We start from the raw sequence: 42,814 nt of genomic DNA on the forward strand, positions 1-42,814 counted from the left end.
TTGTCTTCGTCATGTCGTTCTCCTTGCGTGGATTGAATCACACGGCAAGGGATACGTTTCTCGCGGGCAAGGTCATAATTATGAGTCCTTCACCTGCGGCTTCGCCCAACAACTGGACCCTAACTCCGAGCGGCCAGCGTTGTGCGTTGCCTTCCGTATCTGCGCTCACATTTATACCCTCGTTCAATTCTATAAACCTTTCGTCCATACCTGTACTTTAGCGGCATCCCTACAATCGTTGGCTCCTGATCAATCACCGCGTGTCTATCGTGTTCTCATCGTAGGTCCGCGAGAAGCTTTTTATGTGGGGCCGCCTCAAACTCCACGTGCAACACCATGCCATATCTGACATAGGCTGTTGCGATGAGAACGTACAACGAACTGACGCTGGAAGAGCGGGTGGAGATCCAGCAGCGGCTGGAATCGGGCGACACCTTGCGTGGCATTGGACGATCGCTGGGTCGCGCGGCGAGCACGATCAGCCGCGAGTGCCGTCGGGCGAGTGTCGACCCCGCCAGCTACAAGGCACAGGCAGCGCAACAGCGTAGTCAACGATGCCGCAGCAAGCCACGTGTGACACGGAAACTCGATGATCCCGCGCTGTGGGAGACGGTGCAGGCGATGCTGCGTGCGCGCTGGTCGCCGGAGCAGATCGCCGGGATACTGGCGCGAGGTTTTCCTGACGCAGCGAGCTACCGGGTGTCTCACGAAACGATCTACACCGCCGTGTATCTGGTGCCTCGCGGGGAGCTGCGCAAAGAGCTGATCGCGTGCTTGCGCCAAGGCCGCAGCACACGCAAACCGCGGACGCGAGGGACGGATCGACGCGGCCAGATCCCGGACATGCAGAGCATCCACGTGTGCCCGCCGGAGATCGAGGATCGGCTGATCCCGGGGCACTGGGAAGGCGACCTGATCAAAGGTGCGGGCAACCGCTCCTCGGTGGGCACGCTGGTCGAACGAACCAGTGGCTTCGTGGTGCTGGCCAAGATGAGCAGCGCCAACGCTGCTGACGCGCTGGAGAGTTTTGGCAAAGCCTTGAAGGGTATTCCCGAAGCGTTGCGCAAGACGCTCACGTACGACCAGGGCAAGGAAATGAGTTACCACGCGGCACTGACCCTGCGTACCGGTGTGCAGGTGTACTTCGCCGACCCGCACAGCCCGTGGCAACGCGGCAGCAACGAGAACACCAACGGCTTGCTGCGCCAATACCTGCTCAAGGGCACCGACCTGTCCGTCTACAGCCAGGTCGAGCTCAACCAGATCGCGCTGAGCCTCAATACGCGGCCGCGAAAGCGCCATCAATTCCGCACGCCATTGGAGGTCTACAACGACCATCTTCGACTCACGGAGGCGAGCGCAGGAACGATTCACTGATCATGTTGCGCGTGGATCTTGAAACCGCCTGGGTAAAAAATCGTCGCGGCCACAATCGTGACCGGCGAGAGCCTCATATCGTGAGCGTGCAGAGGCCAGTTCACACGACACCAATTAGTGGCTCATGGACTGCCCCGTAAACGCGGACACTCCCCAGAAGGCTGCAAGGTGAAATTACATCCCTGCGAACGGCAGCTCCTGGCCGATGTCTGCCAGTCGGCTAACATGGTCAGCGTCCTTGGCGAGCTTGGCCAATTCCGTTGGCGATGGTGGGCAGGCTCGACACCGGGCATGGGCAACGATCCCGCAACCATGGGCAGCATGGTCGCTGGCGAAGCTGGTCAGTCGCTGTGGCGATGGTGGGCAGGTGGCTGGCATTTTGCGCTAAGGTCGCGCGGCTGGGCATCACACGTGCAGCGAACCGGATCTGTGGAGCCTGGAATTGAGCCCCCGTCGTCGGTTCCACCTGACGTTCCGTGCCGGCTGGCTTACGCCTGGCAGCTTGGTTGGATCATCTGTAATGACCCAGTAGTGATTCCGGCAAGTGGACCAACTCGGCCACGGCAGCCCGAAACCGACGCTCTTCCAAGGATTTAACATCGCCTCATGGCCATGTGTAAAATGTGGCTTGAACGTGGTTGAAATCTGTGCATGACGCTCCAGGTTAGGTGTAGTCTGGCAGCCCCATGGAGAACAATGTGATGTCCGCAGCAGCCCTCTTCAGCAATCTCCCCAAGGGAGACCCCCTCGGTTTCGGTATGGGTGGGCGGTTCCATCCGGAAAAGGTGAGAGACTTCCTTCAGCTCAAGAAGGATGAGGTGTCGCGCTTGGCCGATGTGTCAATCAACTCGGTGCGCTTTGACGCCGCAATCCCGGCCGCCGTGCTTGAGCGCTTCGAGGAAATTGCCGTGACCTGCAACATGGTCGCGGAGGCGTTCGGTGGTGACGCGGACAAGACCGCCCTATGGTTCAGGACCAAGAACCCCATGCTGGGTGACGTCTCTCCGCGGGACATGATCCGCCTGCGTCGCTTCGATCGCCTGCGTCGATTCATCATCGGAGCCATGGCCGACAGGGCGCCGATTGCACAAAAGGAGTCCGATTTTGCCGAAGTGGCGCAAAAGGAGTCCGATTCTGCCGAGATGACAGGCTGAGTGTCCAGGCACCGCAGACCCCAGGCGCCGCCGCCTCGCCTTCCGGTGCGGCGCCACTCCACGACGGATGGGATGCCTGGCCTTCTGGAACTGGACCGCTTCTCGCAGGCGGACCTCGACCGATGGAACAGCCTGTCCCAAGACCTGGATGAACTACACGCTATCCTGTACTCAGGTGTCGAGCCGCAACGGCAGAGGCATCACGCCGAGCTGATCGCGGCCCTTCGATCGGTGCCATGCGCGCCGATGAATTTCGCCGGCTGGGTTCGCATGGTGACGTTGCGTTACGCGGACGCGCCGCTTTCGGCCGCAGGCAGCCTGAAAAACTTTGGCGGGCGGTTCAATATCGGCGCGGACGTCGACAACGCAATCCGCTCGCCCTGGCCCGCCCTGTATATCGCCTCCGATCAGGAGACCGCCTACCGAGAAAAGTTCGGTATGGCCAAAGATGATCGTATCGACGGATTGAGCGCCGAGGAGTTGACGCTCACGCCCGGCGGCAGTTACTCGGCCGTCCGTCTAGACGGTCACTTGGAACTGGTGTTCGATCTGGCCCAGAAGGGAGCGTTGGAGCCGTTCTGCAAGGTGCTGCGCAAGATCAGCCTGCCCGTGGAAGCCATCAGACTGCAAAAGCGCCTGAAGATACCTGGTCCGCCCGCCATGATTCGATCGGCGGCTCGCTTGATTCAGGAGACCCTGGTCGTGAACTGGCGCATCTTGCCCGCCCAGTTCGGAAATCCAGCAGTCAGCCAGATTCTGGCCGGACTGATCCTCGATGCGGGTTACGAAGCGATCCGTTATCCGTCAACAAAGAGCGACGGCGAGTGCGTGGCCGTGTTCCCTCATCGATTGGCAAGCGATGCATCATTCGTGATGATGGCTGATGACGCGCCGGCGAGCGTGCGTCACACGCGCCTTGACCTGAGCACCACCGATGATCTCTGCGGCTGGGGAGTGCTCCCCAGCTATCTGCGACCAGCGACGGCCTGATGGCCTTTCTCTGCGAGCAGTGAATTGCGGGACACGGCTAGGTCCCGCGGGCGATTCCCGTCCACGAATAGCTTTCTACGGCTAAGGTACGAGCCCGGCCCCCGAGCCGATTCGCGACGGCGGGCAAGCCGGCCAAGGAACTTGGCGTTCCGTTGACCTACCTGTCGGCAACGCAACCTGGGCATCAAGGCGGACGCGCGCCACAAAGGGGGCGAGGCAATCATGCCGACTTAATTCCCGCCGGAGCGGTCCCCTCGTAGGAAACTCAAGTCGACACGGTTGCACTTGGTGCCAATCGTTTCAAAGCTATGCCCAATGCTCGGTCGTCGAACAATCTATCCTTCCGCGTCGCTGCACCTGGGCCACCGCGCCAGTGGCGTAGCCCCTCGCGCACGGCGGGAACCCTCGGGGCCACGCCTTCCTTCGTCAGCAACCAGTCCACGGTAGCCAGCAGTTCGATGCCGTAGGGCGATTCGAAGCCATCGATCAAGGCCGCCGTGGCTTCCAGCGCAGGAACGTAGTCCTTGGCTTCGCTCTTGAGGTAGGTCTGGACGAAGGTTTTGCGTCCGTCGTCGAACCAAATCACATCCAGCGGGCCGGCATCGCCGATGCGCTTGTCACAGTGCAGGTAGCTACCGTCCAGCCCTTCCAGCAGATGCCGTAGACGCTCGGCGTAGGGACCGTACTTGTGCGGCGCGAAGCGTAAATCCAGCGGTGCCAGACCCGCGCTCTCTATGTTGCGCTCAAGGAACCAAGCCAGCTTCTGGATCTCCAGCAAGCTGCATTCCATGCCCAGCACCCAGTAACGGCGCACCAGCTCGGCAATCAGGGCTCGCGCCGGAGTCAGCTTCTCCACGCCGGTGCGCTTGGCGACGTTCTGGTATTCCCCGGTCGGCTCAAACACGAGAATTTCGGTATCAAGACCCGCCAGCGCCTCCTCGATCTGTAGGCGAACCTCGGCCCAGTCCAATCCGCCGTTGCCCGCGCCCAGCGGCGGGATGGCAATGGATTTAACCTTGTTCTCGATTAGGAAGCGGCGCAGATCTTGTAGCCCTTCGATGATCCATTCGATCTTCGAAGCGCCGCGCCAGTGCTGCTTGGTCGGAAAGTTGACGATCCAGCGTGGGCCATCCAGTTCGTTCACTTCGGTGACGAACATCTTGCCGGTGCGCACTTCCTTGGCTTTGCAGGCGGTGGCGTAGTGGCGGAAGTTTTCGGCAAAACGCTCCTTGAACATCAGCGCGATGCCCTTGCCCATCACACCCACGGTATTGACGGTGTTGACCAGCGCCTCGGCGCGGGCCTCAAGAAGGTTGCCTTGGGTGAACGTGATCATCAGAAATACCAACCAGTGCGAGCATAAACCGGCAGGTTCAGGTTGCCGCAGTGCAACCCGTTGTCCAGAATCCACGGCAGGTTGTCGCGGTGGACGATGCGCCAGATCAGCGCCTTTTCAGGGTTGAGGCTGGAATAGAGCATCGTGCCCATGCTACTAGTCGCCCCTGAATTCTTCGCGCTTACCCCCACGAAATCGGCATGATGCCGGTGGCCGCGCAAGGCATCCCGTACGGCATCGCCGAAGGACGACGTTTTGTCGCCCTTTTCCTTATTTCAGGGTCGAGCGTAGTGCATTCAACCGCACTTCGAATACCCGCAATTCAAGCAAGTCTGGCAGTTGTCCATCAGCACCAGCGCCCTGGTGTTGCACTTGTCGCACATCATCGAGCCGGGCGGAAACGTGAGCGCCTCGGATGCCGCGGCATTGGCGCCCGGGGCAGACGACGCCCCGCTCACTTCAGAGTTTTTTTTTGCGCCCAGCGCCTCGTACGCCGCGCGCTTCTCGGCGATCAGCTTCCGTGTGGCGTCATCCATCTCCGGATCATGGATCAGCCCGATGTTCTTCATGTGCTGTTCGATCACGCCGCCGATCTCGGCGACGATGCTGGGCATGTAGACGCCGCCGGCCTTGAAGTAGCCGCCGCGGGGGTCGAACACGGCCTTCAGCTCCTCCACGATGAAGGTGACGTCGCCGCCCTTGCGGAACACGGCGGAGAGGATGCGGGTGAGCGCCACGATCCACTGGAAGTGGTCCATGTTCTTCGAGTTGATGAAGATCTCGAACGGGCGGCGCTGCTCGTGCTTGGTGCCGGCGTTGAGCACGATGTCGTTGATGGTGACGTACAGCGCGTGCTCGAACAGCGGCGACTTGATCTTGAAGGTGGAGCCGACCAGGGTCTCGGGGCGCTCCACGCTTTCGTGCATCTGGATCACTTCGGCCGACGGCGCCTCTTTCGGCGCGGCGGCGGCGACCGGGGCGGCGGCAACCTTGTCTTCGGGTTTGACCACGTTGTAGCCGGTGATCTTCTTGTCGATCTTGATCGCCATGGTGTTCGCTTCTTTGGGTGTTGGTGCCGGAGTGGACGCGGCGCGGTGCTGGATCATCCGGCCCGGCACTGCGGCCGGGCCGGATGCGGTGCTGCTTACTTCTTCTTGCCGGCGGCCTTCTTGGCGGCGGGCTTGCGCGCGGCCGACTTGACGCTCGCCTTCTTGCTGGCAGTGGACCTCTTGGCCGTCTTGGCGACGGCTTTCCTGCTGGCGGACTTCTTCGCTGCCGCCTTTTTCGGTGCGGCCTTCTTGCCGGCCGTCTTCTTGCTGCTGACCTTCCTTGTGGCCTTGGCGGCTTTCTTCTTCACCACCTTGGCGACTTTCCTGGCGGCCTTCTTCACCGCCTTCTTGGCGGCGCCGGCCTTCTTGACGACTTTTTTTGCTGCCTTCTTGACGGCCTTCTTCGCGGCGGTCTTCTTCACCGCCGCTTTCTTCGCAACCTTCCTGGCCACTTTCTTCGCCGCCTTCTTCACGGCTTTCTTGGCGGCGGCTTTCTTCGGCGCCGCCTTTTTCGCCGCAGCCTTCTTGGGCGCGGCCTTCTTCTTGGCCGCGGCCTTCTTAGGCGCAGCCTTCTTGGCCGCCGCCTTCTTCGGGGCGACCTTCTTCTTCGCTGCCGGCTTCTTCGCCGGCGCGGCAGCGGCCGGCGCGGCCGGCGCGACTTCCGGCAATACCGGCAGGACGACCGCGGGCGCCTCGGCGGCGGCCGGCGTGGTGATGGCGTTCACTTCGATTTCGTTGTCGATGGACATGCTGGTGTTCCCCTCCGGTGGACCGCTTGAGTGCCGCACGCAGGTGGCGTGCGGCGGTTCAGAACTTGCCGTAATAGCCTTCCTTCAAGGCATCGAAGAGGTTGGCGGCGGAGTGCATTTCGCCGTCGTATTCCACCTGCTCATTGCCTTTCAGTTCGACAACACTACCGTCCTCCAGCTCGAAGCGGTAGAGGGTGCTTTCAAGGTCCGCTTCCTTGACCAGCACGCCCTGGAACGCGGCGGGGTTGAAGCGGAAGGTGGTGCATCCCTTCAGGCCCTGCTTGTAGGCGTAGAAGTAGATGTCCTTGAAGTCCTCGTAGGGGTAGTCGGTGGGCACGTTGGCGGTCTTGGAGATCGACGAGTCGATCCACAGCTGCGAGGCGGCCTGGATGTCGACATGCTCCTTCGGGCCGATGTCGTCGGCGGCGACGAAGTAGTCCGGCAGCCGGTTGGCGGGCTCGTCGGTGGACACCTTGGCGTCGGCATTGATCAGGGCGCGGTAGGCCAGCAGCTCGAAGCTGAGCACCTCGATCTTTTCCTTCGACTTCTTGCCCTCGCGGATCACGTTGCGCGAATAGCTGTGGGCGAAGCTGGGCTCGATGCCGTTGCTGGCGTTGTTGGCCAAGCTGAGCGAGATGGTGCCGGTAGGCGCGATCGAGGTGTGGTGGGTGAAGCGCGCGCCGGTCTCGGCCAGCTGCTCGACCAGGTTCGGCGCCACGGTGGCGATGCGCTGCATGTAGCGGCTGTACTTGGCGTGCAGCACGCGGCCGGGGATGGCGTCGCCGACCTTGTAGCCGTCGGCAACCATTTCCGGGCGCTTGCGCAGCATGTCGCCGGTGACGGTGTAGTCGCGCAGCAGGATCGGCGCGGCGCCCTTCTCCTTGGCCAGGTCCAGCGCCACTTCCCAGCCGGCCACGGCCATCTCGCGGGAGACGTCCTCGGTGAAACTCACCGCGTCGGCGCTGCCGTAGCGCATCTTCAGCATGGTCAGCGTGGAGCCCAGGCCGAGGAAGCCCATGCCGTGGCGGCGCTTGCCCAGGATCTCGTTGCGCTGCTGCTCCAGCGGCAGGCCGTTGATCTCGACCACGTTGTCGAGCATGCGGGTGAACACCTTGACCACCTCACGGTATTCGTCCCAGTCGAAGCGCGCCTTGGGGCCGAACGGGTCGCGCACGAAGGTGGTCAGGTTGACCGAGCCGAGCAGGCACGAGCCGTACGGCGGCAGCGGCTGCTCGCCGCAGTTGTGCGCGTGCAGGCCGTTGCCGTCGAAGGTGTTGATGCCGGGCACCTGCACGTCGTAGACGTCCTCGACGCCATCGGCCTGCAGCGAAGCCACGGTGGCGACGAAACGTGCGCGGTTCAGCGTGCGCTTGTAACCGGACAGGGCCGCCTTGAGGCGGGTCGCCTTGTCGCTGTCGGCAAAGCCGATCAGCTCGGCGAAACGCTGCAGCGGCTCGCCGGCGATGACCAGCTCGTGCTGGGCCTGGGTGGCGTAGGCACGCGTGCCGCCGCGGCCGTCCGGCAGCCGGCTTTCGCCGGCGTCGCGGCGATCGCGGTAGATGCGCGACGGCACGCCCAGGCGCAGCAGCATGCGCTGCACCGCTTCCAGCCGCGGCAGGTCCGACTGCGCCAGGCGCACGGACACGCCCTTGGCCTGGCTGCCCTGCACCGAGCCGTCGGCGTCGAAGAAGCCGCGCAGGAAGCCGCGGTAGGCCTCGCTCGATGCCTGTTCCAGCGCCGGGGTGATCGCCTTGTCGCCGACGCCCATGCCGAACTCGAAGGCGAGGTCGCGCAGGGCGGCGGACTTCATGCGGAACTCGCCGCGGCCGGCCACTTCCGACCAGCCGGCGAAGTCGGCGCGGTGCGGCAGCGTCTGCGCGCAGCGCAGGGCTTCGGCCATCAGGGCACGGGCGCCGCCATTCACCGAGCCGTTCACGACGGCGGCCTGCGGCCACACCGACAACACGGCGACCTCATGCTTGAGCGTGCCGTCACCGACCAGCAGGCCGAGCAGGTAGCCCTGTTCCGCGGTCAGCGCGCCGGGCCACTGCGCATTGGCGCGGTGGTCGTTGAGCAGCACGCGGTCGCCCGGCCGCAGCGCGCCGGCGGCGCACCACTCGGTGTCCACGCTCCAGCGGGTCAGGCGCGAGACGCGGCGCACGCGATGGTCTTCGGTCAGGCGCAGGCGGTGGCCTTCCTCGGTCTGCAGGGCCAGCACCGGCTTGGTCGCGGTGCGGAAGAAACCCTCGGCGCCGGTGGCGTGATCCTGGCCATCCACCCGCGCCATGAAGCCGTGGCCGAGCAGGTCGGCGACCTGGCGCGGGCCTTCGGCGGTCTGCACCCAGGTGTCGGCAGTGACACAGGGGTTGGTGGCGCGGATGTGCTCGCACCACCAGTTGTTGTTCATCTCGTTGACCTTGTCGATCAGGATGAAGCCGGGCTCGGCGTAGTCGTACGTCGAGACCATGATCATGTCCCACAGGTGCCGCGCGCGGACGGTGCCGTAGACCTTGCAGGCGACCAGGCCGTCCTCGCGGTCGACGTAGTTCTGGTGGGTGGGCCATTCGCGCCACACCACCTTCGACGGGTCGGCGAGGTCGATCTCGTCCTGTTCCTTCACGTGCACCGGGAACACCAGCGGCCAGTCCCGGTCGTGCTCGACCGCTTCCATGAAGCCGTCGGTGATCAGCAGGCTGAGGTTGAACTGGCGCAGGCGGCCGTCCTCGCGCTTGGCGCGGATGAACTCCTTGGCGTCCGGATGGCAGATGTCGAACGTGCCCATCTGCGCGCCGCGGCGGCCGCCGGCGGAGGAGACGGTGAAGCACATCTTGTCGTAGATATCCATGAACGACAGCGGGCCCGAGGTGTACGCGCCGGCGCCCGACACGTAGGCACCGCGCGGGCGCAGCGTGGAGAACTCGTAGCCGATGCCGCAGCCGGCCTTCAGGGTGAGGCCGGCCTCGTGCACCTTCTCCAGGATGTCGTCCATCGAGTCGTGGATGGTGCCGGAGACGGTGCAGTTGATGGTGGAGGTGGCCGGCTTGTGCGCCAGCGCGCCGGCGTTGGAGGTGATCCGCCCGGCCGGGATCGCGCCGCGGCGCAGCGCCCACAGGAAACGCTCGTACCAGTGGCCGCGCAGCTCGTCGCTGGCCTCCACGTCGGACAGCGCGCGCGCCACGCGCTGGTAGGTCTCGTCGATGCTGGCGTCGACCGGCTCGCCGGACTTCGCCTTCAGGCGGTACTTCTTGTCCCAGATGTCGTAGGACGCGGGCTGCAGCGGGATTTCCACGACGGCGTCGCGATTCATGCTGGCGTTCTGGGCCGGGCTCATGCTCGTACCCGGGGTTGAACCTGTGGCTGGCGCACGCACTGTGCTCATCGGCTTCCTGACCTCTCGCAACGGCCTCGCGGCCGGCGTTGTTTTCTGTTTGGTACGACTAGGTCGACCATGCTATGTCCGTGGCAGGCCACAAGGCCGTGAGGATTGCCCTCCAGCCCTTGTGCCGGCTGTTCCCGACGACAACGACTCCCCCTCAAGAGTGCGATAGTCGACACCAGCACTTGTCTCGATGCTGGCACTTGAACACAAGATGTTGTGGTTGCTGTCGGATAGGCAAATTAACCCTCGCGTCGTCCGATGTAAAGTCCCCGCGGCATCCTTCAGACCCGAGGAACCGCGGCGCGGCGATCCGGTCGAAGCAGCGCCGCTTTCAACGCCTGAGGAGAACTCCATGTCGCAGCCACCCTCCCGCCTCCTGCACCGGCTGGCCGGCCTGTTCGCCGCGACGGTCCTTGCGGTCGGCGTCGCGCCGGACAGCGTCCGTGCCGCCGCCCTGCCGGCCGCGATCGGCGGCCAGCCGATGCCGTCGCTGGCGCCGATGCTGACGCGGGTGACCCCGGCGGTGGTGAACATCTCCACCACCACCCGGGTGCAGGTGCGCGATGCGTATTTCGACGACCCGATGGTGCGCCAGTTCTTCGGCCTGCCCGCGGTGCCGCGCGAGCGGGTCGAGCAAAGTCTCGGCTCGGGCGTGATCGTCGACGCGGCGAAGGGCTACGTGCTGACCAACAACCATGTGGTCGGCGGCGCCGACGACATCCAGGTGACGCTGCAGGACGGGCGCAGCTTCAAGGCCAAACTGATCGGCACCGACCCGGAAACCGACGTGGCCGTGGTGCAGATCCCGGCGCAAAACCTCCGGGCGCTGCCGCTGGCCGACTCGTCCGGCCTGCAGGTGGGCGACTATGTGGTCGCGGTGGGCGACCCGTTCGGGCTGGGCCAGACGGTCACCGCCGGCATCGTCTCCGCGCTGGGCCGCTCCGGCCTGGGCCAGAACTCATCGGGCTCGGGGGGCTACCAGAACTTCATCCAGACCGATGCCTCGATCAATCCCGGCAATTCCGGCGGCGCGCTGGTCAACCTGCGCGGCGAGCTGGTCGGCATCAACACGATGATCTTCTCGCCGTCCGGCGGCAACGTGGGCATCGGCTTCGCGATCCCCAGCAACCTCACCAGCGAGGTGATGGCGCAGCTGCTGGCGCACGGCAAGGTGCAGCGCGGCAGCCTGGGCGTGCAGACCCAGGCGATCACCCCGCGCATCGCCAAGCTGCTGGGGCTGAAGGACAGCAACGGCGTGGTGGTCACCGGCGTGGGCAACGGCTCGGCCGGCGAGCACGCCGGCCTGCAGCCCGGCGACGTGCTGACCACGCTGAACGGCAAGCCGTTGCGCGACGTGCAGGAGCTGCACAACGCCGAGGGCCTGCTGCCGCTGGGCAGCACCCTGCGCCTGGGCGTGCTGCGCGACGGCAAGGCGCGCGAGGTCAACGCCACGCTCACCGCGGAGAAACTGGCCAGCATCGACGGTGGCCAGCTCGACCCGCGTCTGGCCGGCGTGCGCTTCAGCGAGCTGAGCCAGAACCTGCGCAGCCAGGGCTGGTACGGCGTGGCGGTCAGCGCGGTGCAGCCGGGCAGCCGCGCCGCCCGCGCCGGGCTCGGCACCGACGACGTGGTGATCGGCGTGGGCAGCCAGCGCATCACCAGCGTGGCCATGCTGCGCGGGCTGGCCGGGGTGAAGCCGCGCCAGCTGGTGCTGGTGGTCACCGACGGCAGCGACACGCGCTACGTGGTGGTGAACTGATCCGCCCGGGGCGCCTCGAACGATCCGCGCTGCGCCGGTCATCCCGTGGCATGCCGGCGCGGCACGCCGGAATGACCGGCGTGGGAGGCGTTTCGAGGCCCCATTCAGGCAAAAGCGTGGCCGCCATCGCCACCGGCCCGTGTCCCGGCGCACAACCCGGGCCATTGTCTCCGCGCAAATGCATGAAAGTGCTTGATGTTCCGCATTCGGGCCGATGAAATACCGTTACACGTTCACCGCCCGTGCGTCTGCCGGGCGGCATACTTTCGCCTCCACACCACTTTTCCGGGGCTCTCCATCGCCATGTCCGTCCGTCTTGCCCACCTGCTGTCCGTCGCCCTGATCGGGGCATGCCTCGCCACTCCCGCGCTTGCCAAGAGCCATCACCCCAAGGCCAAGGCCGGCGCCAGCACGGTCGCCAAAAGCAGCCTGATCTGGCGCGGCGACGTCGCCACCGCGAACGGCGTGGTCGACGAGGTGGCGAAGGCGTGGGAGAAGGCCGGCCACGGCCGCATCGAGCTGCAGCCGTTCAACACCGCCTCGGGCATCGACGCGGTCGCCAACGGCACCGCCGACCTGGCCGGCAGCGCGCGCGCCGCCGACGACAGCGCGCAGAACGCGCAGCTCACCTTCACGCCGGTGGCGTGGGATGGCCTGGTGATCATCACCCAGTCGTCCAACCCGATCGGCAACCTCACGCTGAAACAGGCGCACGACATCTACTACGGCAGGATCCACAACTGGAGCGAGGTTGGCGGCCGCAATGCGCCGATCGACGTCTACGCGGTGGCCAGCCCCGGCGACGGCGTGGAATACAGCCTGCGCAGCCTGCTGTTCGGCCGCGGCAACCAGCCGGTGGCCGCGCCGCGGCTGTACGTCAACACGCGCAAGCTGGAAGAAGGCGTCGCGCTGAACCCGAACGGCCTGGGCGTGGCGACGCTCTCCAGCATCAGCGGCAACCCCAAGCTCAAGGCGATTCCGATCAACGGCAAGGCGGCCACCGTCGCCAACATCGCCGACGGCAGCTACCCGCTGTATACCCCGCTGTACCTGGTGACCAACCCGCGCAGCCCGAAGGCCGCCCAGGCGCAGGCCTTCATCGACTTCATGCAGACCGAGCCGGCCAAGGCCGCGCTGCGCAAGCATGCGGTACTGCCGTACCAGGACGGCAGCGCGCTGGCGTCGATGGACGACGCGCGCCGCAGCCGCATCCTCGCCGAGGTCGGCGCCCGCGCCGTCCGCAGCACGCCGGTGTCGGCGCCGGGCGCAACCTACGCGGCCCGCGCCGCCATCGCGCCCACCTCGCCCGATACGCTGGCGGCCCGCCAGGCCGTGGAGCAGCGCCGCGCCGACGCGCAGGAGACCGCCCGCCTGAACAAGGTGCAGGGCAGCGTGGCCGACGTCAGCGTGAGCAGCGTGGAGCACGCCAACGGCAGCGCCACCACCGTCGACCGCAGCAGCGGCAGGGATTTCGGCCAGGTCAGCGCACACGCACGCCAGGCCACGGCCACCTACAAGGTGGCCAAGGGCGATACGCTGTCGTCGATCGCCAAGCGGCATTCGGTCGAGGTGGCCAAGCTGCGCGAGTGGAACCACCTGAAGAACGACCAGATCAGGCTCGGCCAGGTGCTGCGCATCGACAACAACTGACGCGCCGACCGCGGTGCCGATACGCGCGCTGACGCTGGACCTGGACGACACCCTGTGGCCGGTGCTGCCGGCCCTGGAACGCGCCGACCAGGCGGTGGATGCCTGGCTGCGCCAGCACCATCCCGAGGTCGCTCGCGCGTGGCCGATCGCGGCCATGCGCGAGCTGCGCATGCAGGTGGCCGCCGCGCGGCTGGACCTGGCGCACGACTTCACCCGCCAGCGCCAGCTCACCCTGCAGCAGGCGTTCGCCGCCTGCGGCGTGGACGACGCGCCGGTGCAGGCGCTGTGGGAGATCTACTTCGCCGCGCGCAACCGCGTGGAGCTGTACCCGGACAGCCTGCCCGCGCTCGAACGCATCGCCGCGCGCTGGCCGCTGGCCAGCCTGACCAACGGCAACGCCGACCTGGAGCGCATCGGCATCCACGCCCATTTCGCCCACCACGTCTGCGCGCGCGACAGCGGCGTGGCCAAGCCCGACCCGCGCATCTTCCTGGCCGCGGCCGCGCGGCTGGGCGTGGCGCCGCGGCAGGTCCTGCACGTCGGCGACGATCCGGCGATCGACATCGCCGGCGCCCGCGACGCCGGGCTGCGCACCGCATGGATCAACCGCGACGGCCGGCCGTGGCCGGACGAGTTGGGCCCGCCGCCCGAACTCGACCTGCGCGACCTGACCGAGCTGGCCGACTGGCTGGACGCGCACGGCGCCCGATGACCAAAGGACCATAGGCAAGCCGCGGGCAATGCGCGCATCATCGCGGGTTTACCGCCCATGACGCGGCGCACCGCGCCGCCGCAAGCCTGAAGGATCCCGCATGTCCGCCCTGATCGAACGCCAGCCCGGCAACCGCCGCAGCATCGCCATCGAGACCACCGACGCCGCGCACTACGCCGCGACCCGTCGCCGCCTCACCGCGGCGCAGCGGCACTGGCTGGCGGAGTGCGGCTTCACGGCGGCGGCGGGCACGTTCGCGCTGCTGTGCGACGACGCCGGCAAGCTGGTGCGCGTGCTGGCCGGCGTCGACCCGCGCGAGCCGCTGGCGTCGCTCGCCGCGCTGCCCTGCAGCCTGCCCGAGGCGACCTACCACCTCGCCGACGAAGGCGTGCTCGCCGACCCGGCCCAGGCCGCGCTGGGCTGGGCGCTGGGCGCCTACCAGTTCAACCGCTACCGCCAGCCGAAGCGCGCGCCGGCCCGGCTCGCCGTCGCCGCCGCCGAATTGCGGCAGCTGGCGCCGCTGGTCGAAGCCACCGCGCTGGTGCGCGACCTAGTCAACACGCCGACCGAGCAGATGGGCCCGGAGCAGCTGGGCGACGCGATCAAGCGGCTCGGCAAGACGCACAAGGCGAAGCTGCGTGAGTGGGTCGGCGACGAACTGCTCAAGGCCAATTTCCCGACCATCCACGCGGTCGGCCGCGCCAGCCACCGCGCGCCGCGGCTGGTCGAGCTGAGCTGGGGCAGGAAGGCCGACCCGAAGCTGGTGATCGTCGGCAAGGGCGTGTGCTTCGACACCGGCGGGCTCGACCTGAAGTCCGCCGACGGCATGCGCTGGATGAAGAAGGACATGGGCGGCGCGGCGCACGCGATCGCGCTGGCCGGGCTGGTGATGCAGGCGCAGCTGCCGGTGCGGCTGACCCTGCTGGTTCCCGCGGTGGAAAACGCCGTGGCCGGCAACGCGCTGCGCCCGGGCGAGGTGGTGGTCACCCGCGCCGGGCACTCGGTGGAGATCGACAACACCGACGCCGAAGGCCGCCTGGTGCTGTGCGACGCGTTGGCCTACGGCGCCGAGCAGCAGCCGGACCTGATCGTCGACTTCGCCACCCTCACCGGCGCCGCGCGCGTGGCGCTGGGCCCGGACCTGCCGGCGCTGTTCGCCAACGACGAAGCCTCCGCGGCCGCCGCGCTGGCCGCCGGCCGCGCGGTCGACGACCCGCTGTGGCAGCTGCCGCTGTGGCGGCCGTACCGCCGGATGCTGGACTCCTATCTAGCCGACTTCGCCAATGCCGGCCCGTCGCGGCATGCCGGCGCGATCACCGCCGCGCTGTACCTGGAGCGCTTCGTGCCGGACGGCACGCCGTGGCTGCACCTGGACACCTACGCCTGGAACGACGCCGACCGCCCCGGCCGCCCGCGCGGCGGCGAGGCGATGGGCCTGCGCGCGATGTTCGCCTTCCTGCGGCAGCGCTACGGCGGCTGAGCGTCGCCGCCGGACACCTGCCGGCCGAAGCGCTGCAGGCGCTGCCGCAGCACGCGCAGGCCGCGCGCGATCTTCGGCAGCATCCAGCACATCAGCAGCACGAACAGGCCGAGCAGGATCAGCAGCGCCAGCGGGTGCCGCCACATCAGGTACAGGCCACCGATCCAGCCGACGTCCTCGCCTACGCTGGCGCCCCAGTTGCTGAAGGGCTCCGGCGAGGTATTGATCAGTGCGCGCGTGCCGGCCTTGGTGAAATGCGTGCCGGCCACCAGCGCGCCGCCGAGCAGGGCCGCCGCCAGCTGTGCGCCGGCGCCGGAATCCCTGAACACGCCCCAGGCCAGCAAGGTACCGATCGGGATGCGGATGAAGGTGTGGATGGCGTCCCAGGCGCTGTCGAACGCCGGCACCTTGTCGGCCAGGAACTCGCACATCATCAGCACGCCCGACACCGCCAGCACCCAGGTATCGGTCAACGGCAGCAGGCCGTCCGGCAGGTGCACGTAGCCGAGCCGGCCGAGCATGCCGGCCACGAAGATCGTGGCGTACAGCCGGATGCCGCTGGCCCAGGCCAGGCCACCGGCAAGCGCAACGTTCGGCAACATGTCCATGCGGATCCTCTCGTGCGGGGACGCCCCGCAGCGCAGGGTTTACGCGCGACGCCGACTTCTGTCCAGCCGCGCGACGCCCGCCATGCGGGAAACGCCGGCGCCGCACGATCGCCAGGGGCCGGCTCGCCGCACTGCCTCGTGCACGACCTTGCGGACGTCCATACGGCCATACGGCGGTGACGGAGGCGTGCCGGGCCGTTGGTGAATATTGCCGCCGGACGGCTGCCGGATCGCCACGGAAAACCAAAACTGACGCCACGACGCTGTTATTTTTTCCGCTTCCGTGTGATCCTGAAAACCGGCCCGTGTCTTCCACCGCCTGCATTGACCGCATCGCAAAATTTTGCGATCGGCCCGCCCGCGGCGAAACCCACCCGCCTTGCGTCATACGAACCGGATCGTGGCGACACGCGCCCCGTTAGGGAGGGGCTGCTGGAAGCGCTCATCAGGGATTGGGTCTGCACAAGAAGCGCCGCCGTCACGAATCCCGGACCATCCACCATGATCGGGGAGAACCAGATGTATCGCGTACCGCCTCCGGGCCAGTCCCCACTGGCGCCGTCCACCGCATTTCCCATCGGCATGCCGCCAAACGCGCGCCACCTGCAGGTCCGCAACCCATCCAGCGTCACCTAGCCCGGCCACAGGGCGCACCATCCGTCTGCAGACGATAGCCAAGGGAATAAGCCAAGGCCTGCAGCACGGCGATGCCCGGAGCGGCTTCAGCGGCAACACCGTGCCGCCCGAGAACTACGAACTGCCGCCATCGGGCACCCACAGTGCCTGACATGGCGCAACCGGGACGAACCCGTGCCGCTTCCGGCGCGCGGGGGAAGCACGGGGAACTCTTTACTTCAAAACGGGGATAACGCATGAAATACAACTTGAATCACCTGTCACTGGCCGTGCGCCTGGCATTGAGCGTGGGCATTTTCGCAGCCGCAGGCAGCCTCCAGGCGCAGGAATCGGCAACCAGCGACGCGGCCGCCGCCAACCAGGCCAAGCCGACCGCGGCAACGACGAGCAAGGCCAAGAATCTGGAAGCGGTTACCGTCACCGGCTCGCTGATCCGTCGCGTGGACGCCGAAACGGCCAGCCCGGTCGTCACGCTGGATCGTGCCGCGATCACCAACAACGGCAGCCCGACCCTCGGCAACGTACTGCAGGCGCTACCCAGCATCTCGGGCAATGCGACCAATACCCAGAACAACAGCAACGGCGGCGGCGGCGCCAGCCCGACGCTGGAGGGCGGCGATGGCGCCGCGCGGGTCTCGCTGCGCGGCCTCGGCACCAATCGCACCCTGGTGCTGGTCAATGGCCAGCGCCTGGCCAACGCCGACCTCAACATGATTCCGCAGAACATGGTCGAACGCGTCGACGTGCTGGCCGAAGGCGCCTCCACCGTGTATGGCTCCGACGCCATCGGCGGCGTGGTCAACTTCATCCTGCGCAAGGACTACAAGGGCGCGGAACTGAGCGTCAACGACGGCATTTCCAGCCACGGCGACGGCCAGCGCCACGGCGCGCAGTTCACCGTGGGCGCCAGCGGCGACCAGGGCAACATCGTCGCCGGCATCGACTACAACAAGTACAACCCGGTGCTCGCGCCCCGCCGAAGCTTCTCCGCGCGGCAGCTGTACCTGTACAACGGCGGCCCGCAGCCGTCGGGTTCGCACACCATCCCGACCGGTCGCCTGCTGGTGCCGGTCACGGAGTCGCCCGGGTGCGCACCCAGGGCCGGCACCACCAACACCTACGTCACCCGGCTCAGCGGCAACGGCGGCAGCCTCAGTGACTACCGCTGCTTCAGCAACGCCAATGACACGTTCAACTACAACGCGTTCAACTACATCCAGACCCAGCAGGAACGCACCAACGTCTTCGTCACCGGCAACTACAAGTTCAACGACTACGTGACGTTCTTCGCCGACGCGTTCTACAACCACACCAATTCATCCGGCCAGGACGCCCCCGCACCGACCGGCGTCGGCGATGGCTGGCACGTGCTGGCGAGCAATCCGCACAACCCGTTCGGCATCACCTTCAGCCAGGGCACGGTCGTCGATCCGATCGCCGACCCGACCGGCGCAAAAAGCGGCTACCCCTTCAACATCCGCCTGACCGGTCTGGGCACGCGCCTGCACACGTTCACCACCACCAACGAGCAGGTCAACACCGGCCTGCGCGGCAACTTCGGGCAGGGCACCTGGATCTGGGACGCCAGCTTCGACTACGGCCACTCCCATCGCGTGCAGACCAACTACAACGAAGTGAACGTGCCGGCGTTCCAGGTGGCCATCGACGGCGGTGCGAACATCTTCAACCAGGCCGACCCGGCGGTCACCGCGCTGCTGAGGAAAGGCGTGGATGCGCCGGTCTACACCATGACCAACACCATGAAGCAGGTGCAGGCCAACGCCTCGGGCGAACTGTGGGATCTGCCGGCCGGTGCCATGCAGCTGTCGGTGGGCGCGCTGTACCGCAAGACCTCGATGAACTACAACGTGACCAGCGACGCGATCCTCGATCCGGTGACCGGCACCTGTACCGTGTTGCAGGAGGCCTGCGGCTCGCCCGGCGGCGGCAGCGACAAGGCGAAGGAGCTGTACGCCGAAACGCTGATCCCGCTGCTCTCCGGGCAGCCCTGGGCCTACTCGCTCAATGTCGACCTGGGCGTGCGTTATTCGAACTACGACACCTCGGGCAGCACCACCAACGGCAAGTTCGCCATCGAATACCGCCCCATCGCCGACCTGCTGGTGCGCGGCACCGTCTCCCAGGTGTTCCGCGCGCCCAACATGGACGAGCTGTACGACGGCCGCACGATCGCCGGCCCCAACCTCACCGACCCGTGCGTCGGCCTGACCAGCGCGCAACTGGCCCAGCATGCCGCCGCCTGCCAGTTCGTGCCGCCTAACTGGGGCGGCAACCCGCTGGGCCAAGTCACCGGCTACTACTCGGGCGCCGCGGCCATCGGCAGCAAGCTGAAGCCCGAGCAGGGCAAGTCCATCGACCTCGGCTTCGTGTATTCGCCGGGCTGGCTCACCGGCCTGTCGACCAGCGTCGACTTCTGGCACATCTACCTGTCCGACATGCTCACCCCGGTCACCGCGCAGACGGTGGTCAACTCGTGCTTCGCCAACAGCAGCAGCCCGTACTGCTCGTACATCAACCGCTACGACAACACCAACCAGCTGGCCGGTGCGGTCAATTTCATCAACACGCCCGTGGTCAACCTGGGCAACCTGAGCACCAGCGGCGTCGACTTCACGCTGAACTACGCCATCCCGCACTTCGACGTGGGCGGCGTGGACCCGGGCAACTTCAAGGCGGGTGTCAACACCACCTACATCTCGACCTACAAGAACGACGCCACCCCGGGCCAGCCCGGTGCCCAGAGCATCGAATACGCGGGCACCTACAGCATGCAGTTCGGCAACATCGCCCGCTGGCGCGGTTCGCTGACGCTGAACTGGTCGCTGGGAAACTGGAGCGCGCAGTGGCAGACGCGCTACATCCACAACCTGACCAACCTGAACGCCAATCTTGATACCGGCGCCAGCGCACCGATGGGGGCGGTGCTGTACCACTCGATCCAGGCGGGTTACGAGATCCCGAAGATCCACACCCGTCTCGACGTGGGCATCGACAACCTCAGCGACCGGGTCCCGCCGCTGAGCTTCCAGAACGGTTCGAACTACAACGTGGATACGGCCACGTACGACACGATCGGCCGCTACTACTGGGCCCGTGCCACGATCAAGTTCTGATCCGATCGGGAACCGGGGGATGGCCGCGGCGAGTCTGCCGCGGCTATCCCGCCGCCGCGATTCAGGCCAGGATTCAGGGATGACAGACCACCCTTCGCCATCCTCCGCCGACCTCGTCGCCCGCATGCTCGCGGCGTACAACCAAGGCGACAACGCCACCGTGCTGGCCCTGGGCGAGCGGGTGGCCGACGCGGACGACGCCGACGAAACCGCCCTGCTCCTGCTGGGCGCCGCGCAACAGTCCTGCCTTCGCCTCGACGAGGCCCTCGCGACCTTTCGCCGGCTCACCCGGCGTCGCCCCGAGGTGCCCGAATACTGGAACAACCTCGCCGTGGTGGCCCGCCAGACGGGCGATCCGGCAACGGCCGAACATGCGCTGCGCCGGGCCGTGGCACTGGCACCGCAGGAGGCGCAGATCCATTACAACCTCGGGCTGCTGCATGCGCAGCAGCAACGCTGGCTGGCGGCACGGGAATCGCTGTTCGATGCGGTGGAGCTGATGCCGGGCTTCATCGAGGCACGGCTGCAGGCGGCGTACGCCTGCCACGTCTGCGGCGACAACCATGGCGAGGAGGCGATGCTGGCCGGCGCTGCCGACTGGCCGCCGCAACCTGCCGAGCAGGCGTTGCTGCTGGCGACGATGCTGTCGGCCCAGGGCAGCCAGGACGCCGCGTTCCAGGTGCTGGCCCGGGCGGTGCTGCCCGAGGGGCCGGACGCGCGGATCATGCCATGGCGCATCGCCGCGCTGCGCGCGGCCATGTACGAGCGAAGCAACCAGGTCGAGCGCGCCCGGGCCGAACTCGGGCAGCTGCCACTGGAGACGCTGGAGGCCCTTCCGCAGGAGTCGCCTGCCCTGCTTTCCGGCGCGCGGCAGGCCCACGCGGCGGTAGCCGCCCGCCTTGGCGAGCTGGATCGGGCGGCCAGCCTGTACCAGCGCATGCTCGTCTCGGCCGACCAGCCGGAATCGCGCGCGAACGCCGCGTTCGGCCTGGCCGGCATCAGGAGCAAGCAGGGGCGCCACTCGGAAGCCTGGCAGGCAGCGGAGGTGGCGCATGCGGCGCAGTGGGAAATCGCCACGGCTATCGTGCCGGAACTCGCCGCCGCGGGCAGCCAGCCGCTGTCGATGGCCAGCCACCGGGTAAGCCACCTCGAGTACGACCGCTGGCCTGCGCTGGCCGCTCCAGGCGGCAACGACAGCCCCGTCTTCGTGGTCGGCTTCCCCCGCTCGGGCACCACCCTGCTCGAACAGATGCTCGATGCCCACCCGGACTTCTGCTCGATGGACGAGCGCGACTTCGTCCATGAGCTGACCCGGCGCATGCAGCTTGCCGGGCAATCCTACCCGGAGGACCTTGCCCGGCTGACCCAGCAGGATAGCGACCAGCTGCGCGAGATCTACGCCGGGCTGGCCGGCAAGGCGATGCCCGCGCGCATGGGGCGGCGCCTGGTCGACAAGAACCCGCTGAACATGCTCTGCCTGCCGATGATCGCCCGGCTGTTTCCCGATGCCCGGATCATCCTGTGCCTGCGGCACCCCTGCGACGTGCTGCTGAGTTGCTACATGCTCCCGTTCCGCTCGCCGCCCTTCATGGTCCTGTGTTCGTCGCTGCAGCGCCTGGCCGAAGGCTACGTGCAGGCGTTCGAGCAGTGGTACCACCACCTGGAAGTGTTCGCTCCCCGCGTACTGGAATGGCGCTACGAATCGGTGGTGACCCGCTTCGACGACCACGTCGCGCGCCTCGGCCGGTTCCTCGAACTTGCCGATGCTTCGCCGATGGCCCGCTTCGCCGAACACGCGCGCGGCAAGGGCTTCATCAGCACGCCCAGCTATGCCCAGGTCACCCAGGGCATCAACTCCGCGGCGGTCAACCGCTGGCACGCCTACCGCGACCGCTTCGAGAGCGTGCTGCCGATACTGCGCCCGATGATGGAGCGTCTGGGCTACACCGCGTAAAAAAAGCAGCGCGGGTGCGCTGCTTTTTCATCTGCCCGTGCAAGCCGGACTCAATGCGTGGCCGGCGCCACCGCGGATGAGGCGGGCTTCGCCGCCGCGACGTCCGGGTAACCTCCGCCGTACGGCAGCACCTGGACGGCCAGTTTCGGGTCGGCCTTGATCATGCCGAGCGCGTCGTACAGGATGTGCGCGGTCTCGTTGAGCTGCACGTCCTTCGCCTTCTTCGCCTCCTTCTCCTGCTTCAGCTCGCTCTTCAGGCTGCGCTCGTTCGCGTTGAGGCCGTCGTCGAGGCTGCTAGCCTCGTCGGCGAGCGAGGCGTCGGTGCCGTCGATGGCCCTGTGACGCGTGCGGAAATCGGCCTGGATCGCCTCCATCTGCTTGCGCTCCACCTCGCGCGCCGCGAAGTTCAGCGAAGTCGAGGTCTTGGCGCGCATGGCGCGGTACTGCGCCAGCTCGTCCAGCATCAGCTTCCACGCCGGCGACTTCGCCGTGCGCTCGGCGTGCAGTTTCTGCAGCTGGGGCAGGTAGGCGTTGAGGTTGGCCACCACCTGGTAGTTGGCCGGTGCGATCTGGGTCCACTTCAGCGCGTTGTCGTAGGTCGACTCGCCGAAGTCCTTGTCGTCGCCATTCTTCGGGAACTCGATGTCCGGGGTGACGCCCTTCAGCTGGGTTGAGCCGCCGTTGATGCGGAAGAATTCCTGGATGGTCATCTTCAGCTCGCCCAGCTCGGGCTTCTCGCTGTCGCCCTGCGCGAAGCGGTCGAGGTCGACCAGGTTCTGCACGGTGCCCTTGCCGAAGGTCGGTTCGCCGATCACCAGGCCGCGGTGGTAGTCCTGGATCGCGGCGGAGAAGATTTCCGACGCCGACGCCGTGCCGCGGTTGACCAGCACCGCCAGCGGGCCGCTCCACGCCATGCCCGGCTGGTCGTCGCCCTGCACCTCGACGTCGCCGCGGGAGTCGCGCACCTGCACCACCGGACCCTTGTCGATGAACAGGCCGGTCAGCGAATTGGCCTCGGCCAGCGAGCCGCCGCCGTTGTTGCGCAGGTCCACCACCACGCCCTGCACGCCATCCTGCTTCAGCTCGCCGAGCAGCTTGGCGACGTCGCGGGTGGCACTCTTGTAGTTCTTGTCGCCGGCGCTGCGCGCGCCGAAGTCGGAGTAGAAGGCGGGCAGCTCGATCACGCCGATCTTGCGGCTGACGTCGCCATCCTTGATCTCGATGAGCTTCTTCTTCGCCGCCTGCTCCTCGATGCTGACCTTCTGGCGCACCAGGCTGACCATCTCGTGCTTGCCGTCCAGGCCGGTGTCGGCCGGCAGGACTTCCAGCCGCACGGTGGTGTCCTTCTTGCCGCGGATGAGGTTGACCACGTCGTCCAGGCGCCAGCCGATCACGTCGAGCATCGGGCCCTTGTCGCCCTGGCCCACGGCCACGATGCGGTCGCCGACCTTGACCTTGCCGGACTTGACGGCCGGGCCGCCCGGCACCAGTTCGCGGATCTGGGTGTAGTCGTCGCGCGCCTGCAGCACCGCGCCGATGCCTTCCAGCGACAGCTTCATCGAGATGTCGAAGTTCTCCGCCGCGCGCGGGCCGAGGTAGTCGGTGTGCGGGTCGGTGGTCTCGGCATAGGCGGTCATGAAGGTCTGGAACGCGTCCTGGCCGTCGAGCTGCCTGACCCGCTCGATGTAGCCGGCATAGCGCTTGTCCAGCGTCTTGCGGATATCCGCATCGTCCTTGCCCGCCAGTTTCAGGCGCAGCCAGTCGTTCTTGGTGCGCTTGCGCCACAGGTCGTCGAGTTCGGTCCGGTCCTTCGGCCAGTCGGCGTGCTCGCGGTCGAACGTGTAGCTCTCGTTGACGGAGAAGTCGAAGCCCTGCTTGAGCAGCTCGCGCGCATAGGTCATGCGTTCGACCGCGCGCTGCAGGTACAGGTTGAACACGGCGAACGGCGCGGACAGGTCCTGGTTCCAGATCGCGTCGTCGAGCTTGGTCTTCAGCGGCGCGAACTTCGCCATGTCGGCCTGGGTGAAGAACACCTTCTCGCTGTCGAGCAGCTTGAAGTAGGCCTTGTAGATGCGCGCCGACATCGCATCGTCGAGCGGCTGCGCGTCATAGTGGAAGCGGGTCAGGAAACGCGCCGACAGCTGCGCGGCCTGCGCCTCGCTGGCAGTGGGCGCAAGCGGCCAGGTGGCTGCCTTGCGGGCCTTGCCGGCGCCGAGATCGGCGGCCGACTGCGCAAGCGCGCAGGTCGCGGTGAAGGCAAGCAGCAGGACCAGCGCGGGACGAAATTTCATGGAGGCTCTCAGGCTGACTCGGTGACGCCGGCCGCGTGGGCCTGCAGGTCGGCGTGGTAGGACGAACGCACCAGCGGGCCGGAGGCGACGTGATGGAAACCCATCGCCTCGCCCTCCGCGCGCAGCGCGTCGAATTCTTCGGGAGTCCAGTAGCGCACCACCGGGTGGTGATGCGGCGTGGGCTGCAGGTACTGGCCGATGGTGATCATCTCGACGTCGTGGTCGCGCAGGTCGCGCATGGTCTCCAGTACCTGCTCCATCGTCTCGCCCAGGCCCAGCATGATGCCGGACTTGGTCGGCACCTCGGGATGCTGCACCTTGAAGCGCTTGAGCAGGTCCAGCGACCACTGGTAGTCGGCGCCCGGGCGCACTTCGCGGTACAGGTGCGGCACGGTTTCCAGGTTGTGGTTGAACACGTCCGGCGGGAAGTCCTTCAGCACGTCCAGCGCGCGCTCCATGCGGCCCTTGCCGCGGAAATCCGGGGTGAGGATCTCGATGCGGATGCTCGGGCTGGCGTGGCGCGTGGCGCGGATGCAGGCGGCGAAGTGCTCGGCGCCGCCGTCGCGCAGGTCGTCGCGGTCGACCGAAGTGATCACCACGTACTTCAGGCGCATGTCGCGGATCGTCTCGGCCAGCCGCGCCGGCTCCAGCGGATCGGGCGCCACCGGGCGGCCATGCGCCACGTCGCAGAACGAGCAGCGGCGGGTGCACACCTCGCCGAGGATCATGAAGGTGGCGGTGCCCTTGCTGAAGCACTCGTGGATGTTCGGGCAGGAGGCTTCCTCGCACACCGTCACCAGCGAATTCTCGCGCAGGCGTGCCTTCAGCTGCTGCACGGCGTTGCCCTGCGGCAGCCGCACGCGGATCCAGCTGGGCTTGCGCAGGGTCGGCACGCTGGTGTCGAAACCGGCGCGGTTCAGCGCGATCTTGTCGTTGCCCAGCTGCTTTTCCGCGGCGGGTGCGCCGGCGACGACGCTGATCGGGATGACCTTGGGGGAAGAGACGGTTGTTTCGCTCATGTAGACAGCTCAGACCGCCGCGCGGGCGGGGAGTTCGGGCAGGATGGGGGCGGCGGGCTCGGCGGCGAAGCCGAACTGGCGGCAGAACTCCTCCACCAGCACGTCCTCGACCGCGGCCAACTGCGACGGACCGCCCAAGTCTAGCAGCTGCGTGACCGCCAAACCCTTGTAACCGCAAGGATTGATGCGGTGGAACGGCTCCAGGTCCATGGCCACGTTGAAGGCCAGCCCGTGGAAGCTGCAGCCGCGGCGCACACGCAGGCCCAGCGCGGCGACCTTGGCGTCGGCCACGTAGACCCCGGGCGCGCCCTCGCGGCGCACCGCGACCACGTTCCAGTGCGCCAGCGTGTCGATCAGCGACTGCTCGATCCGGTGCACCAGCTCGCGCACGCCCACGCCGGCACGGCGCAGGTCGATCAGCGGGTAGCCGACGATCTGGCCCGGCCCGTGGTAGGTCACCTGGCCGCCGCGGTCGACCGGGATCACCGGGATGTCGCCCGGCGCCAGCACGTGCTCCATCTTGCCGGCCTGGCCGAGGGTGAACACCGGGTCGTGCTCCAGCAGCCACAGCTCGTCGGGCGTGTCCGTCGTGCGGTTGTCGGTGAACGCGCTCATCGCCTGCCAGGTCGCCGCGTACGGCTGGCGGCCCAGGCGGCGGATTTTCAGAGGCCGGGATTGGGGATTCGGGATTGGGGATTCGGGGGGCACGACTGACCTGCTACTTCGTGGTGTTCCTGAAACAAAATCGCGCGTTACACACTCGCCATGAGACTCGGGGTGCGGTTTTCCCGAATCCCGAATCCCGGCTTCACATCGTGTAGCGGATATCCGGGTCGGCGCGCAGCGCATGGTGCGCCGCCTCGTACTGTTCGCGGCTGTCGCAGCGGAAGCTCACCGTGACCGAGACGAAGTTGCCCGCGCCGGAGTGCCGGTGCCGCACGGTCTCGTGCAGTACGTGCAGGCCGGTGCGCTCCAGCAGTTGCGGCACGCGGGTCGGCAGGTTCGCGCTGGCGCTGCCGACCGCGGTGATCTCGAATTCGCCGGGAAACTGGAAGCCCTTGCCCTCCTGCTTCGCCTTGCTGAAGTCGACCGGCTGCATCACTTCGCGTCCGCGCTCTTGGCCGGTGCCTCGGCATCGGCCTTCTTGTCGCTGTGGAACCACAGCAGGATGCTGTCCCACAGGCGCGAGAAGAAGCCGCCCTGCGGCGCGTCGGCCAGCGCCACCAGCGGCACGTTCTGCACCGGCTGGCCGGCCAGCGTGATGCGCAGCGTGCCGACCTGCTGGCCCTTGGTGAACGGCGCGATCAGCGTGGCCGGGATGTCCATGGTGGCCTTGAGCTGGTCGTACTGGCCGCGCTTGACGGTGACCTGCACGGCGTCGGCGACGCCCAGCGGCAGCTGGTTCGTCGCGCCCTTCCACAGCCGCGGCGTGGCCAGCGGCTTGCCGGCGTCATACAGCTTGTGGGTCTCGTAGAAGCGGAAGCCGTAGTTGAGCAGGGCCATCGCCGAGTCGGCGCGCGCCTTCTCGCTGCTGGCGCCCATCACGATGGCGATCATGCGCGATTCGCCCTGCTTCGCCGAAGCGGCCAGGCAGTAGCCGGCGCCCGCGGTGTGGCCGGTCTTGATGCCGTCCACGCTGGGGTCGCGCCACAGCAGGGTGTTGCGGTTGTGCTGCTTGATGCCGTTCCACTCGAACTCCTTGATCGCGGAGATCGCGTAGTCCTCGGGGAAGTCGTGGACCAGCGCGCGCGACAGCAGCGCGATGTCGTGCGCGGTGGTGTAGTGGTTCGCGATCGGGTAGCCGGAGGCGTTCTCGAAGTTGGAGTTGGCCATGCCGAGCTGCTTGGCGTAGGCGTTCATCAGGCCGGCGAACGCCGGCTCGGAGCCGGCGGTGTGCTCGGCCAGCGCGATCGCCGCGTCGTTGCCGGACTGGATGATCATGCCGTACAGCAAATCCTTCAGCGGCACCTGGCTGTTGAGCTTGAGGAAGCTGGTGGAGCCGTCGGTGCCGGCGCCGCCGCCGCGCCAGGCGTTCTCGCTGATGGTCACCGGGTCGGTCATGTGGATCTTGCCGTTGGCGATCTCGGCCGAGACCACGTAGTCGGTCATCACCTTGGTGATCGAGGCCGGCTCCACGCGCAGGTCGGGCTCCTTGCTGGCGAGGATCTGCCCGGTGGCGTAGTCCATCAGCACCCAGCTCTTGCCGTCGACGTCCGGCGGCGGCGGCACCGGCGCCTCGGGCACCACCGGGCGCGGTACCGGCGACGGGCGCGGCTGCGTCTGGGCGACGGCGGCGCCGACCAGCAGCGTGATGGCGGCGAACGGGATCAGGGTGCGGCGGAAAAAATTCATCGTGTTGTTCAGTCCGGTTGCTGGGTGTCGGCGCGGCGGCGGCGACGCGATGGAAAAGATGTGGAAAAACCTGCTCAGTCTACCGCGACCTGGGGCCGCGGCAGGCCCATGCCTTCGATCCGGGCGCTGACCTGGTCGGCGCGGTCCACGCTGGCCAGCGGCCCGATCCGCACCCGGCGCACGTGCCGGCCGTTGACCATGGCCTCGTTCACCTGCACCTCGCCCAGGTCGGCCTGGCGCAGGCGCCGGGCCAGCCGCTCGGCATTCTCCGCGTCGGCGAACGCGCCCACCTGCAGGTAGATCCCCGGGTGTCCGCTTGTGACCACGACCGGCGGCGGCAGTTCCTGCAGCGGCTGCCCGGGATCGATCCCGCGCACCTCGACCAGGCCGGTGCCCTTGGGCCAGACGCCGATCTTCACCGCCGCCGCGTAGGACAGGTCGATCAGGCGGTTGTCGTGGAACGGCCCGCGATCGTTGACCCGCACGATCACGCTCTTGCCGTTTTCCAGGTTGGTCACGCGCGCGTAGCTTGGCAGCGGCAAGGTGGTGCTGGCCGCGCTGAACGCGTACATGTCGTAGTTTTCCAGGCTGGAGGTCTTGTAGCCGTGGAACTTGTTGCCGTAGAACGAGGCGATGCCCCGCTCGTCGTAGCCGCGCGCGCTGGGCAGCACGCGATAGGTCTGCCCGCGCACGGTATACGGCGACTTGTTGCCGTACAGCGAGCGCGGCTCGGCCTTCGGCACCGGCTCGACCAGCTTGCTGACGTCCAGCGGCGGCGGCACGCTGTCGGCGCTGTCGCGGTAGCGCCGTTCCTGGGGCTGGCTGAGGTCGTCGCGGAAGCCGCCCTCTCGCCGCTCGTCGGCGCCGCGCGCCGCGCCGCCGCGGCCGCCGCTGGCGCCGCTGGCGCCGTAGCCGGGCTTCCTCGTCTTCGCGCCGCCGCAGCCGGCGAGCAGCAACGCCGCCAGCAGTAGCGCCGCGATACCCGCCGCCCTCATCGTGCGGCGCCCGCCCGGTCTGCGCCGGCGGCGATCGCCTGCGCCAGCTGGTCGACCGCCATCGCGTACAGCGGGCTGCGGTTGTAGCGGGTAATCACGTAGAAATTGCGGAAGGTGAACCAGTACTCCGGCCCGTTCGGGCCTTCCAGCGTCTGCAGGCTGGCGGGCTCGCCCGGCGACAGCCGCTGCAGCGGCGCGTAACCCCACGCCTCCAGCTGCTCCAGCGGCCATTGCGGCGCGGCGTCCTTCACCGCGATCGGCTGCGCCGCCGCGTCCGGCTGCGCCCGCGACGCGACCGGGCCGCCGTCGACCCAGCCGTGCTTGGCGAAATAGTTGGCCACGCTGGCGAAGATGTCAGGCAGCGAGTTCTGCAGGTCGATGCGGCCGTCGTGGTCGGCGTCCACCGCGAAGTCGCGGATGCTGGTGGGCATGAACTGGCCCCAGCCCTGCGCGCCGGCGTAGGAGCCGGTGAGCGTGCCGACCGGGCCGGCCAGGTGGTTGTCCGGCAGGCTCAGCAGTTCCTTCAGCTGCTCGCGGAAGAACTTCGCCCGCGGCGGGTAGTACAGGCCCAGCGTGACCAGCGCGTCGAGCACCTTGTACTTGCCGGTATTGCGGCCGTAGCTGGTCTCCACGCCGACGATCGCCACGATGTATTGCGGCGCCACGCCGTACTGCTTGCCGATCTGCTCCAGCAGCGCGCGGTGCTCGCGATAGAACGCGATGCCGTCGCCGATGCGCTGGCTGGTGAGGAAGATCGGCCGGTAGTCCTTCCACGGCTTCGCCTCGGCCGGGCGGCTGATCGCGTCGAGGATGCCCTGCTGCATCTTCGCGCCGTCGAGCAGCGCGTTCAGCGCCTGCGGGTTCTTGCCGGTTTCCTTCGCCACTTCACGGACCAGCTGTTCCTGGCCGGGATGGGTTTCGGCAAAAACGGGAGAACCAAGAACACCGAGACAGAGAACTGCAAGCAGGCGAAACGGGCGCGAATGTATCAATCTCATGGTGGGAAATAGCCGCCTGCGCAGTCGGAATTCAACGCGACGAAGCCTACCATGCACACGCGGCGCGGGGCCGCGGGCCAAGGACCGTGCGCCCGGCAGTCAGGCCGCATGCACCATGTCTTCGCGGAAGGCGCCCGGCCGGGACCAGCCATGCCGCTCCCGGGGGCGCCGTGTCTCCGGCACCCCCGCGCTGGCACCTATCGGCTGCGCGGATCGTAGGCAGTCATGCCGGCCTTACCCGCCGTCACCTTCCCGCGCAGTTCCCGCACCTGCTCTGCGCCGACCGCGCCGCCGCGGTTGCCCCAGCTGGACCGCACGAAACCGAGCAGATCGGCCACCTGCCGGTCGCTCAGCCGCGCATCGAAGGGCGGCATGCTGAACTGCATCGGTGCCCCCGGGCCGGAGGGCATGGTCCCGCCCTGAAGCACCAGCCGGATCAGCGACCCCGGATCCCGACCATTCACCATGGGATTGCCTGCCAGTGCGGGATAGACCTGGCCGTAGCCTTGCCCGTCGGTGCGATGGCAGGTGGCGCAGTTGTCGACATAAAGCTGCGCGCCGGTGGCGGCGACATCTCCATCGCGCAATGCCTTGTGCGTGGCCAGGTCGTAGCTCACTGCCGCCTCCTGACGCAGCGGCGCCAGCGATTTCAGGTAGTGCGCGATCGCCGTGAGGTCATCGTCGTTGAGATACTGCGTGCTGTGCTGGATCACGTCGGCCATGCCGCCGAAGACGGCACCGCGCTCGCTGCGCCCGGTCTTGAGCAACGCCACCAGCTCGGCCTCGCTGACGCTGCCCAGGCCGCTCGCCAGCTCCCCGCGCAGGCTGGGCACGACCCACTGGTCGCTGCTGCCGCCGCTGAGATAGATCTTGCCGTCATGATCGCTCAGCGCCTTTTCTTGCAGGGTCAGCGCCCGCGGCGTGTGGCAGGCGCCGCAGTGTCCCAAGCCCTCGACCAGATAGGCGCCGCGTGCCAGCACCGGATCCTGTGGCGGTGCCGCGCCGGCAGGCGGCACGCCGGGGGCGAACAGCCAGCGCCAGTAGGCCAGCGGCCAGCGCAGCGACAGCGGCCACGGGATGTCCGCACTCCGGTCGGCCTGCTGCACCGGCGCCACACCGTGCATGAAATAGGCATACAGGGCCTGCACGTCCTGATCGCTGACCCTGGCGTACGACGGATAGGGCATCGCCGGATACAGCGTGTGGCCGTCGCGGGAGATGCCGCGGCGCAACGCACGCTCGAACTCGCCGTAGCTGTAGTCGCCGATGCCGGTGCGTGGATCGGGCGTGATGTTGCTGCTGTAGATGGTGCCGATGGGCGAGGCCAGCGGCAATCCTCCCGCGAACGGCTTGCCACCCGGCGCGGTATGGCAGGCGAAGCAGTCACCCGCGCGCGCTAGGTATTCGCCCTGCTTGACCTGTGCGTCGGAGGGCGTCCCGGGAAGCGTCGCCGCCGCGTCGCCGCCGCCGCGGAAAAGCAGGGTTGCCAGCCACGCCAACAGCACCAGCGCGATCAGCACAAAAAGGGCGCCAAGCAGACTGCGTCCGCGCCGGGAACGCTTGGCTCCGGTACTCATGTCTGCACCATCGGGCCAGGGTTCTTGAGGTAGGTGTCGCGGATTGCCCTGGCCGACCAGTAGGTGAGGCCGCCGATCAGACCCGTGGGGTTGTAGCCGAGGTTCTGCGGGAACGCGGACGCGCCGGTGACGAACACATTGTGCACGTCCCAGCTCTGCTGGAACCGGTTGAGCGCACTGGTGTCGGGGCTGGTACCCATGATCACGCCGCCGGTGGTGTGGGTGGTCTGGTACTGGCGGATGTCGTAGTGGTCGCCCGGCTTGCGAATGGTCAGCGAATGCTGGCGCGGCTTCATCTGCTCGACGATTGCCAGCGCGCGATCGGTGACGAAGCGCGTCATCTTGTACTCGTTGTCGTGCCAGTCGAAGGTGATGCGCAACAGCGGTTGGCCGAACGCGTCCTTGTAGGTGGGATCCAGGTCGAGGTAGCGGTCGCGGTAGGCCATCACCGAACCGTGGGTGCCGACGAAGGTGGTGTGCAGATAGCTGTCCTTCGCTGCGCGTTTCCACGCCGCACCCCAGGCCGGCGTGCCGGGCGGCACGGCCAGTTGCTGGATGGGCCGGCCGCCGGTCTGGCCGCCGATGATGTAACCGCCGCCGATGAAGCCGTGGGGACCGTGATCGAAATGGTCGGAATTGAAATCGTCGACGATCTGCGAGCCGCCGGCGCCCGCGCCGATGAACGGGTTGATGGCCGTGTCCTTGTCGAAGAACAGGCCGATGCTGCTCATCATCTGGTACGCGTAGTTCTTGCCGATCACGCCCGTGCCGGTGGCCGGGTCGTAGGGCTTGCCGATGCCCGACAACAGCATCAGGCGCACGTTGTGCATCTGGAACGCGGCCACGATCACCAAGGCCGCTGGCTGCTCCACCTGCTGGCCCTGGGCATCGATGTAGGTGACTCCGGTGGCTCGCTTGCCGGTGGAGTCCAGGTTGATCCGCGTGACATGGCTGCCGGTGCGCAGGGAGAAATTCTTGCGTCGCATCAGCACGGGCAGGATGGTGGTCTGCGGCGACGCCTTGGAATACATGAAGCAGCCGAAGCGCTCGCAATAACCGCACAGGTTGCATGGCCCCAGCCGCACGCCGTAGGGATTGGTGTAGGGCCGGGATGCGTTCGATGCCGGCTGCGGAAACGGCTTGTGGCCGAGGGCCTTCGCGGCATCCGCGAACAACCTGGCGCTGTGGGTATCGGCAACCGGCGGGTTGGGATAGCCGCGTTTGCGCACGCCCTCGAAGGGGTTGCCTCCGTCCATCAGCTTGCCGTCGAGGTTGCCCGCGCGGCCGGAGGTGCCGCAGACATACTCGAACTGGTCGAGAAACGGTTCAAGCTCGTCGTAGCTGACCCCGTAGTCCTGGATCTGCATGTCCGCCGGCATGAACTTCTCGCCGTAGCGTTTGGCGATGTGACTGCGGAATTCCAGGTCCTCCGGCGAGGGGCGGTAGTGCTGGCCGTTCCAGTGCGTGCCGGCGCCACCGACATTGGTGCCGAGCAGGAACGAGCCGTACTGGCGATAGGGTACGGCCGCCTCGCCGACCGCGTGCCGCACCGTCACGGTCTCGCGCGCCAGCGACTGGAACAGCTTGCCGCGGATGCCGTAGGCCAGTTCGTCGGCAATGTTCGGATAGACCCAGTCGGGCGACGTGTCCTGGTAGCTGCCGCGCTCCAGCGCCAGCACATCCAGGCCGGTCTCGGTCAGCTCCATGCCCATGATCGCACCGGTCCAGCCGAAACCCACGATCACCGCGTCGACGGGCTTCATCCGCGTCATGGCTTGTCTCCGCGGATGGACACGGGGCCGAACGGATAGGCCTTGCCCGGCTGCTCGATCCAGTCGGCGTAGTCCGCCCGCGCACCGGGGAAGCCGATCATCTTCCAGCCGCCCATGTTCTTGTTGCCGCCGTACATCGGGTCGGCGAAATAGCCTTCCTTGGTGTTCTGCAGCAGTTGGCCGAAGAAGGCAGTCGCGGGCAACTGCTCCAGTGCGACCGTCCCTTTCTCCAGCTGATGAAGGACGTCATCGCGCGCCTCGGGCTCCAGTGCGGCGAAAGGTTTGTCGTGCTGCTTCCGGCACCAGCCGTCGACGGCGGCGATGCCGGTGCGGTACAGCTCGCGCGGCGTGAAACGCAACTGGTAGCCAAGCGTCGGCGGGGTGTCCGGCACGAACGGACCCTGCATGTACCACAGGCCACCGTGGCCGTAGGCGGCCTCCATCTCGCGGTCGATGAACTCAGGCACACCCGACTCCAGCGCGCCGGGCCCGTCGTCGCCGGCGGGAATCAGGCGATCCACCGCTGCCTTGAGGAACGCCCATTCCGGCTCGGTGAAATAGCGGGGGGCGTAGCTGGCGCCCTCGGTGGTTGCACCCTGCGCCTGGGCAAGCGTGACAGGTCCCAGCAGGCCCACGGCAGGCAGGGTGGCCAGAGAGTGTCGAAGGAAGTCGCGACGCGATGGCGAATCGGGATTGCTCGACATGGAACTCCCCCTTCCGGATGCGATGGTTGCGCCAACAGGCTGACCCCAAGGCCGCAACGTAACCGCTCAAAGGAAAAGGCTGCGTGAAGCGCAGGGGCGTGAAGGTCCCACTCCCGCCGAATCAGATGTGCATCTTGCGGTTGGCGTGGATCGACATCAGCACGCCGAAGCCGGTCAGCAGCGACACCGCCGAGGTGCCGCCGTAGCTGATCAGCGGCATCGGCACGCCGACCACCGGCAGCATGCCGGCGACCATGCCGCCGTTGACGAACACGTAGACGAAGAAGCTCATGCCGATCGCGCCGGCGAGCAGGCGCGAATAGGTGTCGCGCGCCTCCATCGCGATCCACAGGCAGCGGCCGATGATGAACGCGTACAGCGCGACCAGCGCGGCCACCCCGACCAGGCCGAACTCCTCGGAGAACACCGCGAAGATGAAGTCGGTGGTGTGTTCGGGCAGGAAGTCCAGCCGCGACTGCGTGCTGTGCTGCCAGCCCTTGCCGAAGGCGCCGCCGGAGCCCACCGCGATCTGCGACTGGATGATGTGCCAGCCGTTGCCGAGCGGGTCGGACTCGGGGTTGAGCAGGGTCAGCACGCGGTCGCGCTGGTACTGGTGCAGGAAGTGCCAGCCGACCGGGATCATCCCGGCCACCGCGCCGACCAGCAGGCCGATGCGCCACCACGCCATGCCGGACAGGAACAGCGCGAACGCGCCGGCCGCGGTCACCAGCACCGCGGTGCCCAGGTCCGGCTGCTCGGCGATCAGCCCTGCCGGAATCGCGATCAGCAGGCCGACCATCACGATGTCCTTCCAGCCCGGCGGCAGCTGCCGCGGGTGCAGGTACCAGGCCACCATCATCGGCATGGTCAGCTTGAGCAGTTCGGACGGCTGGAAGCGCATGATGCCGAGGTCCAGCCAGCGGATCGAGCCGCGGCCCTCGCCCAGGATCGCCACCACCACCAGCAGCGCGGTGCTGCCGGCGTACAGCCACGGCGTCCAGCTGCGCAGCACCGGCGGAGGGATGCGCGACACCACCAGCAGCAGCGCGCCGCCCAGCACGAAACGGGCGGCCTGGCCGCCGACCAGCGCCAGATTGCCGTCGCCGGCGCTGTACAGCGTGACCAGGCCGATCGAGGCCAGCAGGAACAGGCTGAACGCCAGCGGCAGGTCGATCCGCGGCCGGGTCAGGATGCGGCGCAGGAAGCGGCGCGCACGTGCGTACAGCGCCTCGATCATGGCGTGCCTCCCGTGGTGGTGGCCTGTGCCGGCAGGTCCTCGACCGGCTCGTTGTCTTCCACACCGGCATCGGGCGGGGCATTCGCGGCCGGCGCGGCGATCGGCGCCAGCGGCGCCGCCGTCACCGGCAAGCGCTCCGCGCCGGGAATCACGCCGTCGTGCGCGGCCAGCCAGCTATCGAGGATCGTGCGCACGATCGGCCCGGCCGCCTCCGCCCCCCAGGCACCGGATTCGAGAATCGCCGCCACCGCGATCTGCGGATTGTCGGCCGGCGCGTAGGCGACGAACCAGGCGCGGTGGCGGCTGGCGAGGTAGGCCGTGCTGCGGTTGGTGTCGTAGGCTTCGGAAGTGCGCGAGAAGCGCTCGGCGGTGCCGCTCTTGCCGGCCATCAGGTACGGGAAGCCGACGCCGAGCCGGCGCCCGGTGCCCCTGGCGCCGTAGATCACCCGCTGCATGCCCTGGTTCACCACGTGCCAGTCGGCCGGCTTGCGGATCACCGAGGGACCGCTGGGCGGGTTGGCCAGCGGTTGCGGCGGCGCGCTGACGCCGTCCTGGGTCGCCATTGCCAGGCGCGGCGCGTACGGCACGCCGTGGCCGGCGAAGGTGGCGATGGCGTGGCCCAGCTGCAACGGCGTGACCGCCCAGAAACCCTGGCCGATGCCGGCGATCACCGTCTCGCCGGGGTACCACGGCTGGCGGAAGTTGGCCGCCTTCCACTCGCGCGAAGGAAGCACGCCGGAGGATTCGCCGATCAGGTCGATCCCGGTGGGTCGGCCGAAGCCGAACTTGCCCATGTACTCGCTGAACCGGTCGATGCCCATGTCCAGCGCGAGCTTGTAGAAATAGGTGTTCACCGACTGCTCGATCGCGCCGACCAGGTCGACCCGCCCCACGCCGCCGCGCTGGTCGTCGCGGTAGCCGCGCTGCTGGCCCGGAATGTAGAACACGCCGGTGGAGACCACGGTGTCCTGCGGCGTGCGCATGCCGGTCTCCAGCCCGGCCAGGCCGACCAGCGGCTTCACCGTGGAGCCCGGCGGATACACGCCGCGCAACGCGCGGTTGTACAGCGGCTTGTCCGGGTCGCCGGTCAGCGCGCTGTAGTCGGCCTGGCTGATGCCGTTGACGAACAGGTTGGGGTCGAACGTGGGCACGCTGACCATCGCCAGTACCTGGCCGTTGCGCGGGTCGATCGCCACCGCCGCGCCGGGACGCCCGGCAAAGGCCGATTCGGCGGCCTTCTGCAGGCGCACGTCGATGCTCAGGTAGAGGTTCCTGCCCGGCGTCGGCGCATGCGTTTCCAGCACGCGCTGGGTGCGCCCGTCGGCGTTCACCTCCAGCAGCTCGTAGCCCGGGGTACCGTGCAGCACGTTCTCGTAGGAGCGCTCGATGCCGCTGCGGCCGACGTGGCTGGTGCCCTTGTAGCGCACCGGGTCGAGCCGGTCCAGGTCCTCGGAGTCGATTCGCCCGACGTAGCCCACCACGTGCGCGAACAGCCCGCCCAGCGGATAGCGCCGGGTCAGGTAGGGCACCACGTCCACGCCGGGGAAGCGCCAGCGGTTCACCGCGAAACGGTCGATCTCGTCCTCGGTCAGGCGCATCTTCAGCGGCACGTTCTCGAAGCGCCGGCTCTGCCGGAGCTGCTTGCGGAACGCGTCCAGGTCGTCCGGGTCCAGCGGCACCACCTTGCCCAGCTCGGCCAGCATCGCCGGCATGTTCTTGATCTGCTCGGGCACCACTTCCAGCCGGAACGCCGGCACGTTGTCGGCCAGCAGCACGCCGTTGCGGTCGTAGATAAGCCCGCGCGCCGGCGGAATCGCGCGCGGCTTGACCCGGTTGGCCTGCGAGCGGGTGACGAACTCGTCGTGATGCATCACCTGCAGGAACACGAAGCGGCTCAGCAGCAGGCACAGGCACAGCACGATCAGCACGAAGCCGGCCAGCGCGCGGCGCCGGAACAGCAGACTTTCGCCGCGGGGATCCTTGATCGAGCGCCGGGGCTTCATGTCACTGGTTCATGTCTCATTGGATCCGCAGCCGCGCGCGCAGGTCGTCGAGCAGCAGGAACAGGAATGGCCACAGCGCGGCGCCGACGAACGGCGAGATCCACCAGCTCGCCGGCGGCAGCGAGGCGCCGGCGAGCACGCGCACGATCAGCAGCAGGATGCGGTCGTTCAGCAGCAGCGCCAGCACCGCCAGCGCCTGCTGCCACATCGGGAAAAAACGCAGCCGCGAGCGGAAGCGCAGCGCGATGAACACCAGCGCGGTGAGGCGCAGCGCCTGCTCGCCGAGCACCACGCCGTTGAGCAGGTCTGTGGCCAGGCCCACCATGAAGGCCAGCCCCAGGGTGACGCGGTCCTCCGACTCCAGCGACCAGTACAACAGGAGCAGCGCCGGCCAGTACGGCTTGAACGGCTCCAGCGCCCCGGGCAGCGGCACCAGCATCGACAGCAGGGCGAACACCAGCGTGCCGGCGAACCACCACAGGCTCAGCCGCTGCCGGTTCATCGCCGCACCCCGCTGGCCGCCGACGGGGCGGAGGCGGAGGCGGAGGCGGAGGCGGCGGGCGCCAGATCACGCGGCGGCCCCATCGGCGTCACCGGCGCGGGCGGCCCGTCCGGCTCGGCCTGGTCGTGCAGCAGAAGCACGTCCTCGCTGCGGTCGAGATCCGCCGACGGCCGCGCCATCGCCACCAGGAACATGCCGCTCGCCGACGGCGCCACCGAACGCACCTCGCCGACCGGAAAGCCCGGCGGGAAACGCCCGCCGAGACCGGAGGTGAGCAGCTTGTCGCCAACGCGCACGTCGGCGGCCTGCGGAATGTTCGGCAGGCTGAGCTGGGCGCCGTCGCGCGAGCCGTAGGCCACCGTGCGCAGGCCGGTGCGCTCGATCACCACCGGGATCGCATGCGACGGGTCGGTGATCAGCATCACCATCGAGGTGGTCGGCAGCACCTCCTTCACCTGGCCCATCACGCCACGCGCATCGATCACCGGCTGGCCCGGCCTGACCCCGTCGCGGGCGCCCATGTTCAGGGTGAGCGCATAGCGGTAGGCGCCCAGGTCCACGCCGATCACCCGCGCCAGCTGCACGTTCAGCTTCAGGCTGTGCTGGGTGTCGAGCAGTTCCTTCAGGCGCTGGTTCTGCTCGGCCACCGCGGCCATCCGGTTCAATTTGGCATTGGCCAGCAGCAGGTCTTCGCGCAGGCGCTGGTTCTGCTCGGTCAGCCGCTGGCGATCGGCAAAGGTCACGCTCACCGCGCGGATCCCGGCCGCCGGCAATCCGGCCAGCCGGTACACCGGCTCGACCACGGCCGCCGTGGCGTAGCGCAGGCGCCACAGCCAGCCGTTGCGATGGTCGAGCACCATCAGCACCACGGCCAGCGCGAGGTAGACGATCAGCCGCAGCGTGCCCGCGGCGTTGCCGGCGAACAGCGGCGAGGACTCGTCGCGCGTGCGCGCCATGGCTAGAACCTGCTCATGGTCTTCGAGCGCCCCGCGCCGGGAGCTGTTTGCGCGCAGGCCAAGGAAGAACGAGGGCACGCGGGCAGGCGCCATGGATGGCGCCGGCTTTGAGGAGCGAGGAGTGGACGTCCTTCCACGACCGAGTGATGACGCCGGCATGCGCGCAAACAGACCCGGCCCCGGAATTTATAGGTGCTTGGGTTGCCATCGAGTGGCCGCCATGCGGCAGCGCGCGGCTTGGCCTGGCAGCCAGTCAGACCTGCGCCACGCCCTACCACCTGGCGGCCACTCAATGGCAACGCGGGGCGCTCGAAGGCCATGAGCAGGCTCTGTTATTCGGGCGCGAAGAAGTCGCTGCCGTGCTGGTCGATCAGCTCCAGCGCCTTGCCGCCACCGCGCGCCACGCAGGTCAGCGGGTCGTCCGCCACCTGCACGTGCAGGCCGGTCTCCTCGGAGATCAGCCGGTCGAGGTCGCGCAGCAGCGCGCCGCCGCCGGTCAGCACGATGCCGCGCTCGGCAACGTCGGAGCACAGTTCCGGCGGGGTCTGCTCCAGCGCCGACTTCACCGCCGCCACGATGCCGGCCAGCGGCTCGTGCAGCGCCTCGAGGATCTCGTTGGAGTTGATCGTGAACATGCGCGGCACGCCCTCGGCCAGGTTGCGGCCGGAGATCTCGATCTCCTTGACCTCGCCCTGCGGGAACGCGCAGCCGATCTGCAGCTTGATCCGCTCGGCGGTGGATTCGCCGATCAGGGTGCCGTGGTTGCGCCGCACGTAGTTGATGATCGCCTCGTCGAAGCGGTCGCCGCCCACACGCACCGACTGCGAGTAGACGATGCCGTTGAGCGAGATCACCGCCACCTCGGAGGTGCCGCCGCCGATGTCCAGCACCATCGCGCCGCGCGCCTCGTGCACCGGGATGCCGGCGCCGATCGCCGCGGCCATCGGCTCCTCGATCAGGAACACGTCGCGTGCGCCGGCGCCTTCGGCCGATTCCTTGATCGCGCGCCGCTCCACCTGGGTGGAGCCGCACGGCACGCAGACCAGCACGCGCGGGCTCGGCCGCAGCAGGCGCGACTTGTGCACCTGCTTGATGAAGTGCTGCAGCATCGCCTCGGTCATGGTGAAGTCGGCGATCACGCCGTCCTTCATCGGCCGCACGGTGGCGATGTTGCCCGGGGTACGGCCCAGCATGCGCTTGGCCTCGCCGCCGACCGCCGCGATCGTGCGCGGGCCGCCTGGGCCGCGGTCCTGGCGGATCGCCACCACCGAGGGTTCGTTCAGCACGATGCCCTGTCCACGCACGTAGATCAGCGTGTTGGCGGTGCCGAGGTCGATGGAGATGTCGTTGGAAAAGATCCCGCGAAACTTCTTGAACATGGGTCCGCCGTGGCTCGGCTTGGCTAAAAAGTAAGCTGGCCAGTCTAGTCAGCGTGGCAGGCATGCGCAAGGACAATAACGTTAAGAAACCCTTCCACAACACGACCATAAGCACACTTTCTGCGTGGCGGAATGAACTCGACGCGATCGCAAAAATTCGCCAATACGGGCGGATGACGGTACGATTCGAGTCTTTGGCCGGAACCGGCCGCTTCGGCATCCGGCCGAGCGCGGCATCCGCGACCTTTCCACCTTTGCCCGGGGCTCCCGCTCATCATGTCTGCCGTCATCTGCGGATCGCTGGCCTACGACACCATCATGGTGTTCCAGGACCAGTTCAAGAACCACATCCTGCCCGACCAGATGCACATCCTGAACGTGTCGTTTCTGGTGCCGCGGATGCGCCGCGAGTTCGGCGGCTGCGCCGGCAATATCGCCTACAACCTCAAGCTGCTCGGCGGCGACCCGCTGCCGGTAGCCGCGGTGGGCCAGGACTTCGCGCCGTACCGCGCGCACATGGAGCAGTGCGGCATCCGGCTCGACGGCGTTCGCGTGTTCGACGACCAGTTCACCCCGCAGTGCTTCATCACCACCGACCTGGACAACAACCAGATCACCGCCTTCCATCCCGGCGCGATGTCCAGCGCGCAGGAAAACCACGTGCGCGACATCCCCGGGATCGACTTCGCGATCGTCGCCCCGGACGGCCGTGAGGCGATGCTGCAGCATGTTGAGGAGTTCGCCGCACGCGGCGTGCCGTTCGTGTTCGACCCCGGCCAGGCGATGCCGCTGTTCAGCGGCGACGAATTCCGCGCAATGATCGCCAAGTCGACCTACGTGATCGTCAACGATTACGAATCGCAGCTGCTGCAGGCGCGCACCGGCTGGAGCGCCGCCGAGATCGCCGAACGGGTGACCGCCTACATCGTGACCCAGGGCCCGCGGGGCTCGGTCATCCACGTGGGCGGCGACAGCCACCTCATTCCGCCGGCGCGCGAACGCCGGGTGGTGGATCCGACCGGCTGTGGCGACGCGTACCGCGCCGGCCTGATCTTCGGCATCATGCGCGGCAAGGACTGGCCGACGGTAGGCCGGATGGCCTCGCTGATGGGCGCGTTGAAGGTGGAACATCCGGGCACCCAGAACCAGCGCTTCGACTACGCCGAGTTCGCCGCGGCATTCCTCGACCAGTTCGGTTACGCGCTGGACTGACCCGCCTCGACGCTGCGGCGACGGGGCCCGCCACGCGCGGGCCTCGTGCGTTTCAGCCGACGCGAAAGCCGATGGTGGCGCTCACCGCATCGCGCCAGCCGCGGTACAGGCGTTCGCGGACCGATTCGTCCATTGCCGGTTCGAAGCGTCGATCCACCTGCCACAACGCCGCGATCTGCTCGCGGCTTTCCCAGAAGCCCACAGCCAAGCCGGCCAGGTAGGCGGCGCCCAGCGCGGTGGTCTCGGCAATTTTCGGCCGCAGCACCGGCACGCCCAGCATGTCGCTCTGGAACTGCGCCATGAAGTCGTTCGCGATCGCGCCGCCGTCCCCGCGCAATTCCTTCAGCGGGATGCCGGCGTCGGCCTCCATCGCGGCCAGCACGTCGCGCGACTGGTAGGCCATCGACTCCAGCGCCGCACGCACCACGTGCTCCTTGCGGGTGCCGCGCGACAGCCCGAACATCGCGCCGCGCACGTCGCTGCGCCAGTACGGGGCGCCCAGCCCGACGAAGGCCGGCACCAGGTACACGCCGTCGCTGGAATCCACGCTCTCGGCGCAGGCCTGCGACTCGCTGGCGCAGGTCAGCATGTGGAGGCCGTCACGCAGCCATTGCATCACCGAACCGGCCACGAAGATGCTGCCTTCCAGCGCGTACTCGGCGACGCCGTCCAGCTCCCAGGCGATCGTGGTCAGCAGGCCGTGCCGCGAAGGCACCGCCTGCGTCCCTGTGTTCATCAGCATGAAACAGCCGGTGCCGTAGGTGTTCTTGGCCATGCCGGGCGTGAAGCAGGCCTGGCCGAACAGCGCCGCCTGCTGGTCGCCGGCCACGCCGCTGATCGGCACGCCGGCCGGCAGGCCGGGCATGGCTGCGGTGAGCCCGTAGACCTCGCTGCACGGACGCACCTGCGGCAACAGGCTGCGCGGGATGTCCAGCATGCGCAGCAGCTCGTCGTCCCAGCGCCGCGCGTGGATGTCGAACAGCAGCGTGCGCGCGGCATTGCTGGCATCGGTGACGTGCAGCCTGCCGCCACTGAGATTCCAGATCAGCCAGCTGTCGATCGTGCCGAACAGCAGGTCGCCACGCTCCGCGCGGGCACGGGCGCCATCGACGTGATCGAGGATCCAGCGGATCTTGCTGCCGGAAAAATACGCATCGATCAGCAGCCCGGTCTTCTCGCGCACCAGCGGCGCATAGCCGTCCGCCTCCAGCCGTTCGCACACCGCCAGGCTCTGCCGCGACTGCCACACGATCGCGTTGTAGACCGGCTGACCGGTGCGGCGATCCCACACCACGGTGGTCTCGCGCTGGTTGGCGATGCCGATGCCGGCCAACTCGCCGGTGTCGACCCGAGCCGAGGCCAGTACCTCGGCCACCGTCGCCAACACGCTGGCCAGGATCTCCCGCGGGTCCTGCTCCACCCAGCCCGGCTGCGGGAAGATCTGGCGGAACTCGTGTTGCGCCATGCCGGCCACCGTGCCGGCCCGATCGAACAACATCGCGCGCGAACTGGTCGTGCCCTGATCTATCGCCAACATGTAGCGTCGCGCCACGGCCACCTTTTCCCATGAACCCTTTGGCGAAGAGTAGCAACTGGCCGATGCGTCGAGCGATGGCCTGCAGCTTCCCCTGGCGCTCAGCGTGCCGTGACGTGCCAGCCGGCGGGAGCTCGTCGGCATTGTGCCGGGTCGCGCCCCACGCCTGCGATTGCCACAGCGGCGGCGGCCAACCCCGCCAAAGACGAAGGCCTCCCCGGGGGGGGCGTCGGGCCTTCGAAGGATAAAGCCCCTGGCGGTGACCTGTTGCGGGTCGCGACCTGCGGTCGCCACAGCAACCGCGCCCAAAGAAAAA

The 42,814-nt window shown here is 67.7% G+C and carries 33 protein-coding genes; 11 read left to right on the plus strand and 22 right to left on the minus strand.

Features of this window, described 5'->3' with window-relative positions; translation table 11 throughout:
• The first annotated feature begins 363 nt into the window (after positions 1-363).
• From RHOFW104R8_RS15275 to RHOFW104R8_RS15285, 3 genes are all read left to right on the plus strand, one after another.
• Positions 364-1,377, plus strand: a complete 1,014-nt coding sequence (locus RHOFW104R8_RS15275; RefSeq protein WP_068096232.1) for an IS30 family transposase — start codon at positions 364-366, stop codon at positions 1,375-1,377.
• A gap of 686 nt (positions 1,378-2,063) precedes the next feature.
• Positions 2,064-2,531, plus strand: coding sequence for an antitoxin Xre/MbcA/ParS toxin-binding domain-containing protein (locus RHOFW104R8_RS15280; RefSeq protein ID WP_235604454.1), 468 nt, complete (start codon positions 2,064-2,066; stop codon positions 2,529-2,531).
• Between the two features lie 72 nt (positions 2,532-2,603).
• Entirely contained in the window at positions 2,604-3,521 is a 918-nt protein-coding gene (locus tag RHOFW104R8_RS15285) for an RES family NAD+ phosphorylase (protein WP_068096234.1), read from the plus strand.
• Between the two features lie 265 nt (positions 3,522-3,786).
• Here RHOFW104R8_RS15285 and RHOFW104R8_RS15290 read toward each other — a convergent pair whose 3' ends face one another.
• The 5 genes from RHOFW104R8_RS15290 to RHOFW104R8_RS15305 form a co-directional block, all read right to left on the minus strand.
• Positions 3,787-4,857 carry a macro domain-containing protein gene (locus RHOFW104R8_RS15290; RefSeq protein WP_068096236.1) on the minus strand — a complete coding sequence of 357 codons (1,071 nt, stop codon included), beginning with the start codon at positions 4,855-4,857 and terminating at the stop codon, positions 3,787-3,789.
• Positions 4,857-5,009 (minus strand): hypothetical protein, encoded by a 153-nt coding sequence (locus RHOFW104R8_RS17510; protein WP_201028769.1) that lies wholly within the window; start codon positions 5,007-5,009, stop codon positions 4,857-4,859. The genes RHOFW104R8_RS15290 and RHOFW104R8_RS17510 overlap by 1 nt, the downstream gene beginning before the upstream one ends.
• Positions 5,010-5,153: 144 nt before the next feature.
• Positions 5,154-5,906: an NrdJb gene (locus RHOFW104R8_RS15295; protein ID WP_068096238.1), complete on the minus strand. Its 753-nt coding sequence runs from the start codon at positions 5,904-5,906 to the stop codon at positions 5,154-5,156.
• 95 nt (positions 5,907-6,001) lie between these two features.
• A complete protein-coding gene (locus RHOFW104R8_RS17515) occupies positions 6,002-6,655 on the minus strand; it encodes a hypothetical protein (RefSeq protein ID WP_068096240.1) in 654 nt (217 codons plus the stop codon).
• Positions 6,656-6,713: 58 nt separating this feature from the next.
• On the minus strand, positions 6,714-9,986 hold the full coding sequence (locus RHOFW104R8_RS15305) for an LAGLIDADG family homing endonuclease (RefSeq protein ID WP_201028770.1): 3,273 nt from the start codon (positions 9,984-9,986) through the stop codon (positions 6,714-6,716).
• A 400-nt stretch (positions 9,987-10,386) separates the two neighbouring features.
• Here RHOFW104R8_RS15305 and RHOFW104R8_RS15310 point away from each other — a divergent pair, with 400 nt between their 5' ends.
• From RHOFW104R8_RS15310 to RHOFW104R8_RS15325, 4 genes are all read left to right on the plus strand, one after another.
• Complete coding sequence (locus RHOFW104R8_RS15310; protein ID WP_068096242.1) at positions 10,387-11,793, plus strand: Do family serine endopeptidase; 1,407 nt, start codon at positions 10,387-10,389, stop codon at positions 11,791-11,793.
• Between the two features lie 303 nt (positions 11,794-12,096).
• On the plus strand, positions 12,097-13,443 hold the full coding sequence (locus RHOFW104R8_RS15315; protein WP_068096244.1) for a substrate-binding domain-containing protein: 1,347 nt from the start codon (positions 12,097-12,099) through the stop codon (positions 13,441-13,443).
• Between the two features lie 13 nt (positions 13,444-13,456).
• Entirely contained in the window at positions 13,457-14,155 is a 699-nt protein-coding gene (locus tag RHOFW104R8_RS15320) for an HAD family hydrolase (RefSeq protein ID WP_068096246.1), read from the plus strand.
• Between the two features lie 100 nt (positions 14,156-14,255).
• On the plus strand, positions 14,256-15,635 hold the full coding sequence (locus RHOFW104R8_RS15325) for a M17 family metallopeptidase (RefSeq protein ID WP_068096250.1): 1,380 nt from the start codon (positions 14,256-14,258) through the stop codon (positions 15,633-15,635).
• On the opposite strand, the gene RHOFW104R8_RS15330 is transcribed toward RHOFW104R8_RS15325, so the two are convergent.
• Complete coding sequence (locus tag RHOFW104R8_RS15330; RefSeq protein ID WP_068096291.1) at positions 15,623-16,237, minus strand: DUF4126 domain-containing protein; 615 nt, start codon at positions 16,235-16,237, stop codon at positions 15,623-15,625. The genes RHOFW104R8_RS15325 and RHOFW104R8_RS15330 overlap by 13 nt on opposite strands.
• 207 nt (positions 16,238-16,444) lie before the next feature.
• Here RHOFW104R8_RS15330 and RHOFW104R8_RS17520 point away from each other — a divergent pair, with 207 nt between their 5' ends.
• The 3 genes from RHOFW104R8_RS17520 (at position 16,445) to RHOFW104R8_RS15340 (ending at position 21,967) form a co-directional block, all read left to right on the plus strand.
• On the plus strand, positions 16,445-16,879 hold the full coding sequence (locus RHOFW104R8_RS17520; RefSeq protein ID WP_153021746.1) for a hypothetical protein: 435 nt from the start codon (positions 16,445-16,447) through the stop codon (positions 16,877-16,879).
• 236 nt (positions 16,880-17,115) lie between these two features.
• A complete protein-coding gene (locus tag RHOFW104R8_RS15335) occupies positions 17,116-20,013 on the plus strand; it encodes a TonB-dependent receptor domain-containing protein (RefSeq protein ID WP_068096252.1) in 2,898 nt (965 codons plus the stop codon).
• 79 nt (positions 20,014-20,092) lie between these two features.
• Positions 20,093-21,967, plus strand: coding sequence for a tetratricopeptide repeat-containing sulfotransferase family protein (locus tag RHOFW104R8_RS15340; RefSeq protein WP_068096254.1), 1,875 nt, complete (start codon positions 20,093-20,095; stop codon positions 21,965-21,967).
• Positions 21,968-22,017: 50 nt separating this feature from the next.
• Here the strand turns inward: RHOFW104R8_RS15340 and RHOFW104R8_RS15345 are convergent, their stop codons facing one another.
• From RHOFW104R8_RS15345 to RHOFW104R8_RS15415, 15 genes are all read right to left on the minus strand, one after another.
• Entirely contained in the window at positions 22,018-24,258 is a 2,241-nt protein-coding gene (locus RHOFW104R8_RS15345) for a carboxy terminal-processing peptidase (RefSeq protein WP_068096256.1), read from the minus strand.
• A gap of 8 nt (positions 24,259-24,266) precedes the next feature.
• A complete protein-coding gene (gene lipA / locus RHOFW104R8_RS15350) occupies positions 24,267-25,277 on the minus strand; it encodes a lipoyl synthase (protein WP_068096258.1) in 1,011 nt (336 codons plus the stop codon).
• A gap of 9 nt (positions 25,278-25,286) precedes the next feature.
• Positions 25,287-25,943: a lipoyl(octanoyl) transferase LipB gene (gene lipB / locus RHOFW104R8_RS15355; RefSeq protein WP_153021749.1), complete on the minus strand. Its 657-nt coding sequence runs from the start codon at positions 25,941-25,943 to the stop codon at positions 25,287-25,289.
• A gap of 142 nt (positions 25,944-26,085) precedes the next feature.
• The gene (locus RHOFW104R8_RS15360; protein ID WP_068096263.1) at positions 26,086-26,376 is read right to left on the minus strand and encodes a DUF493 family protein; all 291 of its coding nucleotides are present in this window, start codon (positions 26,374-26,376) and stop codon (positions 26,086-26,088) included.
• Positions 26,376-27,629: a D-alanyl-D-alanine carboxypeptidase family protein gene (locus tag RHOFW104R8_RS15365; protein ID WP_068096265.1), complete on the minus strand. Its 1,254-nt coding sequence runs from the start codon at positions 27,627-27,629 to the stop codon at positions 26,376-26,378. The genes RHOFW104R8_RS15360 and RHOFW104R8_RS15365 overlap by 1 nt, the downstream gene beginning before the upstream one ends.
• 74 nt (positions 27,630-27,703) lie before the next feature.
• Positions 27,704-28,624, minus strand: coding sequence for a septal ring lytic transglycosylase RlpA family protein (locus tag RHOFW104R8_RS15370; RefSeq protein ID WP_068096268.1), 921 nt, complete (start codon positions 28,622-28,624; stop codon positions 27,704-27,706).
• Positions 28,621-29,622, minus strand: coding sequence for a lytic murein transglycosylase B (gene mltB, locus RHOFW104R8_RS15375; protein WP_068096271.1), 1,002 nt, complete (start codon positions 29,620-29,622; stop codon positions 28,621-28,623). Before mltB ends, RHOFW104R8_RS15370 begins: the two co-directional genes overlap by 4 nt.
• Before the next feature lie 197 nt (positions 29,623-29,819).
• Positions 29,820-31,199 carry a cytochrome c gene (locus tag RHOFW104R8_RS15380; protein WP_082823661.1) on the minus strand — a complete coding sequence of 460 codons (1,380 nt, stop codon included), beginning with the start codon at positions 31,197-31,199 and terminating at the stop codon, positions 29,820-29,822.
• A complete protein-coding gene (locus tag RHOFW104R8_RS15385) occupies positions 31,196-32,971 on the minus strand; it encodes a GMC family oxidoreductase (protein ID WP_068096273.1) in 1,776 nt (591 codons plus the stop codon). The genes RHOFW104R8_RS15380 and RHOFW104R8_RS15385 overlap by 4 nt, the downstream gene beginning before the upstream one ends.
• Positions 32,968-33,675, minus strand: a complete 708-nt coding sequence (locus tag RHOFW104R8_RS15390) for a gluconate 2-dehydrogenase subunit 3 family protein (RefSeq protein WP_068096275.1) — start codon at positions 33,673-33,675, stop codon at positions 32,968-32,970. The genes RHOFW104R8_RS15385 and RHOFW104R8_RS15390 overlap by 4 nt, the downstream gene beginning before the upstream one ends.
• 121 nt (positions 33,676-33,796) lie before the next feature.
• A complete protein-coding gene (gene rodA / locus RHOFW104R8_RS15395; RefSeq protein ID WP_068096277.1) occupies positions 33,797-34,912 on the minus strand; it encodes a rod shape-determining protein RodA in 1,116 nt (371 codons plus the stop codon).
• The gene (mrdA, locus tag RHOFW104R8_RS15400) at positions 34,909-36,915 is read right to left on the minus strand and encodes a penicillin-binding protein 2 (protein ID WP_068096279.1); all 2,007 of its coding nucleotides are present in this window, start codon (positions 36,913-36,915) and stop codon (positions 34,909-34,911) included. The genes rodA and mrdA overlap by 4 nt, the downstream gene beginning before the upstream one ends.
• A gap of 16 nt (positions 36,916-36,931) precedes the next feature.
• Positions 36,932-37,417: a rod shape-determining protein MreD gene (gene mreD / locus RHOFW104R8_RS15405; protein WP_068096281.1), complete on the minus strand. Its 486-nt coding sequence runs from the start codon at positions 37,415-37,417 to the stop codon at positions 36,932-36,934.
• Positions 37,414-38,373, minus strand: coding sequence for a rod shape-determining protein MreC (gene mreC / locus RHOFW104R8_RS15410; RefSeq protein WP_068096283.1), 960 nt, complete (start codon positions 38,371-38,373; stop codon positions 37,414-37,416). Before mreC ends, mreD begins: the two co-directional genes overlap by 4 nt.
• Positions 38,374-38,705: 332 nt before the next feature.
• The gene (locus RHOFW104R8_RS15415) at positions 38,706-39,752 is read right to left on the minus strand and encodes a rod shape-determining protein (RefSeq protein ID WP_068096286.1); all 1,047 of its coding nucleotides are present in this window, start codon (positions 39,750-39,752) and stop codon (positions 38,706-38,708) included.
• A gap of 276 nt (positions 39,753-40,028) precedes the next feature.
• Between RHOFW104R8_RS15415 and RHOFW104R8_RS15420 the strand changes: the two genes are divergently transcribed.
• The gene (locus tag RHOFW104R8_RS15420; protein WP_068096287.1) at positions 40,029-40,964 is read left to right on the plus strand and encodes a carbohydrate kinase family protein; all 936 of its coding nucleotides are present in this window, start codon (positions 40,029-40,031) and stop codon (positions 40,962-40,964) included.
• A gap of 52 nt (positions 40,965-41,016) precedes the next feature.
• On the opposite strand, the gene glpK is transcribed toward RHOFW104R8_RS15420, so the two are convergent.
• Positions 41,017-42,516 (minus strand): glycerol kinase GlpK, encoded by a 1,500-nt coding sequence (glpK, locus tag RHOFW104R8_RS15425; RefSeq protein WP_153021747.1) that lies wholly within the window; start codon positions 42,514-42,516, stop codon positions 41,017-41,019.
• Positions 42,517-42,814: the final 298 nt, after the last annotated feature.

Origin of the sequence: Rhodanobacter sp. FW104-R8, from assembly GCF_001617365.1 — a bacterium.
Taxonomy (GTDB): Bacteria; Pseudomonadota; Gammaproteobacteria; order Xanthomonadales; family Rhodanobacteraceae; genus Rhodanobacter.

Coding starts and splice junctions, on each gene's coding strand:
- RHOFW104R8_RS15290 (WP_068096236.1), bottom strand. CDS start 4,857: ATGATCACGTTCACCCAAGGCAACCTTCTTGAGGCCCGCGCCGAGGCG.
- RHOFW104R8_RS15280 (WP_235604454.1), top strand. CDS start 2,064: ATGGAGAACAATGTGATGTCCGCAGCAGCCCTCTTCAGCAATCTCCCC.
- rodA (WP_068096277.1), bottom strand. CDS start 34,912: ATGATCGAGGCGCTGTACGCACGTGCGCGCCGCTTCCTGCGCCGCATC.
- RHOFW104R8_RS15275 (WP_068096232.1), top strand. CDS start 364: ATGAGAACGTACAACGAACTGACGCTGGAAGAGCGGGTGGAGATCCAG.
- RHOFW104R8_RS15370 (WP_068096268.1), bottom strand. CDS start 28,624: ATGAGGGCGGCGGGTATCGCGGCGCTACTGCTGGCGGCGTTGCTGCTC.
- RHOFW104R8_RS17515 (WP_068096240.1), bottom strand. CDS start 6,655: ATGTCCATCGACAACGAAATCGAAGTGAACGCCATCACCACGCCGGCC.
- RHOFW104R8_RS15380 (WP_082823661.1), bottom strand. CDS start 31,199: ATGAGTACCGGAGCCAAGCGTTCCCGGCGCGGACGCAGTCTGCTTGGC.
- mreC (WP_068096283.1), bottom strand. CDS start 38,373: ATGGCGCGCACGCGCGACGAGTCCTCGCCGCTGTTCGCCGGCAACGCC.
- RHOFW104R8_RS15325 (WP_068096250.1), top strand. CDS start 14,256: ATGTCCGCCCTGATCGAACGCCAGCCCGGCAACCGCCGCAGCATCGCC.
- RHOFW104R8_RS15285 (WP_068096234.1), top strand. CDS start 2,604: ATGCCTGGCCTTCTGGAACTGGACCGCTTCTCGCAGGCGGACCTCGAC.
- RHOFW104R8_RS15310 (WP_068096242.1), top strand. CDS start 10,387: ATGTCGCAGCCACCCTCCCGCCTCCTGCACCGGCTGGCCGGCCTGTTC.
- lipA (WP_068096258.1), bottom strand. CDS start 25,277: ATGAGCGAAACAACCGTCTCTTCCCCCAAGGTCATCCCGATCAGCGTC.
- RHOFW104R8_RS15315 (WP_068096244.1), top strand. CDS start 12,097: ATGTCCGTCCGTCTTGCCCACCTGCTGTCCGTCGCCCTGATCGGGGCA.
- RHOFW104R8_RS15365 (WP_068096265.1), bottom strand. CDS start 27,629: ATGAATTTTTTCCGCCGCACCCTGATCCCGTTCGCCGCCATCACGCTG.
- RHOFW104R8_RS15345 (WP_068096256.1), bottom strand. CDS start 24,258: ATGAAATTTCGTCCCGCGCTGGTCCTGCTGCTTGCCTTCACCGCGACC.
- RHOFW104R8_RS15340 (WP_068096254.1), top strand. CDS start 20,093: ATGACAGACCACCCTTCGCCATCCTCCGCCGACCTCGTCGCCCGCATG.
- RHOFW104R8_RS15295 (WP_068096238.1), bottom strand. CDS start 5,906: ATGGCGATCAAGATCGACAAGAAGATCACCGGCTACAACGTGGTCAAA.
- RHOFW104R8_RS15420 (WP_068096287.1), top strand. CDS start 40,029: ATGTCTGCCGTCATCTGCGGATCGCTGGCCTACGACACCATCATGGTG.
- RHOFW104R8_RS15360 (WP_068096263.1), bottom strand. CDS start 26,376: ATGCAGCCGGTCGACTTCAGCAAGGCGAAGCAGGAGGGCAAGGGCTTC.
- RHOFW104R8_RS17510 (WP_201028769.1), bottom strand. CDS start 5,009: ATGGGCACGATGCTCTATTCCAGCCTCAACCCTGAAAAGGCGCTGATC.
- RHOFW104R8_RS15385 (WP_068096273.1), bottom strand. CDS start 32,971: ATGACGCGGATGAAGCCCGTCGACGCGGTGATCGTGGGTTTCGGCTGG.
- mrdA (WP_068096279.1), bottom strand. CDS start 36,915: ATGAAGCCCCGGCGCTCGATCAAGGATCCCCGCGGCGAAAGTCTGCTG.
- RHOFW104R8_RS15305 (WP_201028770.1), bottom strand. CDS start 9,986: ATGAGCCCGGCCCAGAACGCCAGCATGAATCGCGACGCCGTCGTGGAA.
- RHOFW104R8_RS15390 (WP_068096275.1), bottom strand. CDS start 33,675: ATGTCGAGCAATCCCGATTCGCCATCGCGTCGCGACTTCCTTCGACAC.
- RHOFW104R8_RS15335 (WP_068096252.1), top strand. CDS start 17,116: ATGAAATACAACTTGAATCACCTGTCACTGGCCGTGCGCCTGGCATTG.
- mltB (WP_068096271.1), bottom strand. CDS start 29,622: ATGAGATTGATACATTCGCGCCCGTTTCGCCTGCTTGCAGTTCTCTGT.
- RHOFW104R8_RS15330 (WP_068096291.1), bottom strand. CDS start 16,237: ATGTTGCCGAACGTTGCGCTTGCCGGTGGCCTGGCCTGGGCCAGCGGC.
- RHOFW104R8_RS15415 (WP_068096286.1), bottom strand. CDS start 39,752: ATGTTCAAGAAGTTTCGCGGGATCTTTTCCAACGACATCTCCATCGAC.
- mreD (WP_068096281.1), bottom strand. CDS start 37,417: ATGAACCGGCAGCGGCTGAGCCTGTGGTGGTTCGCCGGCACGCTGGTG.